Here is a 57,671-nt window from a genome sequence, read left to right as displayed (position 1 = left end):
GGGATACCCGCACCGCTCGTCTCGCCGGCGCGACCGCCGCTACCGCAGCGAGCAGGACGCCGAAGGCCACGATGCCGACCAGTATCGGCCACGGGAGCGTCGGGGCGGTCAGTCCGACCTCGAAGCCCATGAGCGACTGCGCTGCCGCCCACCCGTAGAGGGTGCCGAGCAGGAGGCCGAATCCGAGGGCGACGAGGGTCATCTGCGCGCTCTCTACGACCACCATGGCCCGAACCTGTCCGCCGGTGAATCCGAGGGCCCTGAGCAGGCCGAACTCGCGCGTGCGCTGCAACACGCCGAGCGACAGCGTGTTCACCATGCCGACGGCGGCGATGATCGCGGAGAAACCGACGAGGCCGGTGAAGACGGCCGTCGTGACGGCGAGCGTGTCGCTGAGCATCGCCGCCATCTCCGGATCCTCTGCGAAGATCTGCAGCGTCATCTGCTCGTAGGTCGCGAGTGCGACCGCGAACATCGTGACGAGCGTCACGCCGATGACGAGTCCGATGGTGGCGCGCGCACTCCGCTCGGGGAAGCGCACGGCATTGGCCCCCGCGAGCTTGCCGGTCGGCCCGCCCGACAGCGGGATCGCGGCCCAGCGGAGCAGTGGTGGCATGATGACGTGCGCTCCGATGGCGATGCCGGTGAACGACAGGACGCCACCCCAGAACGACACGAACAGCCCGATCGGGTATCGGAGACCGAGGATGACACCACCGGCCAGCAGTGCCGCCCCGATGGCGAGCAGCACGATCGCGCACACGGTGCGTCCCGTGCGCCGCACGGACTCCGCAGGAGCGAGTTCGACGGCGGCACCGGTGGCCGCCACCGGCGAGACGCCGGCGACGCGACGCGACCCCGTCCAGGCGGCGATCCACGTGGTGAGCGCCACGACGCCGACTGCAGCGAAGGCCAGCGGATGGAAGACCGGGTAGTCGCGGCCGGAAGGCAACCATCCGAGTGCGGGCCCCCAGCGCACGATCGCGAGCATCAGCCCGACCGCGAGTGCTCCGCCGAGGAGCGCGCCGACGCAGCCCATGAGCAGGCCCTCCGCCGCCACTCGAGCGCGCACCTGTCGTGCAGTGGCACCGATGAGCCGAGTGAGCGCGATGGTCCGCACGCGCCCCGCGATGATGGTCGCGAACGTGTTCGCCGTGACGATCGCGCCGACGTAGAGCGCGATGAGGATGAAGATGAGCGCCACCAGCATCAGCATGATCCAGAAGGTGCCGCTTGAGGCCACGAGTGCCGGATCGATCGACGCCGTCAGTACCCCGACGCCGAGGATCAGCGTGACGGCGAAGAGACTCGACAGTGCGGCCACCACCACTGTGGCCGCGTGCTCGCGCACCCCGCCCGGCACGGGTCCGGCGGCCCGGACGCCGCCGCCCGCCCGGATCACGCCGTCACCGCCTCGAGGCCGAGCATCATCTCCGAGATCTGCTCAGCGCTCATGGCCACGTGGTCGGCGACGATGCGCCCGTCTGCCAGGAACAGGATGCGGTCCGCGTGACTCGCCGCGATGGGGTCGTGGGTGACCATCGCGATGCTCTGTCCGGATCCGATGACAGCGGAGCGCAGCAGACGCAGCACTTCACGGCTGGTGCGCGAGTCGAGCGCCCCCGTCGGCTCGTCGGCGAAGATGATGTCGGGGCGCGTCGCGAGCGCCCGTGCGATCGCCACGCGCTGCTGTTGACCGCCTGACAGCTGGTGGGGCCGGTGCGCCGTCCGGTCGGCCAGGCCCAGACCGGCGACGAGGGCGTCGATGCGCTCGCGCTCCTCCCGGTTCGGCCCGCGACCGCCCAGCTCGAAGGGCAGCCGCAGGTTGCCGCGGACGTCGAGAGTGGGAACGAGGTTGAACGCCTGGAACACGAAGCCGATGCGTCGCCGACGCAGGCGGGTCAGCTCACGATCCCCGAGGTGGGTGATCTCGTCATCTCCCAACCAGACGCGCCCCTCACTGGCGGAGTCGAGGCCGGCCATGACGTGCATGAGCGTCGACTTGCCCGAGCCCGACGGGCCCATGATGGCGGTGAACTCACCTCGCCTGATCCCGATCGAGACGTCGTCGAGCGCCGTGACCCGGTGGTCGTCGGTGCCGTAGTGCTTGCTGAGGTGGGTGACACGGGCCACGAGGCCCATGCTGCTCGTCTGAATCTCCATGCCATCGACGCTACGGACGGGGCCGGGGTGGCCGCGTCAGACCCGGGTGCCGCTTCGATGGTCCCGGAGTACCGCGAGAGGTGTGGAGGCGGGCGCGCTCCGCACTCCGGCGAGAGCGGAGCGAGCCCTGAGCTCCTCAGTGGGCGAAGTGCCGCTCCCCCGTGAAGTACATGGTGACGCCTGCGGCTTCCGCAGCAGCGACGACCTCCTCGTCGCGCACCGACCCGCCGGGCTGCACGACGGCGCGCACGCCAGCGTCGAGGAGCACCTGCAGGCCGTCGGCGAACGGGAAGAACGCGTCGGACGCCGCGACGGATCCCGCCGCTCGCTCACCGGCGCGGTCGACCGCCAGGCGGCACGAATCGACGCGGTTGACCTGGCCCATGCCCACGCCGACGGAGGCGCCGCCTGCGGTCAGCAGGATCCCGTTCGACTTCACGGCGCGGCACGCGCGCCAGGCGAACTCGAGTTCGGCGAGGGTCTCGGCGTCGGCGGGCGTTCCGGTGGCGAGCGTCCAGCTGTCGGCGGGTGCGAATGACCGGTCGGCGTCCTGCACCAGGAATCCGCCGGAGACCTGGCGCAGTTCCACAGGGTTCTGCGCGAAGTCCGCCGGAAGCGCGATCAGGCGCACGTTCTTCTTCTGGGTGAGGATCTCGAGCGCCTCCGGCTCGAATGCCGGCGCCACGATCACCTCGGTGAAGATGCCGGAGACCGTCTCCGCCATTGCACGGGTCACGGGGCGGTTCGCCGCGATAACGCCTCCGAACGCGGATACGGGATCGCAGGCGTGCGCGAGCTCGTGCGCCGCGGCGATGGGATCGGCCGCGCCCTCGGGTGCGACCGCGATGCCGCACGGATTCGCGTGCTTGATGATCGCGACGGCCGGCCGCTCATGATCGAAGGCGGCGCGGACCGCTGCGTCGGCGTCCACGTAGTTGTTGTAGGACATCGGCTTGCCGTGCAGTTGCGCGGCCTGAGCGATCCCGGAGCCCTCGTTCTCAGTGAAGAGCGCGGCCCGCTGGTGACTGTTCTCGCCGTAGCGGAGCACCGACTCGCGCAGACCGAATACCTCGTATCCGACGTAGCCCTCGACGGTGTCGAAGAGGCTGTCGATCGACGCCTCGGTCGGTCCTCCCGACTGCTCAGCATCGTCCGCTCCGTCCGACTCCTCCCACCCGCGCTCGTCTTGCTCGAGGAACCAGTTGGCGACGGAAGCGTCGTAGTTCGCCGTGTGCACGAAGGCTTCGGTCGCGAGGGATCGGCGGAGCGCGAGCGTGGTGCCACCCGCGCGCACGGCGTCGACGATCTCGGAGTAGCGCCCGGGTGAGACGACGATGGCGGCGTTCGCATGGTTCTTCGCCGTGGCTCTGACCATCGCGGGCCCGCCGATGTCGACGTTCTCGACGATGTCGGCCGCCGGCTTTCCTGCCGCGACCGTCTCGTCGAACGGATACAGGTTCACGACGACGAGCTCGAACGGGGAGAAACCGAGGTCGCTCATCTGCCTGCGGTGGTCCGCGAGCCTCAGGTCGGCGAGCAGCCCGGAGTGGACCGCGGGGTGCAGCGTCTTCACGCGCCCGTCGAGCGCCTCGGCGAACCCGGTGACCTCGGCGACATCGGTCACGGCGTGCCCGGCCTCGCGGATGGTCGCCGCCGTCGAACCCGTCGAGACGATCTCGACGCCGGACTCGGCGAGCGCGCCGGCGAGATCGAGGAGCCCGCTCTTGTCGCTGACGGAGATGAGTGCCCGGCGGACCGGGATCTGGTCGCGATGCTCGTACAGGCTCGGGTCGTGGCTCTGGACTGCCATGTGGCTCCTCAGGGGTGGGGGTACGGGGTGGTGGTGTGCTCGGGTTCGGCGGCGGAGAGCGTCAGTGCCCCCGTGGCGATGTCTCTGACCGTGTCGACGAGGAGCGGCCGCTCGACCCGCTTGATCCGCTCGTGCAGTTCGGACTCGCTCTCCCCCGCCCGGACCGCGACGCGCTCCTGGCGCAGCACGGGCCCGGTATCGACGCCCTCGTCGATGATGTGGACGGTGACCCCCGTCTCCACGGCTCCGGCGGCGAGCGCGTCGCGAACGGCGTGCGCGCCCGGGTAGAGCGGCAGCAGCGCCGGGTGGGTGTTGATGAGACGAGGTGAGAATGCGCGGACGAACCCGGCTGGCAGGATCCGCATGAGACCCGCGCTCACGACGAGCCCGGCGCCCGTGGCGCGGATCCCCTCGGCGAGGGCCTCGCCCCAGGCGTCTCTCGAGGGGAAGTCGCTCGGACGGACGACCGCTGTGGGGACGCCGGCGGCCGCGGCGTGGGCGAGACCAGGGGCGTCGGTGTCGGCGAAGACGGCGACGATGCGCGCCGGGTAATCGGGGTCGGCTGCGGCATCGAGCAGCGCTTTCAGGTTGCTTCCGCCGCCGGAGATGAGAACCGCGAGTGACAGCACCACGACAGTCTACCCCGCCGCGGCCCGTCCTCCCGAGCCGGGAGAAGCGTCAGCGGGACTCGGCGTGGATGATCTCGCGGGCCAGCGCGACAGGGCGCGTGCGGGCGAAGAGGGTGTGCTCCTGCGCCGCCCATGCGTCCCAGTGCGGGCGGAAGGTGTCGCCGTCGCGCGCCAGGGCGCGCTCCCTGCGCTCCTCTGCTGGGCAGTCCACCCAGACGGTGTGCACCGCGCCACCCCCTGTCCCGCGCGCGCGGCGTGCGGCGGCCGCGACGCTGGCGTCCGAGAGCGCACCGCAGCCCTCGATCACGAGCCGTCTCGCGGGGTCGATCTCGATGCGCTCCGTGAAGGCCGCCGCGTGCCAGTCGTAGCGTCTATACGTGCCCGTCTCGATGGCGGTGGCGAGCGACGCCGAGCCCGCTGCGAGACCGTCCCAGCCGGGGTACAGGTCTTCCACGGCGAGGATCGCCGCTCCGAGGAGGCGCGCGAGGCCCGCCGCGAGCGAGGTCTTGCCCGATCCGGATCTGCCGTCGATCATCACGATGCTCGGCGGTCCGGCTTCCGCGGCGCGGAGGCGCCCGTGGACACGATGGGCGAGTCCGAAGAGGTCGGCACCGAGGGGCGCGCCCGGGCGGTTCATCCGTCCCTCCGATCGGGCAGTACGCGGATGTCGGTGGCGCGCGGGGCGTCCAGCAAGCGCCCCTGCTCCATGCGGATCACGCGGTCGGCGATCGTGCTGGCCTCCGATTCGTCGTGGGTGACGAGGATCGCGGTGGTGCCGGTACTCCTGAGCATGCCCGCGAGGTCATCGGCGAGCCGGTCGCGCAGCGCGCGGTCGAGCGCCGAGAGCGGTTCGTCGAGCAGCAGCAGACGCGGCGCCGGCGCCAACGAGCGGGCGAGGGCCACCCGCTGGCGCTCACCGCCGGAAAGCTCGGTGACGGAGCGGTCCCCGGCTCCCGGTAGGCCGACGAGCTCGAGCAGCGACATGACGCGCGCCTCCCGTTCCCGGCGCGGCAGGCGCTGTACGCGCAGGCCGTACGCGATGTTCTCGGCGACGGTGCGGTGGACGAAGAGCTGACCGTCTTGGAAGACCAGGCCGAACCCGCGGCGGTGCGGAGGCACGGATGCCAGGTCGTCCTCCTCCCAGCGCACCGAGCCTGAGTCGAGCGGTTCGAGGCCGGCGATCGCCCGCAGGAGCGTGGACTTGCCGCACCCCGACGGACCGAGCAACCCGACCACCTCGCCGCGGGCGACGCTGAAGGTCGCCCCGTCGACCGCCGCCATCGTCGCCGCTGCCGCAGAACGACGTCGCGCGTCTCCGTACCGCACGGTCACGTCGTCCACCGACAGTCCGGACCCCGCCACCGTTTCGTCTACCATTCGCCACCCCCCGTGTTCGTGCGCCACCGTTCCGCCAGCATCATGATGCCAGCGGTGAGGGCGGCGAGGACGACCGCAGCGGCGAGCGCGGTCCCGTAGCTTCCCATCGCCTGATGTCCGATGAGCTCGGCCACGACGACGGGGAGCGTCTGCGCTCCCGGTCGCACGAGGAACGCCGTCGCACCGAACTCGCCGAGCGACGCCGCGAACGCGAACCCGAGCGCGAGTCCGGCGGAGCGGCCGAGCATGGCGAGATCGATCGTCGCGAGCACGCGCAGCGGAGCGGCGCCGAGCATGGCCGCGGCGTCGCGCTGACGGGGATCGATGCCGCGCAGCACCGGCAGGATCGTGCGCACGACGAGCGGAAGGGCGACGAGCGCCTGCGCGATCGGGATCAGCACGACCGAGGTTCTGAGGTCGAACCCGATGCCCAGCGGCTGGTGCATGGTGAGCAGGAGGCCGAACCCGACCGTCACCGCCGAGACGCCGAGCGGCAGCATGATGAGCGCGTCGAACGCGCCGATGCTCCGACGCAGAGCGCGGGAGCGGGGGCGCCGCGACAGCACGAGGGCGACGAGCGCACCGAGGATGACGGCGATCGCGGTCGCGATGAGCGCGATCCCGATCGAGCGGCACGCCGCCTGGAGGACCGAGCCGATGATCGGGGATTCGGGAGGCGGGTCGACGAGGTTCACATAGTTCTGCACCGAGAACCCGCCGCCCGAGGCTTGGAACGAGCGCGCGACCAGGGTGATGATCGGGAGCCCGTGGAGCAGCAGAACTGTCGCGGCGAAGATCAGGATCACCGGCAGATGCCGTCTGCCCGGCTTGACACCCTCTTCCCGCTCGCTCCGCATCGCCACGGCGCGCTCGCGCTTCCTGCGGAGTCGCGACGAGACGACCAGCGTGAGGATCACGATCGCGAGCTGGGCGAGTGACAGCACGGCGGCGGAGCGCAGGTCGAGGAACTGGACGGTGAGCTGGTAGATCTCCGTCTCGATGTTCGCGAACCGCCGCCCGCCGAGCACGAGCACGATGCCGAACGATGTGGAACAGAACAGGAAGACGAGGGCGGCAGCCGACGCGATCGCCGGCGCGAGCGCCGGCACCGTGATCGTCCAGAACACGCGAACCGGGCCGGCACCGAGCATGCTCGCGGCCTGTGCCGTCCGCGAGTCGAGCTGGGACCAGAACCCTCCGACCGTCCGCATGACGACGGTCACGTTGAAGAACGCGAGCGCCGCGACGATGACGGGGAGTGATCGCTCGAGCCCGGTCCACGAGAGCGGTCCTCCCGCACCGAAGAGCGAGGTGAAGGCGACGCCCACCACGACGGTGGGCAGCACGAACGGCACCGTGAGGAGGCCGCGCAGCGCCACACGCCCCCGGAAGTCCAGTCGGTACAGCACGAAGGCGGCCGGAATGCCGAGCGCGAGCGAGAGCACCGTTGCGAGCCCTGCCTGGGTGACGGTATGACCGATCACCTGCCAGGTGCGCGGGTCCGAGAACACGGCGGGAACCCCGCTCGCATCGAATGCGCCGTCGCTCGTGAACCCGGTCGCGACGAGCGCCGCGACCGGCCAGAGGAAGAAGAGCGCGAGGAAGACGAGCGGCAGCGCGGCGGCGATCCCCCAGGCGAGCCGCCCGCGCATCACCCGGCCGCGGCGCCGGCGACCGCGTCGGCGACGGCCTTCTGCCAGTCCGTGAGCCCCGCGGCGATCTCGTCGCTCGGCAGGTCGTGGGGCTCCTCGGGCAAGGGGGCGAACTGCTCCCACTCCTCGGGCACGGAGGCCTCGGGATCGACCGGGTACATGTACATCGTCTCGGCGATCGTGTCCTGGAACTCGCCCGACAGCAGGTAGTCGACGACCGCCCTGGCACCCTCGGGGTTCTCCGCCCCTTCGAGGACGCCGGCGTACTCGACCTGACTCGAGCAGGTGTCGAGCAGTGCCGCGCTCGTGGAAGACCCGTCGTCGGCGATCGTCGCCGCGGGAGACGAGCTGTAGGAGAGCACGATCGGGCGGGTGCCGCCTTCGCCTCCCTGCGTGAACTGGCCGTAGTAGGCGTCGCTCCACCCCTGCTCGACCCGGGCGCCGTTCTCCACGAGATCGCTCCAGTAGTCTGCGTACGCGTCGGCGCCGAAGTAGGCGACCGTGCCCACGAGGAACGAAGCCCCGGTCGACGACGCTGCGGGATCGAGGATCACCGTGAGTTCGCGGTACTCGGGCTTCAGCAGATCCTCGTAGGTCTCGGGGGCCGCGATCCCCTGGTCAGCGAACCAGACCGGGTCGATGTTGAAGCAGGTTGCGCCCCGGTCGATCGGCACGAGCGCGTCCGACCCGTCAACCGCCAGCGCGGCAGCGTCTTCTGGCAGCCCCTCCGGCACGTAGTCCTCTGCGACATCGGCGTCCACGACTCGCGACGCGAAGATCTGGTCGACGCCGAAGAACGCGTCGCCGAGCGGGGCGCCCTGTGTCAGCACGAGCTGGTTCGCGAGTTCTCCCCCGTCGCCCGACCCGACCACCTCGACGTCGTATCCGGTGGCCGCGCTGGCCGCCTCGGCGAATGCCTCGTTCGGGAATGAGTCGTGCACGATCAGCGTGACAGTGCCGCCAGCGTCGGCGTCGGAGCCGGCATCGGCCGAGCATCCGGCGAGGAGCAGCGCGGCGGCTCCGGTGAGAGCGGCGGTCGTGGTGAGTGCGGCGCGTCGGCGCGGCACGGCGGTGCGCATGGGCATCATCGAGGCTTCCTTCCTCCGCTGGTATGAACCAGATCAGGTTGAACGGTCGAAGCTCGCGAGCTCCCTCTCAGCCCGGCGCGTCCGGACTCCCGTGGATTGCCCCGTCAGTCTACCGCTTGCGCCCCGGCCACCGCCACATGCGTCGTCCAGTGCCGGCCTCGGGCCGAGGTGCGTCGTCCGGCGAGTCCCAGTCCGTGAATCCGTCGACCTGTGCGGTCTCCTGAGCGTCGGGGTCCGCAGGGGTTCCGGAGTCCTCACGAGGAGCGGCTCCGTCGAGGCGGTCGCGCGGCGCCTCCTCCCAATCGGTGACGGCACCGTCCCAGGAGAACGCGGCGAGAATCGCTTCGGCCTCCGAGTCGCTCACCCGCAACTCGTCCTCAGTGACGTCGTCCAGACGCTCCGGGAGGTCAGGCTCATCCGGAGCAGTCGCATCAGGCGCAGGCTCGTCGGATGCGGGCTCGTCGGTCTCGGAGTGGTCGGTACGAGTTTCATCGGCCTCGACTGCTTCTGACTCGACCGCTTCCGGCTCGACCCCTTCTGACTCGACCGCTTCCGGCTCGACCTCTTCGGTCGTCACCTCCGCGGTCTCGAACTCATCTGGTTCACGTTCGTCCGCGTCGACAGCTGCGTGTCCAGGACCGTCTGGCGCATGATCGGGTGTCCCGGGTTCCTCGTCCACCGGCGGCAGCTCCGGCAGGGCGTCGGCTTGCGCTGCGCCGGTGCCGGCTGTAGCGCCGCCGAACCCGAGGAATCCGGTGAGCCGCTCACGCGCACCTGCCCAGCGTGCTCGCACGCCCGGAGCGCGATCCGCGTTCGCGAGCGGCCCGTCGGCGTCGTCGGTGATGGCCGCGGCGAGTGCGTCTGAACTCCAGGGCTGCGTCTCCGCGTCGGTATCCGCGTTCCGGGAGGTAAGCGCCCGACGCTCCCCGCCGCGCACCAGCTCGACGACGGTCCCGATGCGAGCGGCGTCTGCGCGGCCGGCGACGACGCCGAGGAGCATCCCGGCCCCGATCTCGGCAGCGGCGATCCCTCCGGTCACCCACGGGTCCGGCCCAGCCTGCGCGAGCCGGTCCGGTCCCATCGCACCGCTCGCGAGCACGGCGAGGAGCACGACGGCGAGCCCGGTGAGGGCCGCGGCGAGCACGGGAACGACGACCGCGGCGCCCCAGCCCGCGCCGCGCAGCGTGGTCCGGCGGGCGGCGGCCACCCCGAGCGCGAGGCCGACGATGACGACGATCGCGGGCGCGACGGGTGCGAAGCTGCCCCAGCTCGGCGGAATCGCCCCCATGAGCGGCAGGGCGGGGATCGGGCCGACAAGGGCGTCGAACGGCGAGACTGACGTGCCGATGCCGACCGCGAACCCCGTTCCGACGAACCACGACAGCGACCAGATCAGCGCCACGGGGAGGAACGCCAGCTGCACGACGAACAGCACGATCGCTCCGAGCGGGTCGAGCTGCAGATTCTGGGAGAGGGCGGTGATGTCGACGTAGCCGATGACGAGCGAGATCGTGAAGCCGGCTGCGGCGAGCGCTGCGAGACCTGCCAGCGCGCCGAGTGCGAGCCGCAGCACCTCCTGGGTTCTGACCGGGAGTGTTGAGGCGAGGATCGGCGACACGCGGTTCACCGTCAGTTGCAGACGCCTGACCGCGCGCGAGAACCATCGCTGGTCCGTGAGGCCGGCGCGCACGACGAAGGCGGAAAGCATGCTGATGGCGTAGATGAGTCCGAGCGTCAGCGGCGCGCGCCACTCGGGTTCGGGGAGAGCCCGGGCGACGAGCGGGAGGCAGGCGAATCCGACGGCCGCGAAACCGATGCCGCCGCCGATGACGCCGGCCGCACCCGATCCGCCGCGGGACGCGAATCTCCAGCCTGCGCGCATCGCGAGGAGAACGGTCACGAGTGAGATCCCGAGCGGTGCGAGGGACACCGGGAAGGCGAACGCCTCGCCGGGGAGGCCGAGACCCAGCGCGGCCTCGGCGGTCACCGACACCTCGAGCGGCACGCCGTGCGCCAGGAACCACACCGAGACGATGCCGCCGATCAGCTCTGCCGGCGTCGCGTCCAGTCCGAAGGTGATCACCCACATGAGGATCGCCGGCACCCCGATGAGTACGAACCCGGCGAGTGCGACGGCTCCCGCCTCGATCGCCGCGATCACGGCCGTCAGTGTGGCTCTCATCGCCTGGAAGTGTATCGCCTGGACCTGCGGGGTACCCGGCTCCGCGCCGAGAGACGAGCACCCCGCAGCAGCTATACCTCAGGTGCCGGATACTGGTGGTGGATCCTCGGGGTCCTCCTGCCGCTTGCCTTTCGCCTTCTCATCGGCATCCCGCTGCGCAGCCTCACTGGTGATGACCGTGATCTCGGTGGTGACCAGGCTGAAGTGGCCGCTATCGTGACGATCGACGCCCTCCGCCACGGACTGCTCCAGCAGTTCACGCGCCACGCGCCCCTGCAGCACGAGGGGGTCCCGACTGAGGTCTTTCCAGATGCCGATGCAGAGGAGCAGCATCACGAGGACGAACGGGAGGGCCGACACGATCGTGATGTTCTTCAGCCCGTTGAGCGCTGCTGCCGGATCCGATCCGCCGGCGAGCAGCATCACCGCCGCCACGGCACCGGTCGAGACGCCCCAGAAGATTACGGCCTTCTTCGTCGGCTCCTCGGCCCCGTGCTCACTGAGAGCCCCCATCACGATCGACGCGGAGTCGGCACCCGTGACGAAGAAGATCGCGATCAGGACCACCGTGACGACCATCAGCACCACGGCGACCCACTCGGGAACGGGCAGGCTTCCGAGCATGTCGAAGAGGATGAGGTCGAAGTTGATGTCGGGCGCCCCGTCGACGATGTTCGCGAGCGCCTGACCCATGTCGCCCGAACGCTCCGCACGCTCCTGGATGCCGATCGCCCCTCCCCCGAAGATGGAGAACCAGAGCAGTGTGACGCCGGAGGGCACGAGCAGCACACCGGTGACGAACTGGCGGATGCTGCGACCGCGCGAGATGCGGGCGATGAAGAGTCCGACGAACGGCGTCCACGACACCCACCACGCCCAGTAGAAGACCGTCCAAGAGGAGAGCCAGCTCGCGAGCGCATCGTCGCCCGTCGCCGCCGTCCGAGACGCCATCTGCGGTAGGTCGCCGATGAATGAGCCGACCGCGTTCGGAATCACGTTCAAGATGAACAGCGTCGGTCCGCCGATGAAGACGATAAGGGCGAGGATCACGGCCAGCACCATGTTGATGTTCGAGAGCCACTGGATGCCGCGCTCGATCCCCGAGACCGCCGACGCCACGAACATGGCGGTGAGGACCGCGATGATGACGACGAGGGTGACGGAGCCGACCTGATCCATGATGCCGGTGGACTGGATTCCGCCTCCGATCTGCAGGGCACCCAGTCCGAGCGAGCACGCCGAGCCGAACAGCGTGGCGATGATCGCGAGGATGTTGATGATCCGTCCGCCCCAACCGTTGACGACCCGCTCACCGAAGATCGGCGTGAACATGGACGAGAAGAGCTGGGACCGGCCGAGCCGGAAGCTGCCGTAGGCCATACCGAGACCGACGATGGCGTACATCGCCCACGGAAACAGCGTCCAGTGGAAGAGGGTCGTGCCCATCGCCGTGCTGAGGGCGGCGTCGGTCTGCCCTTCAACCGTGCCTGGTGGGGGCGACATGTAGAAGAAGAGCGGCTCGCCCACACCGTAGAAGACCAGTCCGATCCCCATGCCCGTCGCGAACATCATCGAGATCCAGGAGACGGTCTTGAACTGCGGCTTCTCACCGTCCTTGCCGAGGGGGATGCGACCGAAGCGTCCCGCGGCCACAACGAGCACGAACACCGTGAAGACCGACGCTGCGATGACGAAGAGCCAGCCCGTGTTGGTGATCACCCAGTCGAGCGCGGCACTCGCGGTGCTGCCGAGGCCCGAGGGAGAGACGAACCCCCACACGATGAACGCGACCGCGAGGCAGCCGGCGAGCCCGAATACCCAGTAGTCGGTGCCTGATGACCGAGCCTTCGGCGCTTGCTCCTGTCTCGCGGAGCGCAGCTGGCCGACCAGCTCCTGTATCGAATCGTCGTTCTGCGTCATGGCATGTACTCCTCTTCGGACGACGAACCGCCGGAGCGGACGTCGGCGCGTGCTCGGGTCATCGTCGAACCGGGGGTGCACTCGCGCTGATATATCTTACGCACGCCGAAGCGCATCCAGACCGAAGAAAGTGCGCGGTCTCTCCGCAGAGTATGCTGCGAAGATTCCGCAGCGGCAGCGCTCGAGGGGTTTACAGCACCGTGCGGACGGCGCTGTCGAAGTGCCGCACGTGCTCGGCGGCCAGGCGCTCGGCGCGGGACTCGTCACCGTCGAGGATTGCACGCATCAGGGCGACGTGCTCAGTAATGTGCTCCCGCATCGGCGGCAGGCGATCGAGCATCAGGCACCAGAGCCGCGTCACGAGGCTGTCGAGCCGGACGAGCATCTCCTCGAGATGCGGACTCTGAGACGCGCGGTTGATGAGCCGGTGCACCTCCACGTCGAACTCCATGAGGTGACGCGTGTTCTCGTCGTCCCCGAGAGCCTCGATGCGGGCGAGTGCCTCCGCAAGAGCCGTCGCGACGGATCCTCCGCCATTCGCAGCGGCACGTCGCGCCGCGAGCGGCACCAGCGCACCGCGGATCTCAGAGATCGTGGACAGTTCCGTGAGATCCACGTTCGTGGCGAACGTACCGCGACGGGGAAACGTGACGACCAGGTGATCCGCTTCGAGCCGCTTGATCGCCTCGCGCAGCGGCGTGCGCCCGACCTCGAGCTCCTGCGCGAGGGCGGCCTCGACGATCGGCCCGCCCGGCTCGATATCGAGCAGGATCAAGCGATCCCTGAGCAGGCGATACGCGCGATCGGCCAGCGACTCGTTCGTCTGCTCCTCCACCGAGGTGATCATCCCGTGCTCTTTCCGCGTACTCGTCGTGAACGTCGCCGAATGGCGCTTGCGCCTGGCATACCCGAGACCTAGTATAGGTACACGGCTGATATATCAGTTGATGATTACCGGAGATCGTCTCGCCCCGCGCGAGACGAGCACATCGAACGGAGCGCAACGTGGCATTCCCTCCCCCGGTGGCGACGCAGTCCCTCACCAGGACCCTGGCCGACCTCGACCCCGAGGTCGCCGGCCGCATCGACCTCGAACTCGCGCGGCAGCGCGACGGACTCGAGATGATCGCGTCGGAGAACCACACGGCGCAAGCCGTCATGGAGGCGCAGGGTTCGGTGCTCACCAACAAGTACGCCGAGGGGTACCCGGGACGCCGATACTACGGCGGGTGCGAGCACGTGGACGTCATCGAGCAACTCGCGATCGACCGGGTCGCGTCGCTGTTCGGTGCAGCATACGCAAACGTGCAGCCGCACTCGGGTGCCCAGGCGAACGCCGCCGTCATGCACGCACTCATCCGACCCGGTGACACGATCCTGGGCCTCGATCTCGCGCACGGCGGCCACCTCACCCACGGAATGAAGATCAACTTCTCGGGCAGGCTCTACAACGTCGCAGCATACGGCGTCACCGAGGACACCCTGACCATCGATATGGACGAGGTCGAACGCCTCGCCCATGAGCACCGCCCCCAGCTCATCGTCGCCGGCTGGTCCGCCTACCCGCGCCAGCTCGACTTCGAGCGGTTCCGTGCGATCGCCGATGCCGTCGGCGCCTTCCTCATGGTCGACATGGCCCACTTCGCCGGACTCGTCGCCACAGGCCTCCACCCGAGCCCCGTCCCCCACGCGCACGTCGTGACCTCGACGACGCACAAGACGCTCGCGGGTCCGCGCGGAGGAATCATCCTCTCCAACGACCCCGAAATCGCGAAGAAGATCAACTCTGCGGTCTTCCCGGGCCAGCAGGGCGGACCGCTCGAGCACGTCATCGCCGGTAAGGCTGTGGCGTTCGGCATCGCCGCAGGTGCGGACTTCCGCGAGCGGCAGGAACGCACACTCGCGGGGGCCCGGATCCTGGCCGATCGGTTGTCCGCTCCCGATGTGGCGGCGCGCGGCATCCGCGTGCTCACCGGCGGCACCGATGTCCATCTCGTGCTCGTCGATCTGCGGGACAGCAGTCTGAACGGGCAGGAGGGCGAGGATCTGCTCGCACGGATCGACATCACCGTGAACCGCAACGCCGTCCCCTTCGACCCCCGCCCACCCATGGTGACGTCGGGCCTGCGCATCGGAACTCCGGCACTCGCCACCCGCGGCTTCAGCGAGGAGGCATTCGCCGAGGTCGCTGACATCATCGCGGAGACCCTCATCGCGGGGGCCGGAGACGGCGACGCAGATTCCAGCACGCTCGATGCCCTCCGCGACCGGGTGCGTGCCCTCGCGGACGCTCACCCCCTGTACCCGAGCCTCTCCACCGATGAGAACGGAGCCTGATCGTGGCCGACCTCCTCCCCGAGCACCCTGATTTCCTGTGGCGGAACCCCGAGCCGAAGCCGACCTACGACGTGATCATCGTCGGCGGCGGCGGGCACGGGCTCGCGACCGCCTATTACCTCGCCAAGCGGCACGGGATCACGAACGTCGCGATCCTGGAGCGCGGGTGGCTCGCCGGCGGCAACATGGCCCGCAACACCACCATCATCCGCTCGAATTACCTCTGGGACGAGTCGGCCGGGATGTACGAGCAGTCGATGAAGCTGTGGGAACAGCTTCCCGAAGAGCTCGAGTACGACTTCCTCTTCTCCCAGCGCGGAGTCCTGAATCTCGCCCACACGATGCAGGATGTGCGCGAATCGCGCCGACGCGTCAACGCGAACGTCTTGAACGGGGTGGATGCGGAGTACCTCGCCCCCCAGCAAGTGAAGGAGGTCTGCCCGATCATCAATATCGAGGACGACATCCGCTACCCAGTCATGGGTGCGACGTATCAGCCCCGCGCCGGCATCGCGAAGCACGATCACGTGGCGTGGGCGTTCGCCCGCAAGTGCGATGAGATGGGCGTGGACATCATCCAGAACTGCGAGGTCACCGGCTTCGTGAAGGAGGGGAATCGCGTCATCGGCGTGGAGACCAACCGCGGTCGGATCGGGGCAGGAAAAGTGGCGCTGGCCGCAGCCGGGCATTCCTCGGTGCTCGCCGACCTCGCGGGCTTCCGGCTTCCGATCCAGTCCCACCCTCTGCAGGCGCTCGTCTCCGAGCTCTTCGAACCCGTGCACCCTACCGTAGTGATGTCGAACCACGTCCATGTCTACGTTTCGCAGGCGCACAAGGGCGAGCTCGTCATGGGAGCGGGCATCGACCCCTACGTCGGCTACGGCCAGCGAGGCGGATTCCACGTGATCGAGGAGCAGATGGCGGCCGCCGTCGAACTCTTCCCCATCTTCTCGCGAGCCCACCTGCTCAGGACATGGGGCGGCATCGTGGACACCACCTTCGACGCTTCTCCGATCGTCTCGAAGACCCCCATCGACCAGCTCTACGTGAACTGCGGTTGGGGCACTGGCGGCTTCAAGGGGACCCCGGGAGCGGGACTGACGTTCGCGCACACGATCGCGCACGACGAGCCTCACGCTCTGAACGCCCCCTTCGCACTCGACCGGTTCGAGACCGGCCACCTCATCGACGAGCACGGCGCCGCAGCCGTCGCCCACTGATCCGAGACGAAAGGCACGCTCATGCTGCTCATCGACTGCCCGAACTGCGGACCCCGCGACGAGGTCGAATACCACTACGGCGGCCAGGCGCACGTCGCCTACCCCGAGGATCCCTACGCGCTCTCCGATCAGGAGTGGGCCGAGTACCTCTTCTACCGCGATAACCCGAAGGGCGCCTTCGCCGAACGCTGGCAGCACGCGGCCGGCTGCCGGAAGTGGTTCAATGCCGTGCGCGACACCGTGACCTACGAGTTCCTCGCCGTGTACCCCATGGGTCAGCAGACCCCCAACATCGAAGGGAGCGCACGATGACTGCCTCGCGCCTGTCCCCCGCTCACTCCCCCGGCCACGGCATCGACCGGGAAGACGCCTTCACGTTCACGCTCGACGGAGGCGATGTTCACGGGTTCGATGGAGACACCGTCGCGAGCGCTGCGATCGCCGCCGATCGGATCGCCTGCGGCCCGTCCCTGTACCTCGCGCGCCCCCGAGGCATTCTGACCGCGGGCGTGGAGGAGCCCAACGCTCTCCTCCACGTCTCCTCTCAGCAGAGCGGACAGCCCGCAGAGTCCATGCTGCCCGCCACCACCATCCACGCCTGCAGTGGACTCGAAGCGCGATGGCTTCAGGGTCTCGGGCGTCTCGACCCCGCGGGTGACGGGGCCGTGTACGACCATCGTCACGTGCACACCGACGTACTGATCGTCGGCGCGGGGCCGGCCGGCCTCGCTGCAGCTCGCGAGGCGGCGAAGACCGGTGCCAGAGTGCTGCTCATGGACGAGCAGCCGCTCCCCGGCGGAAGCCTGCTCTCCTCTCGGCCTGGCAGCGAAGACGGCGAGATCGATGAGCAGGACTCCGTATCTTGGGCGAGCGCGACCATCGACCGACTCGACGCACACGACGAGTTCACCTATCTTCCCCGCACCACGGCGATCGGCAGCTACGACAGCAACTACGTGATCGCCGTCGAGCGCCGCACGGCGCACCTCCCCGCAGCCGAACGCGAGCGGCTCGCCGCGGCCGGCGTCTCGCGGCAGCGCGTGTGGCACGTGCGCGCGCAACGCGTGGTCCTCGCCACCGGCGCGCACGAGCGCCCGATCGTCTTCGCGAACAACGACCGGCCAGGCATCATGCTTGCAGGCGCCGTACGCACCTATCTCAACCGGTACGCCGTCGCTCCGGGTTCGCGCGTCGTCGTCGCGACGACGAACGACGCGGCATACGCACTGGTCGAAGACCTGATCGACGCCGAACTGCAGGTCGCCGCAGTCGTCGACTCCCGCCCTGAGGCGTCGGCGCGCGCCGATGCCGTGCTCGCGGAGACCGGTGTCCGCGGCATCTTCGGCTCCGCCGTGGTCGACACCGCCTCGGCGTCAGACTCGGTCCTGTTCGACACCGCAGCGGAAACCGATGGCAGGCTCTCAGCAGTAGTCGTCTCGGCTCTCGACGCTGCTGGTCGGCCGGTCGGCGAGCACGAAGAACTCCACGCGGACCTGCTCGCCGTCTCGGGCGGGCACTCCCCCGTTCTGCATCTGCACACGAACCGGCAGGGTCTGGTGCGGTGGGACGACCACCTCGCGGCGTTCGTGCCAGAAGCCCCGGTCAACAACCAGGCCGTCGTCGGATCGGCGAACGGCGCGACCAGTCTCGCGTCCTCTCTCAGGGAGGGTGCCGAGGCCGGTCACCTGGCAGCTCGCGATCTCGGGTACACCGCTCCACTCGTCGTGCCCTCCGCTTCGGACGTGATCCCCGACGCGGCAGTCCGCCCGCTGTGGATCGTGCCGGCACGCGGCGCCTCGCTCGAGTCGGCCGCGGCTGACGAATGGCGCACTCACTTCGTCGATCTGCAACGCGACCAGACGGTCGCCGACGTGCTCCGCGCGACGGGCGCAGGCATGCGTTCGCCGGAGCACATCAAGCGCTACACGTCGATCTCGACGGCGAACGACCAGGGGAAGACGTCGGGCGTCAACGCCATGGGAGTGATCGCGGCCGTGCTCAACTCCCAGGATCCTTCCGCGGTCGGCACGACGAAGAACCGGCCACCGTACACCCCGGTGCCGTTCGTGGCGCTCGCGGGTCGACGCCGTGGTGAACTCTTCGACCCGGCGCGCGTGACCAACATTCACCCATGGCACGTCGCACACGGTGCGCTGTTCGAAGACGTCGGGCAGTGGAAGCGGCCGTGGTACTACCCGCAGGACGGCGAGGACGTGGATACGGCCGTCCTGCGCGAGTGCGCGGCTGTGCGCGAGTCGGTCGGCTTCCAGGACACCTCGACTCTCGGCAAAATCGAGATCCGGGGCGCCGATTCCCCCGAGTTCCTCAATCGGATCTACACCAACGGCTTCGCGAAGCTCAAGGTGGGTCAGGGCAGGTACGGACTCATGTGCACCCCGGACGGCATGCTCTTCGACGACGGCGTCACCATGCGGTTCGCCGACGACCGCTACTTCATGACGACGACGACCGGCGGTGCCGCCAAGGTCCTCGACTGGCTCGAGGAGTGGCACCAGACCGAGTGGCCCGAGCTCGATGTCTGCTTCACCTCGGCGACCGAGCAGTACAACGTCGTCGCGGTCGCCGGGCCGAAATCCCGCGCGGTGATCGGGAAGATCGCCCCCGACATCGACGTCTCCAACGAGGCATTCCCGTTCATGGCGTACCGGGAGACCACGCTCGCGAACGGCGTGCCGGCGCGGATCGCCCGCGTGTCCTTCTCGGGAGAGCTCGCGTTCGAGGTCTACGTCGACAACTTCTACGGTCTCTCGACGTGGGAACTCATCGCGGAAGCCGGTGCGGAGTTCGACATCACCCCGTACGGCACCGAGACGATGCACGTGCTCCGCGCCGAAAAGGGACTCGTGATCATCGGCCAGGACACCGACGGCACCGTGACGCCGCAGGACGCCGGCATGGAATGGGCGGTCTCGAAGCTCAAGGACTTCGTCGGGAAGCGATCATACTCGCGTGACGACAACATGCGCGCGAACCGGAAGCACCTTGTCGGAGTCGTCCCGGTCGACCGGGAGACACGCCTCGACGAAGGCGCACAGCTCATCGTCTCGGGCACCCCGGTCACTCCCGAGGACGGACCGGTACCCATGATCGGCCACGTGACCTCCTCATATCTCTCGGCCGCGCTCGGCCATCCCTTCGGACTCGCCCTCATCGAGAATGGTCGCGAGCGCGCCGGTGAAATCGTGCAGACCCCGAAGGATGGCCGCCTCATCGACGTCGAGATCACCCCGCAAATCCTGTTCGACCCCGAAGGGAGCCGTCGCGATGGCTAACACCACCCACCTCGATCAGCTGCGCCGCTCACCCGCAGCCGGCCTCGCCGACGAGATGTCGGCCGCAGAGGTCCCCGGAGTCGTTGCGGTGCGCGAGATCGCGTTCGCACCCCAGCTCGGCGTGCGAGCGCGGCCTGGCTCCGCTTCGGCCGAACGGGTGGAAGAGAGTCTCGGCATCGTTCTGCCGACGTGGTGCGGGCAGACCACGGGAGACGCTCACGGACTCCATTGCCTCTGGCTCTCACCCGACGAGTTCCTGGTCATCGACGTCTCGCGCCGTCAGGAGCCCGGAGAGGCCGATGCGGCAGCGGCGACCCTCGAAGGACTCCCGGGTCAGGTCATCGACCTCTCGGGGAACCGGACCATCATCGAGCTCTCCGGCAGCGAGGCCAGAGCGGTGCTCGAGAAGGGCTGCCACGTCGACCTCCACCCCCGCGCCTTCCAGGTCGGACAGGCGGTGCAGACACTGCTCGGGACGATACCCGTGATCATCCACCGAGCGGAGCACAACGCCTTCCGCATCCTGCCCAGGTCATCGTTCGCCGAATACACCGTGCTCTGGCTCATCGACGGCATGCGCGAGTTCCGCGCCTCCGGCTTCGCCACTCGGGGCCTCGGCGGGGCGTAGACCGGACCGGGTTCCCGCGCGCCCCTCACCTCTCTGACGACCTGACTTGCAAGGAAGCAACATGACCGCGAAGAACGAGTTCATTCTGACCTTTTCGTGCCCGCAGCGCACGGGTATCGTCCACGCACTGACCGGCGCGCTCGTGCACCACGACGGCGACATCATTGAACTCAAGCAGTTCGATGATCCGGTGACGCAGCGCTTCTTCTTCCGCGCGCACTTCGCCCTCACCGTCGCAGAGGCGGATGACGTCTCTGCGCTCGAGACCGAGTTCGGAGAGCTCGCCGAGACCTACGGGGCCGAGTGGGGTCTCAAGCCGGGCGACGTGCGACCCCGTGTACTCATCATGGTGTCGAAGTTCGAGCACTGCTTGAACGACCTGCTCTACCGTGAGCGAACCGGTGAGCTCCGGGCCGAGATCGCCGCCGTGGTCTCGAATCACCCTGATCACCGTCAGCTCGTCGAGTGGCACGGCATCCCCTTCTACCACGTCCCGATCACCGCTGAGACGAAGCCGCAGTCAGAGGCGAAGCTGCTCGACATCATCGACCGGTTCGAAATCGACCTCGTCGTCCTCGCCAGGTACATGCAGATCCTCTCGGATGACCTCTCTCGGGAGCTGACGGGCCGCGCCATCAACATTCACCACTCATTCCTCCCGTCGTTCAAGGGCGCCAAGCCCTACCATCAGGCTTACGAGCGCGGCGTGAAGACGATCGGAGCCACGGCGCACTACGTGAACCACGAACTGGACGAGGGACCGATCATCGCGCAGCAGGTGCAGCCGGTCGACCACACGTACAGTCCCGAGGATCTCGTGGCTGCCGGTCGCGACACCGAGTCGAAGGCGCTCGCCGAGGCCGTGAAGTGGCACTGCGAGTCCCGCGTCTTCCTGAATGGCGGACGCACCGTCGTGCTCCGCTGAGCCCGTCGGCCCCGCTCACCGTTCTCTGTTCAACTACTGGAGTCCTGACCATGATTCCTTCTTTCACCGAGGGGGTGCGCGCGTGAGCACGACGCAGCCTTCCTCCCTGCCCACGGCCACCGGCACGACTCCCTACGACGCCGCTCCCGTGAATCGCATCGTCGTCCTCGTCACCATCGCCTGCCTGGGCGGCATCTTCGTGGACGGCTACATTCTCGGCGTGATCGGAGGCGCCGTCGTCCCCGCCACCGATGAGCTCGGTCTTTCGTTGCTCGGGACCGGGCTGATCGCCGCGAGCGCGCTCATCGGCATCTTCATCAGCGGGCTCTTCTTCGGCCGCGTGGCCGACCGCTTCGGCCGCAAACGCGTGTTCTTCTGGAATCTCGTCGGCTTCACGGTGGTGTCGCTCCTGCAGCTGTTCGTCGTCGGCACCTGGGATCTCGTCGCGCTGCGTCTGGTGCTCGGCCTGCTCATCGGCGTGGAGTACGCAGTGGGCACCTCGCTGCTCGCTGAATTCGCTCCGGTAGCGAAGCGCACCGTGCTCGTCGGAGCGATCGGCCCATTCTGGTTCGTGGGATTCATCGCCGCCTTCGTCGTCTCCCACTTCTGGGATCCCGAGGCGTGGCGCTGGTTGCTGGCATCGAGCGCCGTCCCCGCGCTCATCGTCCTCCTCATCAGGCTCGGGATCCCCGAATCACCACGATGGTTGCAGAGTCAGGGTCGGGAGCGGGAGGCCCAGGAGATCGTCACCCGTCACTACGGCGACGGCTATACGCTCCACCCCGCCGTCGAATCGACGACCAGTACCACGCTGCGCGACTTCTTCGTGGAGAATGATTGGCGTCGGGTGTTGTACGCCGGCCTGTTCTGGTTCTGTCAGGTCGGTCCGCTCTTCGCGATCTTCACGTTCATCAACCCCGTTCTCGATGAGCTGGGGTTCAGCGGAGGCTTCGGCCTCGACCTCGTGATGAACGCGTTCCAACTCGCGGGAGCCGCGTTCGGGCTCTGGCTGCTGTACGTGATGACGCGGCGAGGGTTCGTCATCTGGACGTTCGGGATCCTCGCGGCCCTGCTGCTCTACCTCGGTCTGTGGGCCGACCAGCCACCCCTCCTGAAGCTCATCGTGTTCAGCGCGTTCGTCTTCATCATCGTCGCTTCGAACAGCATCCAGTACGTCTACCCGCCCGAGATGTTCTCGACGCGCTTTCGGAGTACCGGAGTCGGCTTCTCTGCGGCGATGAGCCGGATCGGCGCTGCGGGGGCCACGTACCTCTTCCCGCTCGCGCTCTCCGCGTTCGGCGCCAGCGGGACGCTGCTGCTGCTCGCGGCTTTCCCGATCGTCGGGTGGGTCGCTTCGATGCTCTGGGCTCCGGAGACCAAGCACGCAGCACTCGACACCCAGGTGGTACGGGTCCCGTAATCCGAATCACTGCCGACTGGCGTGCCGGGCCGCCTCGCTCTCAGAGGGTGCGGCGGCCCGGCGCCAGGTGGCCGAGCCGCCTCGCGAATTCATCGGCGAAGCCGCGCAGCCGAGCGGCGAGCTCCGGCAGGTCGTCCTCCGGCATGCGGAAGGCCGGTGCGGTGGCGCTGAGTGCGGCAATGACGGTACCGTCTCCGGCGAACACCGGAACCGCCACAGCGTTGGTGTGCTCCTGCCACTCCGCGAGCGCGCTCCCCCAACCCCGTTCTCGGATGCTGCGCAATTCGCTCCGCAGCGCCTCGGGGTCGACGATCGTGCGATCGGAGAATCTCACGAGCCCTGCGCTGCCCCGCTGCCACGTGTCCTCGTCAGCGTAGGCGAGCAGTGTCTTACCGGATGAGGTGGCGTGGCCCGGCGTGCGCTGGCCGACGAACTGGTCCCGCACGGCAACGCTGCTCGTGCCGGTCGTCTGCGCAATGTTCACGGCGTCCCCATCGACCAGGATGGCGACATTCGAGGTCTCGCCGATCGCTGCAGTCACCTCGTCGCAGATCACCTGTGACTCCCTGGCGAAGTCGACGCGGGTCGTAACCGCTCCAGCGATGCGCAGTGCGCCGCTGCCCAGCGCGTAGGCGCCGTCGGCGTCACGCGTGACGAAGCGGCGCCCCTCGAGCGTGCCGAGCAGACGGAAAGCGGTGGAGCGGTGGACGCCGAGCTCGCGAGCCACAGCGCTCACGGACTGCGCTCCGCCATCGGCGATGATCTCGAGGATGCGGAGAGCGCGATCCACCGCCTGCACCGGGCCTGCTTCACTCGCGGGATCTCCCGGCCCGGCGGCGTCGTCATGCATGCTCATCAGTCTAGGCCGGTCGTCGACTCAGAGACGCCGAAGGGGCCGTGTCGTCGCACGACACGGCCCCTCACGACGCTGAGACTCAGCGCTTGATCATCCCGTGCGGGTCGAGCACGAACTTCTGCGCCGCACCCTCGTCGAACGCGGCATATCCGGCGGGGGCTTCATCGAGCGAGATCGGCGTCGCATTGACGTTCTTCGCGATACTCACCTTGTCGTGCAGGATCGCCTGCATCAGCCCGCGGTTGTACTTCATGACCGGGCACTGGCCGGTCACGAATCGGTGCGACTTCGCGAATCCGAGACCGAACCGCATGGACAGCGATCCGACACGCGCCGCCTCATCCGCAGCACCGGGATCCTCAGTGACATAGAGACCGGGAATACCGAGATTGCCGCCGGCTCGGGTGATATCCATGAGCGAGTTCAGCACGACCGCCGGCTGCTCCTTCGCGGCATCGGCACCGTGTCCACGGGCTTCGAAACCGACCGCGTCGATACCGCAGTCGACTTCGGGCACCCCGAGGATCTGCTCGATCTGGTCCTTCGGATCGCCCTGACCCACGTTCACCGTCTCGCAGCCGAACGCACGAGCCTTCGCCAGACGATCCTCGTTGAGGTCACCGACGATGACCACGGATGCGCCCAGCAGCTGCGCCGATGTCGCTGCAGCGATGCCGACGGGACCCGCCCCGGCGACGTAGACCGTCGAACCGACGCCCACCCCCGCGCCGACGGCTCCGTGGAAGCCGGTCGGGAAGATGTCCGAGAGCATGGTGAGGTCGAGGATCTTCTCGAGCGCCTGGTCGCGGTCAGGGAATTTCAGGACGTTCCAGTCCGCATAGGGCACGAGCACGTACTCGGCCTGGCCGCCCACCCAGCCGCCCATGTCGACGTAGCCGTACGCGGAGCCCGGGCGGTCCGGATTCACGTTCAGGCAGATGCCGGTCTGGCCCTCCTTGCAGTTGCGGCAACGCCCGCACGAGATGTTGAACGGTACCGAGACCACGTCGCCGACCTTCACAAACTCGACGTCGCGACCGACCTCGACCACCTCGCCCGTGATCTCATGACCGAGCACGAGCCCCTCGGGGGCGGTGGTGCGACCGCGCACCATGTGCTGGTCGGACCCGCAGATGTTGGTGGCGATGGTCTTCAGGATCACGCCGTGGTCGACGCGACGCCCGACGTTCGCCGGGTTGACCCCGGGACCGTCTTTCAGCACGAAATCCGGGTACTCGGTGTCGATGACCTCGACTTTGCCCGGGCCCGCGTAGCTCACTGCCTTGTTGCTCATCGGTGACTCTCCTACTTCGTTGTGGGAAATGATTCCTCGCTCGACAACTGGAATATCAGTTGAATATGAGGCCGTCCGAGCATTCTCCGTGCTCCTGGAGGCACCTGTCAAGCCGCGACCCGTCGAGGTCCGCCCTGACGACTCAACTCTCGTCGTCGAGCCGTGACTCGAGAATCGCCTTCGCGGTCGCGCGAAGATGCGCGAGAGCTTCGGTGATCAGCGGAGATCCCGCACTCCCCGCCCGGACCGCCGCGACGATCTTGCGCATCGGGCGGCGCTGTCCCGCAATCCGCACTCGCACGACGTTGCGCGCACTCTCCAGACTCGCGAGCCGCGGAACGAGGCCGATGCCGAGCCCGGCTTCGACGAGCGCGGTCGACGTGTCCCACTCGGTCGCCTCGTGCGAGACGCGGGGAGTCAAGCCGAGTGCCGAGAACGCCGCAGTGAAAAGGTCGTGATACGGAGTGCCCGGAACGTCGGTGATCCACTCCTCATTCGCGAGTTCCTCGAGCGTCACCGGTCCCCGCCCTGCCACCGGATGGTCGGCCGGAACGATGGCGTCCAGCGGGTCGTTCAACAGACCGATCTGCTCGAATCTCGGATCTCCGTCGAACTGCCCCTCGGTCTGACTGGCGATCACCACTGCGAGGTCGACCCGCTCCGCGACGAGGAGGTCCAGGCAGCGGGCAGGCGTCGCCTCCAGCACGTGGACCTGCACGCCGGGGTGCTCGTGCTTCAGGTGCGCCGCGAGCGGAGCGAGGAGATTCGACGCGGCAGTCGAGAACCCGCCCATCCCGAAGTGCGTCGGCGTCTGCTCTCCCGCGCGGAGCGCAGCCGCCTTGATGGACTCCCACTCGGCGACGAGCCCGTCTGAGCGCTTGACGAGATATCGCCCCGCGGCCGTGAGGCGGAGCCCTCTCCCGTCCTTCGCGAGCAACTGCATATCGAGCGCGCGCTGCAGCTCGCGCAGCTGCGCCGACACCGCTGAAGGCGAGTAACCGGTGAGCTCCGCCGTGGACGAAACCGTGCCGCAGCGGGCGAACGTTCGGAGGGTGAGCAACCGCGAGTCAATCATGCAGTCATTATGCATGAAATCCACCACTATTTGACGCTTTTGTTGCAGCAGGAAGTTTGGTTAGGTAGCCAACAGCAGCTCGTTCCTCAGCGTCGTCGACGATCACGGCGGTCGGCGGCGCCCCTGCATCAGTGGAGATGAATCTTGGCCCCTGCAATCAATCTGTCCCCAGCCAAACCCTCGACCGGACATGGCATCGCCGACGAGAAACTCGAGGAGATCACCGACCTGCTCGAGCGCCGCCGCGCAGGCTTCTCGCTCGAGTCCCCCTTTTACACCGACCCGGCACTCTTCGCACTCGACATGCGCGCCATCTTCGGCGAGCACTGGATCTATGCGGCCAGCGTGGCCGAGGTTCCCGAACCAGGAGACTACGTCACCATCGACTACGGCCCATACTCGCTCGTCGTGCTGCGGAACGACGACGAGGGCGTCAACGTGCTCCACAACGTGTGCCGCCACCGGGGCGCGCGAGTCCTCACCGAGCCGACTGGAACGACCGGCAACCTCGTCTGCGGGTACCACTCCTGGACGTATTCTCCAGAGGGCGACCTCATCCACGCCTCGGCGCCAGGCGAGATCGACTTCGACAAGGAGTGCTACGCCCTCAAACGCGCTCACGGAAAGATCGTCGCCGGGCTCATCTTCATCTGCCTCGCCGAGGAGCCCCCCACCGACTTCGACGAGACCGCCAAGATTTTCGAACCGTACCTCGCCCCGCACGAGCTTTCGAAGACGAAGGTCGCCTACCAGCAGAACATCGTCGAAGAGGGCAACTGGAAGCTCGTGATGGAGAACAATCGCGAGTGCTACCACTGCGATGGCCACCCCGAGCTCGCATGCTCACTGTTCCCGACGTGGGGCCTCACCGACGAGACCGTCCCGAAGCACCTCGAGGACGTCTGGGACCGCAACCAGAACGCGCAGGCGTCACTGGAGTACCGCTGCCGCCGCTACGGTCTTCCCTACGAGGTCGTGGAGGAGCTCGATACCCGCGTAGCGGGGATCCGGATCTCCCGCGAGTCCCTCGACGGGGACGGGGAGTCGTTCTCCCCCGACGGCCACCGCCTGTCGAAGAAGCTGCTCGGCGATCTGCCTGACTTCCGCCTCGGGCGCTGCTCGATGCACCTGCAGCCGAACAGCTGGTTCCACTTCCTCGGTGACCACGTCATCACCTTCGGCGCGTTCCCGATCAACGAGCATCAGACACTCGTCCGCACGACCTGGCTAGTGGCGGACGACGCCGTCGAGGGCGTCGACTACGACCTCGACAAGCTCACCCACACCTGGAAGCAGACGAACCTGCAGGACAAGGCGTTCGTGGAACTGTGCCAGCAGGGCGCCGCGAGCCCGATGTACGAACCAGGACCATACATGAAGAGCGAGTACCAGGTCGAGGCCTTCATCAACTGGTACGTGCAGCGGATGCTGGAGCACGTGGCATGACCCACGCCCCCTCCGCGCTCACCCAGGCCCAGCGGATCCGGGGTCTCGAGATGCCGTGGAACCGGGTGCTCCGGAGCTCGGCGACCCCCGAGGGAGCGGCGCGGGCACTCGGCCCATGGCACCCGCAGGAGTTCCTCGCCGAGTGCGTCGAGACGATCCCTGAGGCCGGCGACATGATGACGTTCGTGTTCCGCAGACTCGACGGGGCGCCGCTCGCCTTCCGCTCGGGGCAGTACCTCAACATCGAGTTCCCGGTGCACGGCTCCGACGAGGCTCCGGTGGACCGGAGCTACTCGCTGTCGAGCGCGCCCACCCAACCCTGGACCTTCGCGATCACCGTGAAGCGGGATCCGGGCGGCCTCGTCTCCCCCTGGGTGCACGACCACGTGCGACCGGGCACCGTGCTTGACATGCTGGGCCCGGTCGGCGCTTTCCATCTGCCCGATGTCGATCGCCGCGCCCGTTATCTCTTCCTCGCCGCCGGCGCCGGCGTGACCCCGTTGATGTCGATGATCCGCACGATCCACACACTCCCCGGTCACGCCGACGTGGTGATGCTCTACCACGGAGCCGTTCCCGGAGGGTTCACCTACTCGCAAGAGCTGGAACACCTCGCCGCGACCGACTCGCGCATCACCGTCGTCTACTCCCTCGGCGACCGCAGCATCCCCGGCACCTGGGAGGGCATGGTCGGTCGGCTCACCCCCGCCATGATCGACGAAGTCGCACCGGACGCGAACGGCAGACAGGTGTTCGCCTGCGGCCCAGAGGGCTACCTGAACGCGGCGGTGGACATGCTCACGAAAGTCGGCGTCGACGACTCCTCCATCAACGTGGAGTACTTCTCCGGCGATCGCCAGACGCTCAAGCAGTACCAGGAGGAAGTCGCACTCGCTGGCGAGCTCGCCGAGGAGCACACAGCTGCCGCCACCGACGAGTACTACGAGCAGCAGCCCGCCGCGTTCGACCTCTACACTCCGAGCCACGATGCCGACGGCACCCTGGAGGCTGACGGACTCCGGCTTGAACGACTCACGGAGGAGCCGGACACGGTTCCCGCTGCGGAGGCCGCATCGGACCACCCCGAAGCGGCGGTCGAGCCCGATCCCGCCCTCGAGGACAACACCTCCGCAGCGGACTTCGAGACCGTCGGCGACGGCGAGTTCACGATGCGCTTCATCCGCACGGGGAAGAACGTGCGGATCGACCGAGACGAACGAGTGCTCGAAGTCGCGAAACGCGCAGGAGTGCGGATTCCGATGAACTGCCAGGAGGGGATGTGCGGCTCCTGCAAGGTCGTGAAGATCGAGGGCGAGGTGGAGATGCACCACCAGGGCGGCATCCGCGCGCGTGAGATCGAGGCGGGCAAGTTCCTTCCCTGCTGCTCGACACCGCAGTCCGACCTGGTGATCGACGCCTGAGCATGAAGTCAACGCCGCGCTCCTTGCGTGGCCAGTCCATCACACGAGAGAATAGTTGCATAGCGCGCACACCGTGCGTAATACGCAACACATCGAACGAGGGAGTTCCCGATGTCCCAGACCGCCACCCCCCGCATCGTCATCATCGGCGCGGGCATCGTCGGCGCGAACCTCGCCGACGAACTCGTCCAGCTCGGACACGACAATGTCTTGGTCCTCGAACAGGGTCCGCTGCGCCTCCCCGGAGGTTCGACGTCGCACGCCCCCGGCCTGGTCTTCTCCTCGAACGGCTCGAAGTCGATGACCGAGTTCGCGCAGTACACGATTGAGAAGCTCAGCTCACTTATCGGTCCGGACGGGAAGGGATCCTTCCAAGCGGTCGGCGGCCTGGAGATCGCCACGACACCCGAGCGCATGCAGGATCTGCACCGGCGCGCCGGGTGGAACCGGTCATGGGGCGTCGAGGCGCACGTCATCGACGCCGAGGAATGCCTCCGCCAGTTCCCCATGCTGAACCCAGACCTCGTACTCGGAGGGCTCCTCACACCGGGTGATGGACGCGCCCTCGCCGCGCAGGGCACACAACTCGTGATCGAACGCGCCCAGGCCGCCGGTGTCGAATTCCGCGGCGGCACCGTCGTCACCGACATCGAGCAGTCGGGCGGCAGGGTCACCGCCGTCATCGCGGGCGAGGAGCGCTTCCCCGCCGACATCGTGGTGTCGTGCGCCGGATTCTGGGGGCCGAACATCGGGAAGATGGTGGGAACCCCGATCCCCCTCCTGCCCCTCGGCCACCAGTTCGCGTGGACTCAGCCGGTGGCGAGCCTCGCCGGCGTCAACGAGTACCCCGACAGCACGAGCCGCCCGATCCTGCGCTACCAGGACCGGGATCTCTACTACCGCGAGTGGGGCGAGCGCATCGGCATCGGATCGTACGCGCACCGCCCGATGCCCATCGACCTCGACACGCTCCGCGCGTACCGCCCTGACGAGATCACGGGCGACCGCATGCCGTCGAGTCTCGAGTTCACCCCGGAAGACTTCGTGACCGAGTGGGAGGCCACGCAGGAGCTCCTGCCCGAACTCCGCGGCACCGAGGTCGAACGCGGTTTCAATGGCATCTTCTCCTTCACCCCTGACGGCGGGTCGCTCGTCGGCGAGTCACGCGAGGTCGACGGATTCTTCGTGGCCGAGGCCGTGTGGGTGACCCACGCCGCCGGCGTCGCGAAGGCCGTCGCCGAACTCATCGCCCTGGGCCACTCCCATACCGACCTCAGCGGTCTCGACCTCAACCGCTTCGAAGACGCCCTCACCACTCCCGAGTACGTGAGCGAGACGTCGCAGCAGAACTTCGTCGAGATCTACGACATCCTCCACCCGCTGCAGCCGCGCCTCTCTCCGCGCGACGTGCGCCTCAGCCCATTCAACGACCGGCAGCGCGAACTCGGCGCGTTCTTCCTCGAGACGAACGGGTGGGAGCGCCCGCACTGGTACGAGGCGAACGCCGCGCTCCTGCCCGAGCTCCCCGCAGAATGGGCCGCCCCGGAGCGCGACGCGTGGGCCGCGCAATTCCACTCGCCGATCTCCGCCGTCGAAGCCTGGAAGACCCGCACCGCCGTCGCCATGTACGACATGACCGCGCTCAAGCGGTTCACCGTCATCGGCCCAGGCGCAGGCCCCCTGCTGCACCGGCTCACGACCTCCAGCATGCTGCGCAAGCCGGGTGCGGTCAGCTACACGCTCCTCCTCGACGAGGCGGGCGGCATCACAAGCGACATCACGGTGGCGATCCTCGACGAACAGACCTACCAGGTCGGCGCCAACAGCAACATCGACTTCGCCTACATCTCACGAGAGGCCCGCGCCCAGAGCGCCGCCGATCCCGCGCAGTGGGTGACGGTGCAGGAGACGACGGCCGGGACCTGCTGCATCGGCCTCTGGGGTCCGCTCGCCCGAGAGGTCATTGCGAAAGTCTCGAACGACGACCTCACCGACGAGGGCCTGAAGTACTTCCGCACGAAGGAGATCACGGTCGCAGGCCTCCCTGTCACGGCGATGCGACTGTCCTACGTCGGCGAACTCGGGTGGGAGCTCTACGCATCGGCCGACGTCGGCCACCGGCTGTGGGACGCGATTTTCGCGGCCGGCCAGGAGTACGGACTCATCGCAGCGGGCAGGGAAGCGTTCAACTCCCTGCGTCTCGAGAAGGGCTTCCGTTCATTCGGCACCGACATGACGAGCGAGCACGAGCCCGAGCAGGCCGGCCTCGGCTTCGCCGTGAAGGCGTCGAAGACCGATGACTTCGTCGGCAAGGATGCGCTCGCCGCCCGCGCCGCCGCTGCGACAAAGCGCCTGCGCTGCCTCACCATCGACGACGGCGTCTCGGTCGTCCTCGGCAAGGAGCCCGTGCGCGTCGATGGCGAGGTCGCCGGCTACGTCACCAGTGCCGCCTACGGGTACACCGTGCGCGCACCGATCGCGTACGCCTGGCTGCCCACCGGCGTCGGGACCGGGGACTCCGTCGAGATCGAGTATTTCGACCGCGTCATTCCGGCGACGGTGGTCGACGATCCGCTCTACGACCCCGCCATGGAGCGGCTCCGCGGCTGATGCGCCGCCGGCGCGGTCACCGCTGCCCCCAGGCGGCGGTGACCGCGCGGTGCGTCTCGAAGAGCGGCAGCGTCGTCCCCTCGGGGGCGCGGCCGAATCCGCACTCGGTTGCGACCCCGAACGGGCGGCGCACGTGGCGCTGCGCGGCGGCCAAGCGCCGTTCGGCGCCCGCCACACCGTCCTCCCGGTGGACGAGCCCCAGGTAGAGTTCGGTCGCATCGGGAATCGCGAGTTCCCCGAGCGGCGCGAAATAGGCGTCATCGTCGCGGGAGATCGGCACCGGCAGGTGCACCCAGTCGAGTTCGCGAGTCGCCCGATCCGCCACGAGACCCGCGAACCGGGACAGCTTCGCGGTGTCAGCCGGTTCCACGAAGTGGTGCTCGGCCACGTCCCCGTAGCAGAGATGCACTCCCACCTCGACGTCCACCGGCACCCGATCGATCTGTCTCGCGAGACGCTCGCTCGTGCCGGCCCAGATGTCGTCGAACCACTCGTAGCGACTGCCCGCCGGGGCGAGCTCTTCCAGGATCGCGAACTCGAGCGCCGCGTCCCACTGGATCGCGAGGCGCTCGTGGGGAATCGTCTGCAGGATGCGGTCGAGCTCAGCAGCAAGGGCCGCCTCGTACACCGGCTCGAAGGCGGCGCGATCCTCAGCGCGGACGAAACTGCCGACCACGCCCACCGGAGTGGGTAGGGACACCTGGAAGCGGGTACCCGCCGGAACGACTCCCTCCCGCTGCAACCGGTCGAAGGTCCCCCAGGACTCGATGGCGGCCGCGGCGTACCCGAGCTCCGGGAGCACCAGATCCGCCGCATTCACGCCCGCCGCAAGCCTGATCGGCCGAATATCGAGCATGCGGAGCCTCACGGGCTCATCGCCCACCCGCTCGATGCCCTCCGCCTGGGCGAGACGGCCGGGCTGGAACGCGATCCAGTGGAAGCGCTCCCCCACCTCACCGTCGGGAATTCGCTTCAGTCGATCGCCGAGATGCTCGGCCGCCGTGCGGATCGTGGTCTCCGCATCATCGAAGTTGATGCTGCCGACGAGGTGGGCGCCGACGGGCTTCGGGTGCGGTGCAGTGCGCTGATCCATCCCTCCAGTATCCCCCGTCAGCGCTCCCATCCCCGCTTCCTTCGTTCGCCCAACCGTTCCCGGCAAACTCGGGTCACTTCTTGCGGGTCCGATCACCCCTGAACCGTCACTCAGCGACCCGAAAAGTGAGCATGGGGTCGGGTTCCTCAGCTCGACTGGAGCGCGCGTGCTCTGGCGATGTGCAGCCGCTTGCAGAAACCGTCGGGGTCACGCAGGTCTCTCGCGGTCGCGCGCAGCACCCGCCATCCAGCCGACTGCATCAGCTCAATGCGCTCGACGTCGAAGCGCGCGCGCTCCTCGCCGCCGATGAAGTGATACCGTCCCTCGTACTCGATCGCGAGGCGCAGATCCGGATATCCGAGATCCGCATGGAGCACGCGAACGCCTACGTCGACCGGACAGCTCACGAGGGGCTCCGGAAGCCCGGCCAGCACGATGATCAGGCGAAGTCGCGTCTCCGCGGGCGAGTCCACACCCGCGCGCAGATACCGAAGGGCGTGCCGGAGTCGGGAAGACCCCGAGGTGCCGCGATACCGTCCAGCAGCATCGGCCAGCGATTCCGGCGTCGCAAGAGGAGGGCTCCGGGACCCGCCCGTGTTCCGTCCTCCGGAGACGAGCGCATCACCCACGACCACGAGGTCGCTCCAGGTCACCACGCCGCCGAGCAGACACCAGGTGTCTTCGGGAGTCGGTGCGGGCAGACCACGAAGTCGCGTCACTTCAACGCTGCCGGCCCTGAAACGATGTCCACTCACCTCAGGTCGACGCGGCGCACGTGATGGATGCGGGGACCCGATCTCGACCCGCCCGGCTGGTGGTTCCGGCGACGGTAACCCCCCAAAGCTGCGCGGCGGTGCGCCGGGAAAAGATCTGGTGCTCGTTCAGGATCGGGAGAAGTGTGCGACACCGGTATTCGAGGGTCGATGTGTCGTTGCTGCGCGAGGGAAGCATCACCACGCCGCGCGCGGACCGTTGCAGATCTTTCGCGCGCATCCGGCTGGCCGACACTCCTGCCGCTCGCAGCTCGGCTGCGCTCAGAGCAACCCCTTCGAGGTGGGCGGGAAGTGCGGCGCGACGATTCATGCTTCCAGAATCCCCGTCCCCCACTCCCGCGCAAGGATGATCCACGAGAACGAGTCGACGAGAGGGAGACCGCCTGCCTGTGAACGACTGAAACCCAAAGATCCGGGTCACTGGGGGTGGGTCCGCGACTGCGGAACCCGACCCCAGTGACCCGGATCTCAGGGTCTCGAGGAGGGAGCGCGCTTACGCGACGCTCTGGTACACCTCGCGCAGCAGGCGCGCGGTTTCGGACGGCGTCTTGCCGACCTTGACGCCGGCGGCCTCGAGGGCCTCCTTCTTCGCCTGGGCGGTACCGGCCGAGCCGGAGACGATCGCACCGGCGTGGCCCATCGTCTTCCCCTCGGGAGCGGTGAAGCCCGCGACGTAGCCGACGACCGGCTTGGTGACGTTCGCCTTGATGTACTCGGCTGCGCGCTCCTCGGCGTCGCCGCCGATCTCGCCGATCATGACGATCGCCTTCGTCTCGGGGTCGGCCTCGAACGCCTCGAGCGCATCGATGTGCGTGGTGCCGATGACGGGGTCGCCGCCGATGCCGATGGCGGTGGAGAACCCGAGATCGCGCAGCTCGAACATCATCTGGTAGGTCAGGGTGCCCGACTTCGACACGAGACCGATCGGGCCCTTGCCCGTGATGTTCGCCGGGGTGATGCCCGCGAGCGCCTCTTCCGGCGTGATGATGCCGGGGCAGTTCGGTCCGATGATCCGGGTCTTGCCACCGGTCGCCTTCGCGTGCGCCCAAAGCTCGGCCGAGTCCTTGACCGGCACGCCCTCGGTGATGATCACGAGCAGGCCGATGCCCGCGTCGATGGCCTCGACGGCAGCGTCCTTCGTGAAGGCCGGCGGCACGAACGCGACCGAAACGTCTGCGCCCGTTGCCTCCATGGCTTCGGCGACCGAGCCGAAGACGGGCAGCTCGACCTCGGCGCCTGAAGCGTCGACGTGCGAGACGGTGGTCCCGGCCTTGCGCGCGTTCACGCCGCCGACGATGTTCGTGCCTGCAGCGAGCATGCGCGCCGTGTGCTTGGTGCCTTCGCCGCCGGTGATGCCCTGGACGATGACCTTGGAATCCTTATTGAGGAAGATCGACATAAGTGTGTACTTCTTTCCGCGTCTCGTCGCTGTCTATCGGGCGTTGGCCAGCTCGGCCGCCTTGTCGGCGCCCTCGTCCATGGTGGGCATGAGGGTCACGAGCGGGTGAGCCGCGCGCTCGAGGATCGCCCGCCCCTCCTCGACATTGTTCCCGTCGAGACGGACGACGAGGGGCTTGTTGGCCGCGTCGCCGAGCTTGTCGAGGGCACCGACGATGCCGTTTGCGACGGCGTCGCAGGCCGTGATGCCGCCGAACACGTTCACGAAGACCGACTTGACCTGCGGATCGCCGAGGATCACGTCGAGACCGGCTGCCATGACATCGGCCGACGCGCCACCTCCGATATCGAGGAAGTTGGCGGGCTTCACGTTGCCGTGGCTCTCGCCGGCGTAGGCGACGACGTCGAGCGTGGACATCACGAGTCCGGCGCCGTTGCCGATGACCCCGACTTCGCCGTCGAGCTTCACGTAGTTCAGGCCCTGCTCCTTGGCCTTCGCCTCGAGCGGGTTCTCGGCCGACTTGTCGGCGAGCTCAGCGTGCTCGGTGTGACGGAACTCGGCGTTCTCATCGAGCGAGACCTTGCCGTCGAGCGCGATGATGTCACCCTCGCCCGTGAGGACGAGCGGGTTGACCTCGACGAGCGTCGCGTCTTCGCCCGCGTAGACGGCGTAGAGCTTCTGGAAGACCGGGACGACCTTCGACACGAGCTCCTCGGGGAAGTTCGCGGCGCGAGCGATCTCCTCTGCCTTGGCAGCGTCGATACCGGTGATGGGGTCGACCTCGATGCGCGCGAGCGCCTCGGGCTTCTCGACGGCGAGCTGCTCGATCTCCATACCGCCCTCGACGCTGCAGAGCGAGAGGTAGGAGCGGTTGGCGCGGTCGAGGAGCACCGAGAAGTAGAACTCCTCCTTGATGTCGGCCCCTGCGGCCACCATCACGCGCTCAACGGTGTGGCCCTTGATGTCGAGGCCGAGGATCTGCTGCGCAGCCTCGAATGCCTCGTCGGGGTTCTTCGCGACCTTGACGCCGCCGGCCTTGCCGCGACCACCGGTCTTCACCTGAGCCTTGACGACCACCACGCCGCCGAGCTTCTCGGCCGCTGCGCGCACCTCCTCAGCGGTGTCTGCGACGATGCCTGCGAGGACGGGAACCTCGTAGCGTTCGAAAAGGTCTCGGGCCTGGTACTCGTACAGATCCACGTACTGTCCTTTGCTTGGTCGGGGTGTTCCGAGGCAAAAACGTCTCGATGTCGAGAGAAATATCGACCGCATTCGAGTGTATCACCGGCTCCTCAAGCCTCCCGACGCCGATCTTCCCGTGCGTGGTAGAGGTGCTCGTCAGCGCGCGCGATCGCCCCGTCGAGCGTCTCCCCAGGGGGGAACGCTGCGATGCCGTACGACCAGGGGTGCGGCGACGCCCGTCTGACGTCCTCCACCAGCATGCGCGCGTCCTCGGCACAGCAGTGCAGGACGATGACGAACTCGTCACCCCCGGTCCTCGCGATGAGGTCGCTCCGGTTCATGTGGCGCATCCAGTGCACGACCGTTTCGCGCAGCGCGCTGTCTCCCGCCGCATGCCCGGCGCTGTCGTTGAGTTCTTTGAAGCGGTCGAAATCGATGACCACGCAGCTCAGGGGATCCCCCTCGCGCGCGGCGCTGCGCGTCGCAACGCGTGTGCGCCGCTCGAGTCCGCGCCGGTTCAGCGCACCGGTGAGTTCGTCGACCTCGAGACGCACGTCTGCCATGCGCCGAACGAAGACGCCACCCTCGTACCCGAGGCTGGCGATCATGATCGCGTACCCCGTGGTGATCCACGCGGGCACACCGGGGCCCGCGATCTCGGGATTCAGGATCGCCGCGATAATGACCGCGACGACGCAGGCGAGCATGAATGGTCGGCCGATGCGCGGCCGGTAGAACCAGCCGAGGTAGAGCGCGACGACGGGGAGTTCGAGCAGCGCGCTCACGTGGGCGTGAACGTGGCTCACGAAGGCGATGAAGTAGGTGATCCAGCTGGCGTAGATGCCCACCATCAGGAGCCCCAACCAGCCGGGGTACCGGCGCCCAAGGAGGAACGGGATGACGGCAGCGACGCTGAACAGCAGCACCCACCTGAGGATCTGCGGACGATTCACGCCCTCGTGCCCCACGAAGTAGTCGGACATGAAGACGATCACCAGGACGCCCGGCATGAGGCCGCTGACAACGGAGAAGGGGGTCTGCCAGGCGACGAAGCGCTTCACCACGATCTCCGCCGCGGCGCGCAGCCGGAACTCGGGCCTGCGCCCCGGAGCGCGCCTCATGTCGCTCCCTTCCGAGCGCTCTTCTGCGCGTAGAGCCGCAGGTCTGCTCGAGCGAAGAGGGACTCGGCCGAGTCGTCCGCCTCCACGGTCACCGCACCCCACGACCAGGGGTGCGCAGATTCCGATTGCAGTCGCCCCATGATCGCCTCTGCGTGCCGCTCGTCGGTACGTTTGAGGAGCATGACGAACTCGTCGCCTCCGGTCCGCGCGATGAGGTCGCGGGTGCGCGATTCCCGCTGCCACTCGGCGACGGTATCCCGGAGCACACGGTCCCCCTCAGCGTGCCCGAGGGTGTCATTGACCTGCTTGAAGTCGTCGAAGTCGATGACGACGAAGACCATCGGGTGCTTGCGCTGGGACGCTGCCGGCGCTCGCAATTCGCCCCGCAGCGCCGCGAGGAACCCCCGGCGATTCAGCACGCCGGTGAGCGGATCGGTGTTGGCGAGCACCGTTGAGCGGCGCCACAGATAGCTGCCGACCTCGAAGCAGAACACGGCGCTGAGCAGTCCATGAACGGCTGTCGGCACCCCCAGCTGACCGTCGGGAGCGAAGTCGGGGTTCGTCGTGATCGCCACGATGAGCGCGGTGAGGGTGACGGCCATGAGGGAGCGCGCGAGAGCGGGGCGGACGAACCAGCCCAGGTAGAAGCCCAGGATCGGGAGCTCCTGCAGACTACTGACCGCGCCCTTCGGGTCGCTCAGACCACTGAGGAAGAAGACCTGCGCGAGGCCGAAAGCGCAGACCGCCGCCAGCCCGAACGCGCGAGAGATCTTGGCGCCCCTGATCAGGACCACCACCCACATCGTGACCGTCACTGTCAGGATGACGGCGAGCGGCCCGACGCCGTAGGCGTCGCTGCTCGTGGAGATGTCGACGACGAGCGTGACGCTGAGCAGCGCGGCGGCGATGCTCATGAAAATCGAGTGAGCGTCGTGGTGCCACCAAAGACGCGTCAACAGGGCTCGCCGATCTATCCCGTTCATCGAACGGCCCGATTGAAACGCACCTGTCGCATAGTCACCCCGGATCTCAATATAGCGCCTCTGCCGGGGAGCGGTATCGGGTTACTCGTGTTTGGTGATGGGGGCGAGTTTCACGAGGAGTTTTCGCTCTCCGACCGATTCGAACACGGCATGGGCGATGCGCTTCGATCCGGCACCGGTAACACCGGTCACCCGGCCCTCTCCGTAGTCCTCATGGGAGATCCGATCACCCGCAGCCAACTCGAGATCACCGTTGTCGCGCACGTTTCCGCCGACGAGGTTCGGGAAGCCGCCGCCTGCGGCCTGCTGCTCCTTGGCGAGCCGTTTCCGCTCCCGCCACTTGTCGAGCGCCGACTGCATGTTGCCGCTGGCCGGCTCCGCGAGCGCGGCGCTCCCGCGCCCGCCGCCGCTCCCGAATGTGACACTCGAGTTCGTGCTCCCTCCTGAGCGCGTCGGCCTCGAGCCGGATCGCGGGGCATTGAGCGCCCGAGATTCCGTTCCGCCGCGCCCGGTGACTTCACCGGGTGATTGCCGCCACTCGATGAGGTGCTCGGGAATCTCCTGGAGGAAGCGGGAGGGCATCGCCACCGAGATGTCGCCAAACTGCGCGCGCGTCGAGGCGAGCGTGATGAACAGCTGCTGCCGTGCGCGGGTGATTCCGACGTACATCAGGCGGCGTTCCTCGCTGATGCCCCCGACCTCATCGACGGACATCTGATGCGGGAGCAGCCCCTCCTCGACGCCGGTGATGAACACCGCAGGATACTCGAGCCCCTTGGCGGTGTGCAGGGTCATGAGCGACACGGTGCCGCTCGCATCGTCGAGGTCGTCGGCGGCCGCGACGAGACTCACCTCTGTCAAGAACTCGACGAGCCCCGCCCCGGGGTTCTTCGCGTCGAATTCGCGAGCTACGGAGACGAGTTCTTCGAGGTTCTCCGCCCGGGCCTCGTCCTGAGGGTCGCGCTTCTCGCGCAGGCGCTCGACCATGCCCGTCTCATCGAGGATCAGCTTGAGCAGGTCGCCGACGGGCGCCGGCTGCTTCTCGGAGTCGGAGTCGTCCGTCGCTCCGCCGCCCGCGGCCATGCGTGCGGCGCGGCTCAGCAGATCGCCGAGACCCGTGATCGCCGAGAGCACTTTCGGTCCGAACGAGAGTTCGCCGGCGCGCAGCATCGCCTCGTGGAAGGACACACCCTGCGCCTCCTGGAAGTTCGCGAGGTGCGCCTCCGCCATCGGTCCGATGCCGCGCTTCGGCACGCCGAGCAGACGGGACCATGAAATGGGATCGTACGGATTCGCGATGCTCGTGAGGTAGGACATCGCGTCCTTGATCTCCGCCCGCTCGTAGAACTTCGTGCCGCCGAGCACGCGGTACGGCACCGCCGAGCGAATGAGGAGTTCTTCGAGCGCACGCGTCTGAGAATTGGTGCGATAGAACACCGCGATGTCGCTGTAGGCCAGGCCCGAGCGATGCAACTCCTCGATCTCCTCCGCGACGAATCGGGCTTCGTCGTGCTGGGAGTACCCGGTGAAGCCGACGATGCGCTTGCCGTCGCCTTCGGAGGTCCAGAGACTCTTTTCCTGCCGATCGAAGTTGTTCCCGATAACGGCGTTGGCGGCGCTCAGGATGTTCTGCGTGGAGCGGTAGTTCTGCTCGAGCTTGACCACCTCGGCTCCCGGGAAGTCGCGCTCGAACTCGACGATGTTGCGGATGTCGGCTCCGCGGAAGGCGTAGATCGACTGATCGGAGTCGCCGACCACCGTCAGGCTGGCGCCCGGGATCGCGCCCGTTCCGTCGACCTCCGCGTCGCGCACGGGGGGCACGAGTCGCTCGGCGTCCGCGGGAGCCACCGGTTTCGTCAGCTCGCGGATCAGTGCGTACTGCGAGTGGTTGGTGTCCTGATACTCGTCCACGAGCACGTGCCTGAAACGACGCTGGTAGATCGCGGCGACATCGGGGTGGGCACGGAAGAGGTGCACCGTCTGCCCGATGAGGTCATCGAAGTCGAACGCGTGGGCGCGCCGGAGCTCCGCGTCGTACGTGCGGAAGATCTCGGCGAAGAGCCGGTCGCGGGGGTCGGACGCGTTCATCGTGGCGGTGTAGGAGTCGGCGTCCGAGAGCTCGTTCTTGAGCCGGGAGATCTTCGATCCGGTGTTCGCCGGCGTGAATCCGTAGCTATCGGCGTCGAGGTCCTTGATGATCCGCTTCAGCAGTGCACGCGAGTCGGCCGAATCGTAGATGGTGAAGCCCGACCCGTACCCGAAGCGTTCCGCCTCACGACGGAGAATGCGGACGCACGCGGAGTGGAACGTGGATACCCACATGCCCTCCGCCGATGCACCGAGCAGGCCTTCGATGCGCTCGCGCATCTCGGCCGCCGCCTTGTTCGTGAAGGTGATGGCGAGAATCTGACTCGGCCACGCCTCCCGGCCCCGGATCAGCGAGGCGATGCGGTGGGTCAGCACACGGGTCTTGCCCGACCCGGCACCCGCGACGATGAGCAGCGCCTGGCCGCGCGCCGTAACGGCACGCTCCTGCGCCGGATTCAGGCCGGCAGTTAGAGAGTCGTCGCCGCCGACCGGTACACCGGAGGGATCCAGAAGTTCGAAGTCGCTCATCGTGCCCCCAGTGTAGATGCCCCCTCTGACATATCACCGCGCTCCTCGGTTCCGCCGCGTCGTCGACGCGGTCGGTCCATGGCAGACTGACCGCAGAACCCACCATCGACGTTGGAGCTCGCAGGCATGACGCAGAACACCGGGATCGCGGCAGCGCCGCGATCCGATCCCCGCTCGCACACCGGCCGCTCTCGCACCCGCCCTTCGCGCATCGGCCGCGCCCTCACCTGGGCGCTCGCCGTCGTCGTCGCGCTCGCGCTCATCATCTCCGCGGTCATCGCATGGTCGCTCGTGCGGCCGTTCCCGCAGACACGCGGCGAGATCACCGCCGTGGGACTCGACGCACCGGTGCTCGTGCAGCGCGACGCGGTCGGAGTGCCGACCATCACAGCGGAGACGTCCCACGACCTGTTCTTCGCCCAGGGGTTCACCCACGCCGGTGACCGGTTCTGGGAGATGGACTTCCGCAGGCACCTGACCAGCGCACGACTCTCCGAACTGTTCGGCGAGTCTCAGGTCGGCACCGACATGTTTCTCCGCACGCTCGGATGGCGCCAGGTCGCCGAAGAGGAGGTCGAAGCACTGCCGCCCGAGGTCCTCGCCTACTACGAGGCCTACGCCGACGGTGTCAATGCCTACCTCGACGAGCGTTCAGGTGGCGGTCTATCGCTCGAGTACACCGTGCTCGGGCTGCAGAACCCTGAGTACGCGCCCGAGCCGTGGACCCCCGCCGACTCAGTCGCCTGGTTCAAGGCGATGGCGTGGGATCTGCGCACGAACATCGAGGACGAAACCGACCGCGCGATCCTCGCGCAGTCTCTGCCCATGGACCGCTTGGAGGACCTCTACCCCGGCTACCCGTTCGCCGACCACCCGGTCGTCGTCGATCGGGACTGGGACGACGGCGGCATGACGGCGAACCGCTCGGTCGAGGGGACGACGGCGGACACCGTGTCGTTCACCGATCCGGCTGCACCGCCCGAAGACCCCGCAGGATCCCCCTCCGGCGCCGCCCCCGAAGACGCCGCCGTCTCCCCCGATCTCGCCGGCATCCTCGAGCTCGGCGAGGGGATCGGATCGAACTCGTGGGTGGTCTCGGGCGAGCACACCGAGTCGGGGATGCCGCTCCTCGCGGACGATCCCCACCTCGGCGCGGAGCTCCCGTCGGTGTGGAATCAGCAGCAGCTCCGCTGCGCCCCGGTCACCGCAGAGTGCCCGTTCGACGTGGCGGGCTTCAGCTTCTCGGGCGTGCCCGGCATCGCCATCGGGCACAATCAGGACATCGCGTGGGGATTCACGAACCTGTCGACCGACGTGGCGGATCTCTACGTCGAGCGCGTCGACGGCGACGAATACTGGCGCGACGGACAGCGCGTGCCACTCGAGACCCGGGAGGAGACCCTCGCGGTAGCCGGGGGCGACGACGTGACCTTCGAGGTGCGTGAGACCGTGCACGGCCCCATCGTTTCCGGTCTCACTCCCGACTTCACCGGGATTGCCGAGAATCCGACCGTCCGCGCAGACGATCTGAGCGGCGAGCACGCGCTGAGTCTCAGATGGACCGCGCTCGAGGCCGGACGGACGGCGGAGGCCATCTTCACGCTGAACCGCGCATCGAATTTCGCGGAGTTCCGCGAGGCGGCGTCGCAGTTCGATGTCCCCGCCCAGAGCCTGATCTACGCGGATACGTCGGGCAATATCGGGTACCAGGCGCCTGGCAAGCTTCCGATACGCGGTGCGGGCGACGGCTGGATGCCGCAGCCCGGCTGGGACAGCGACTACGACTGGGAGGGGTACATCCCGTTCGAGGATCTCCCGACCGAGCTCAACCCCGAATCCGGGGTGATCGTCACGGCGAATCACGCGATCGTGTCCGACGAGTACCCGTACTTCCTCACGCGGGACTGGGATTCCGGATTCCGGGGCGCACGGATTACCGAGCTGCTCGAGGATCGCATCGCCGCAGGCCTCCTGACGGGCGACGACATGCGCGAGATCCAGATGGACAACCGGTTCCCCGTCACCGAGCCGCTGCAGCAGGCGGTGGCCGAACTCGACGCGGCGGCGGTGCAGCGTGCCGCAGACACCGACACGGAGACCGTTGACGCCGCGCTCGCACTCCTCGCCGAGTGGGACGGTCAGAACGATGCCGAATCGGCGGCCGCGGCGTTCGCGAACGTGCTGTGGAACCGCGTCACCGCCCTCATGCTGAGCGGGAGCACGCCGATCCCCCGCGGGGACCAGACGCTGCTCGCGCTCGTCTTCGAGGAGCAGCTCGCCGAGTCCGATTCACCGTGGTGGCGTGACGAGGCGTCGGGAGTGACGGGGCGCGACGCGGTCCTCGCCGAGGCCGTGGGACAGGCGGTCGACGAACTGGTCGCCGCACAGGGAGCCGATCCGGATCGCTGGAACTGGGGCGACCTGCACGCGATCGAGCTCACCCACGGTACCTTCGGCACGAGCGGGATCGCGGCCGTCGAGCGCCTCTTCAATCGCGGCCCGTACGCCGTGAGCGGCGGGTCGGGCGTCGTGAACGCGACAGGGTGGGAACTCGGCGAAGGGTACGGCACACAGAACGTCCCTTCGCTGCGCACCGTGATGGACCCGGGCGACTGGGACCGCTCGACCTGGCACCACCTCACCGGGGCGAGCGGGCACGCGTTCCACCGGCACTACACCGACCAGACGGAGGACTGGGCAGTCGGGCGCCAGTACCCCTGGGCATACTCCCCCGAAGCCGTCGACGCCGCCGCGCAGGAGGTGCTGCGACTCGTCCCAGCCCGGGAATAGCCCCGACCCCTAGAATCGTTCTCGGTAGTTGTCAGTGTCACCGAACCAGGAGGTAAGCCGTGGAGGTACGCATCGGCATCGCACAGTCACCGCGCGAGCTCAGCTTCGAAACCGATCAGAGCGCGGAGAGCGTTCGCGATCTTTTCGAGCGCGCAGGAAGCGACGGGTCCAAGCTCGTCACGCTGAGCGACAGCAAGGGAAAGCAGTTCCTCGTGAACATCGACAGCATCTCCTACGTGGAGTTCGGCGGAGAGACCGGCCGCAAGGTGGGCTTCGTCAGCTGATCGACGAGGGCCGTCCGGCCGCGCTCCCCTGCGCGGTCGGCTCGGGGTCGCAGCGCTCGAGCAGTACCGCGACCTCGAGGTGGCCCGTGTGGGGGAACATGTCGAAGAGCCGTGCACTGCGCACCACGAACCCCGGCATGAGCGCCAGATCGCGCGCCAGCGACTCGGGGTTGCAACTTGAATAGACCACGCTGCGGATCCGCACGCTGCGCTGGAGCCACTCGGCGAGCTCGACGCCGATGCCTCGGCGCGGTGGATTGACCACGACGAGTTCGGGGGCCTCATCCTCGCGCTCGAGGGCGTATGCCGTCGCGTCCGAGGCCACGAAGGTGGCATCCAGGCCGGCCTCGCTAGCGCTGCGTTCGGCGGCCTCGATCGCGCTGGCGCTCAACTCGACGCCCCGCACCTCACGACCAGGCGCGGTGCAGTGGAGCGCAAAACCGCCCACGCCGCAGTAAAGATCCCAGAGGCTCCCCGGATCGATCGCCGCGACCCATTCGGCGACCTGCGCGTACAGCGCTCGGGCAACGCTCGTGTTCGTCTGGAAGAAGCTCCTGGGCTGCAGGTGCAGCGTCACTGCACCGAGCGCCATCGGCAGCGACTCGCCGTGGAGGACGATCTCCTCCTCCCCCTCCAGGACAGCCCGGTGCTCCGGGAGCAGGTTCACCGTGATGACTGCAGCGGCGGGCACCGCGGCGCGCAGCGCGGAGACGCGCGCCCGGAGACGACCAAGCCCCTCCTGCGTGCGCACCACGAACCGGATCATGAGCTCTCCGCTCGGCGCCTCGGTCACGTGCACGTACTTCAGTTCTCCACGACGCGCAGGAACGTCGTAGGGCGCGAGACCCGTCTTGTTCAGTACCTCGGCGATGGCGGGGATCGCGTCGTGGATCGCCGGCCCCTGGATGAGGCAGGCACGCAGGTCGACGCCGCTGCCGTCGCGCCCCAGGATGCCGAGCGTCACGGCTCCCGTTCGTCCGCCGACGGCGAGCTTGGCGCGATTTCTGAACGCCCGGACACCGCCGGGAACGGCTGGCGACCACGCCTCCTCGGCGACGGCAGGCAGCAGCTCACGGCAGCGCGCCTGCTTCGCGGTGAGCTGGTCGGGGTACGGCGTCTCGATGAGCGTGCACGAGCGGCACGCTCCCGACACGAAGTACCCGCAGCGCACCGACGGCACGTGCGGGGACGCACTGCGCCGATCCGCGACGACGGTCACTACGCCGTCAGCCCCAGACTGTCCATGCGACGGATGTGGTCGGCGATGAGGTCGGTGAAGACCGGTTCGACCTCGCTCTCCACGAACTCGCGCTGCTCGCTCAGCGTGAGCACGGCGCGCGAGACGAGGAGCGTATCGCCCACCAGACGTCGCCCCCAGAGCGCGAGCCAGCTGGCGAGCCCGTCGTCACCGGCGATCTCGCGGGCGAGGAGGTCGTGCAGCTCCTCTCGGGCGCTGCCGTCTCCGAGGATCTCGACGGCATCGGAACGGTACCCGTCTTTGATGCCACCGGCGAGACTCGCGAAGAAGTCGTCGAACAGACCACCCACGAGGTAGAGCGAGAGAACATGCTGATGCCAGTCGGGTACGTCGATGCGCTCGACGTACCGATCGATGACCGGGCTGAACGGCGTCATGACGACGTGGGGTTCGTGACCGCGCCGCCGAATCTCCTCCGTGAGTCGCTGGTGCTTCGTGAGCGCCATGCCAGCGACTCTGGCCAGCACGTCCTTGCCCTCGAGTGTCGCCGCCCCAGAGACGGCTCGCGTCGCGGCCGCGTAGAGCTCCAATTGCAGGTACGCCGTCATCCCCAGGAACGGCAGCATGCCGGGCGCGAACTCCGACACGGCCACGCGTTCGGCGCGCTCGACGTCTCCGCGCGTCCGGAGCTTGCGCGCCGGCGCGCTCGACTTGCGCAGTCCACGGATCCATTCGAACACCCCGTCATTGTAGCGAGGTCGGATCGGAAACCGGGCATGTTGCCCTCCCCTCCTCCCCGTTCCGCGCGGAGGCGTGACATAGACTGTGCGGAGTACGCCCACGTCGGAGGACAGGGATCCCCGGCGGCTACGCGGGGTCTGAAATCAGCGCGTAGCGTCACCACGAACTGCAGAGGACACCACGTGACCACGTTTACCGAGCTCGGCGTCGACGCCGACATGGTCGAGGCGCTCGCCTCGAAGGGCATCGTCGATGCCTTCCCCATCCAGGAGCAGACGATCCCGCTGGGACTCGACGGCCAGGACATCATCGGCCAGGCGAAGACCGGCACCGGCAAGACCTTCGGCTTCGGCCTCCCGGTGCTGCAGCGCATCGGAGCGAATCCGGAGCCGGGAGTTCAGGCGCTCGTCGTCGTGCCCACTCGCGAGCTCGCGCACCAGGTCTACGAAGATCTGGAACTCGCGTCGCAGAATCGGGCCGTCCAGGTCGTGCCGATCTACGGAGGCAAGGCCTACGAGGGGCAGGTGGAGCAGCTCAAGGCCGGCGCGCAGATCGTGGTCGGCACCCCTGGCCGTCTGCTCGACCTCGCCGGCCAGCGTCTGCTCGACCTCGGCAAGGTCCGCGAGATGGTGCTCGACGAGGCCGACAAGATGCTCGACCTCGGCTTCCTCGGCGACATCGAGAAGCTCTTCTCGCTCACGCCGGAGACCCGGCACACCATGCTGTTCTCCGCCACGATGCCCGGCACCATCGTGACGCTCGCCCGCCGCTTCATGTCGCGGCCGATCCACATCCGCGCCTCCGACCCCGATGAGGGCATCACGCAGGCGAACATCGAGCACATCGTCTACCGCGCGCACTCGCTCGACAAGGACGAAGTGATCGGCCGGATCCTGCAGGCCGAGGGCCGCGGCAAGACCGTCATCTTCATGCGGACGAAGCGCGCCGCGGCGAAGCTGCAGGAAGAGCTCGTCGACCGCGGTTTCGCCGCTGCATCCGTGCACGGCGACCTCAATCAGGACCAGCGCGAGCGCGCCATGGCCGCCTTCAAGTCGGGCAAGAAGGACATTCTCATCGCGACCGACGTCGCTGCTCGCGGCATCGACGTCGACGATGTCACGCACGTGATCAACCACACCGTGCCCGACGACGAGAAGTCCTACCTGCACCGCGTCGGCCGCACGGGTCGCGCCGGTCGCACCGGCATTGCCGTCACCTTCGTGGACTGGGACGACCTGCACAAGTGGGCCCTCATCGACCGCGCCCTCGAGTTCAACCGTCCGGAGCCGCAGGAGACCTACTCGTCGTCGCCCCACCTCTACAGCGACCTCAACATACCCGAGGGGTCGAAGGGCCGCCTCAAGGCGACGCCGATCAAGGAGCGCGCACCGAAGGCACGCGGCTCACGGTCAGGGTCCGAGCGGTCAGACCGCTCTGAGCGTTCCGATCGCTCCGATCGCTCCGACGAGGGCGGCTCGGGTTCGGAGCGGAATCGCTCGCGTCGCCGTACGCGCAGCGCCAACCCGCAGGGACCCGGTCGTCACGAGTCGCACGCCCCTGCCCGCGGCGAGGCCGAGAGCACAGCTCCCGGTGATGACGTTGCTCCCGAGGGCAAGCCCGTCGAGGGCGAGCCTGGTACGGCGCCCCGCCGACGTCGGCGTCGTCGCCGTCGGGGCGGATCGGGTCAGGGTTCCGAGGCCGCTGGTGCGGCTGGTGCCGCTGAGTCAGGCGGGGATGCGGGATCGGCATCCGGCGGCGAGGCTGCAGGAGCAGCGGTATAGCCGCTTCGGCAGCTCAGTAGCCACTTCGGCAGCTCGGTAGGCCGCTTCGATGCAGGGTTCTGCACGTTATTCACCGGTGATAGCGTGCCGAACCCTGCACCCAGTGGCAGCGCCTCCCCCGGAAGGCGGCGGCGCACCCGCCGCTAGCGCGGAACCGCGACCAGGCTCCTGATCTGGGTGAACGTTTCGCCGTCCGTCGTGCGGTCGCCGAGACGATTCGGCTTCCCCGCCCCGTGGAAGTCGCTCGCACCGGTGGCGGCGAGTCCGCGGCGGAGGGCTACCTCGCGCAGTCCGGTCAGCCAGTCCTCGCGGTTCTCCGGATGCTCGAGTTCGACGCCCCACAGTCCGGCGTCGGCGAGCTCCTCGAGCGCCGCGTCGGCCACGGGGCCCCGCTGCCGCGATGCCGCGGGGTGTGCGAGCACCGCGATCCCGCCGGCCTCGCGCACCAGCTCGATCGCCTCGGCGGTGTCGGTGGCGTACGTCGGCACGTAATACGGCGACCTGGGGTGGAGGATCTCCGCGAAGACGGTGCTCCGATCCGGGTAGTAACCCGCCGTGACCAGCGCATCGGCGATGTGCGGGCGTCCGACGGTACGGTCGTCCCCTTCGGCGAGCACGGTCTCCCACGCGATGTCGTAGTCGGCTGCGAGTCGCGCGACCATCTCCTGCGCGCGCGAGTGCCTGGCGTCGCGCACGGCGAGGAGCTCTTCGGCGAGACCGCCGCGCGACACATCGACGCCATAGGCGAGGAGGTGGGTCGACCGGTGTCCGAATCGGGTCGTGATCTCCACTCCTGGGAGAAACTCGATGCCGGCGTCAGCTGCCGCGGCCCGCGCCTCGGGCCAGCCGGTGACGGTGTCGTGGTCGGTGAGGGCGATGCCCTCGAGCCCGAGCGACGCGGCCTCCCGAACGATCTCACCGGGAGTCGTGGTCCCATCGGAGTGGATCGAGTGCGTGTGCAGGTCGTACCCGCTCAGCGAAGAGGCCATTCCCCCATGCTAGCCCGCCGGATGCGGAGCGGTCGCGGCCCGGCACGTCCGGTGTCATGATGGAGGGATGACTGAGACGCACGAGGCGAAGATCGACCACAGCAACCGGAGCTCGACCCCGCGGAGCAACGCGTTCCTCGAGTTCATCTCCTCCGGATGGGCGCCGCAGCGCGCGGAGACGCCGGCTGCGGCGCCGGCTGCGCGCTTCGCTGCGGATCGTCGTGCGGCTCTCTCGCGGGAATTCCCCGGTGAGCGCGTCGTGATCGAGGCCGGCCCTATGAAGCAGCGATCGAACGATACCTTCTACCCGTACCGCCCCCACAGCGCCTTCGCCCACCTGACCGGGTGGGGATCCGCGTCGGAGCCTGGCGCCGTGCTCGTGCTCGACCCTGTCGAGGGCGGTCACGAGTCGACGGTCTACTTCCGGGAACGCGCCGGTCGCGACAGCGAGGAGTTCTTTGCGAACCCCGAGATCGGCGAGTTCTGGATTGGACCGCGTCCGTCTCTCGAGCAGGTGGCCTCGATGCTGCAACTGCGCACCGCGCCGCTCGAGGACTTCGCGAGCGTTGCGGGCGAGCGCACCCTCGATGACGACGCCGTCGCGCGCGTCGTCTCGGAGCTCCGCCTCGTGAAGGACGAGTACGAGCTGGCGGAGATGCAGGCAGCCGTCGACGCGACGGCGCGTGGATTCGCCGATGTGCTCGCATCGCTCCCCGCCGCGTCTTCGGCTCCGCGCGGCGAGCGCGTGGTGGAGGGAGTCTTCAACCAGCGTGCGCGTCTCGACGGCAACAGCGTGGGGTATGAGACCATCGCAGCTGCCGGTCCGCACGCGTGCACGCTGCACTGGATCCGCAACGACGGTGACGTCCTCGACGGAGATCTGCTGCTGCTCGACGCGGGCGTCGAGCTCGACAGCCTCTACACGGCCGATATCACGCGCACGGTTCCCGTGAACGGGCGCTTCACCGAGGTGCAACGTCGCGTCTACGAGGCCGTACTCGAAGCGGCGGACGCGGCACGTGCCATCGTGCGGCCCGGCATCCGGTTCGGCGACGTGCACGACGCCGCCATGGCGGTCATCGAGCGCCGCACGCGCGAGTGGGGCTTTGTTCCGGAGAACGCCGAACCGGGCGTCGACTATCACCGGCGCTACATGGTGCACGGGACGAGCCACCACCTCGGCATGGACGTGCACGACTGCGCTCGCGCACGCCGCGAGCTCTACCTCGACGGCATCGTCGAGGCGGGTATGGTGTTCACGATCGAGCCGGGACTCTACTTCCAGCCGGACGACCTCACGGTGCCCGAGGAGTACCGCGGTATCGGCGTGCGTATCGAGGACGACATCGTCGTCACCGAGGACGGCTCGGTGAACCTCTCGGCCGACATCCCGAGGACCGCAGACGCCGTCGAGGCGTGGGTGCAGGCGGCGACGGGCCGCTAACGGGTTGAGGGGCCCGCTCGCACTGCCGCGGGCCCCTCACTGCCGGGAACGCGTCAGCGGCGAGGGCCGGTCGCCCAGAGCGCCCATGCGACCAGCACTGGCTGGAAGAAGAGGCGGAAGAGTCGCTTCCCGTCGCTGTCGAGACCGAAGCCGTCGCGCCCGTTGGTGAACTGGGACAGGTTTCCGGGGAAGACCGCGACGAAGAAGAGCGCGACGAGCGTTCCGACTCCCCTCGCCCGCTTCCCCTGGGAGACGGCTACTGCGGTGCCGAGGGTGATCTCAGCGATTCCCGATGCGACCACTGTGGTGTCAGGGTCGACGGGTACGAACTCGGGTACCTGTGCCCGGAACTCTCTCCTGCCGAAGGTGAGATGTGCGATGCCGGCGAATACGAGGAAGACTCCGAGCACAACGCGCGCAATGCTTCTCATGACGGATCAATCGGGGGCATCGAGTGCCGTGGGATCCTGGTCCTGGGTCTGCTCGTCGCGCTCGCCCTGCGTGCCGCTGGCCGGCTCCTCGGCGTCGAGCGCGTCGGCCCGCTCCTCCGGTTCCATGTCGGCGTGCGGCTGCCCGGCCTCCTCGGCAGTCGCGTCGCCGTCGGCTGACGCCTCCGCCTCGGCCTCGGTCTCCTCGCGGGCCGAGATCAGGGTGCGGCCGGTCACGTTGGCGGGGGTGCCGTCGGGCTCCTGCGCTGCCTCATCCGTTGCGGTCATGCGTGGCCTCCTTCGGAGATGTCGGAACTGCGTACGGCACCATGCTCGCACGGAGTGCGTGCTGGACGCAGGGGCTTGCGTTCCCCGAGGCGAGCCGGTTCGTTCCGCGACGCGACGTCACGCGGGAATATGCCGGCGAACGATTCACCCGCGCCCCGAGCGCCGCACCCCGAACGCGTCCGATGTACCGCCCTGCTGCGTCACCACCGGCTGCTGGCGCTGATCGACGAGCACCAGTCGATAGTGCGTGCGCGAGTCTGGTTCCAGGTCGGCCTCGAACGAGGCGAGTGCGTGCTCCCGGCTCAGCAGTTTGTGGATGTGCGCGATGAAGAGCGACTCGTTCGTATCGATCTGCTCCCCGCTCTCCGCGTTCCAGCACGACGCCGACAGCATGAGCGCGTCGATCTCGCGCAGATCCACCGAGCCGAGCAGCTCATCAGCGTGCTGGCGGGTGATGCCGAGCCTGATGATGACGCTGTCGTCACTCGGATGCCGTCCGCTGAGCATTACTGCCGGCTCGCCGACGCGCTGTGAGTCGAGCGCCACCGCTCGCCACGCCGCCACTTCGTTCTGGATATCCTCTGCGGTCATTCTGCGAGCCTAGGGCACGCATCCGACATCCCCGCCCATCCCCGATCGAGCAAGCGGAGCCGCGCTCGCGCGCCTACGAGGCGTCCGTCAGAATGCGTCTCGCGTCGAAGAGGAGCTCTGAACTGGTGATGAGGTCGTAGCGCGACGCGACCATCTGCATGACGGATGAGAAGTCGCGGCGGTTGCGGTTCATCGCGTACGAGAGCACGCCGAAGAGCATGCCGAACCCGGCACCGATAGCGATGGCGGCGAGGAAGACGCCGGCGATGCCGGCGTTGTCCGGCTGGAAAATGAAGAGCAGCAGTCCGAGGAAGAGGCCGAGATAGGCGCCTGACATGGCTCCCATCAGCGCGACGCGGGCGTAGGTGAGCCGACCCGTCACTCGCTCGACGCTGCGGACATCGTTGCCGAGGATCGAGACCTCTCTGACCGGAAAGCCGGCGCGCGCGAGCACGTCGACGGCGTGCTTCGCATCCTCGTATCGGTCGTAGGTCGAGATGATCTCACCCTCCGGGATCTCGGGAATCGCGAGTCGTCGTGACGATGCGGAGGGGCCTGGCATGCTCATACGACCATTGTCCCACTCCCCGACCGGTGAATCGTCGGAGAATGCGCAACATTCAGCGCGGTGCCAGTACCGTAGGAGGGGTGAGCAGCTCGAGAGTCTTCGTGGGACGTCTGGCGGGCCGAGGCGTCTTCGATCCCGTTGGCGATCGCATCGGCAAGATCCGCGATGTGCTCGTCGTGTTCCGCAGTGCCGAAGCGCCTCGCGTCGTGGGACTCATCGTGGAGATTCCCGGGAAGCGCCGAGTCTTCACGCCGATCGGCAGGATCACCTCGATCCGATCCGGTCAGGTGATCAGCACGGGCCTCATCAATGTGCGCCGCTTCGAGCAGCGGGGCGGCGAGACCCGCATGATCGCCGAGCTCATCGGTCGGGAGGTCTCGGTACTCGCGCCCGATGCTCCTGGACCGGTCGCGACGATCGAGGATGCCGCGATCGAGAAAACCCGCTCAGGCGAGTGGGTCGTCTCGGAACTGTCGGTGCGCTTCCCGAAGCCCGGCGGCGCGTTCGCACGCGGCGAGTCCCGCATTCTGCGCTGGAGCGACCTGCGGATGCCGCACACCGGCTCAGGTGCGCAGTCAGTGGACCTCTTCCTCAGCACCCTCGTCGACCTCAAGCCGGCCGATCTCGCTGAGACGCTGCTCGAACTGCCGGAAACCCGCATGCTCGAGGTCATGGCGGCGCTGCCCGACGAACGGCTCGCCGATGCGCTCGAGGAGATGTCGGAGACCGATCAGCTGTCCATCCTCGCGCAGCTCCCGTCCGACCGGACGGCCGAGGTGCTCGACCGCATGGACGCCGACGACGCCGCCGACCTCATCTCGGCTCTCCCGCAGGCACGGGGCGAAGAACTTCTGGGGCTCATGGAGCCGGAGGAAGCCGAGGACGTCAGGCGTCTGCTCGAATACGATCGCGATACGGCGGGAGGGCTCATGAACCCCGCTCCGATCGTCCTGCCCGCGGAGGCGAGCATCGCCGAGGCGCTCGCGATGATCCGTCGATCCGAGATCACGCCGGCGATGGCCTCAGCCGTCTACGTGACGCATCCGCCGTACGAGACCCCCACGGGCGAGTATCTCGGGGTCGCTCATTTCCAGCGCATGCTCCGCTTCCCGCCGCACGAGCGGCTGAGCGTACTGCTCGACACCGAGATCGAGCCGATCCCCGCCCAGTCGAGCGCTGCAGAGGTCTCCCGCAGACTCGCGAGCTACGATCTCGTGGCGCTCCCGGTCGTGGACGACGCCGACCACCTGGTCGGGGTCGTCACGGTTGACGATGTGCTCGATCACCTGCTCCCGGATGACTGGCGGCACGCGGACGACGAGCACTCCGATGATCGCGATACGGGTGCGGCGAGCCGAGGGGGTGCCCGATGAAGCGATTCTTCCGCGACGACCCGGGTCTCGATGCACCGCGCACCGCCGCTGGCCGGCCTCGGCGCTCGGGCGGCGGTCACGGCAACGAGCGCTTCGGTCGCTGGACCGAGAGCATCGCGCGAGGAATGGGAACTCCGTGGTTCCTGCTGATCCTGACCCTCTTCTGCGTGGCCTGGCTGGTGTGGAACACCCTGGCGCCCGAACAGATGCGATTCGATTCCGCGGCGCTCGGCTTCACGGCGCTCACGCTCATCCTCTCGCTGCAGGCGTCGTACGCGGCGCCGATGATCCTGCTCGCTCAGAACCGTCAGGACGACCGAGACCGCGTGCAGATCGAGCAGGATCGCCAGCGCGCCGAACGGAACCTCGCCGACACGGAGTTCCTTGCACGGGAGGTCGTCGCGCTGCGCCTGGCGATCCAGGAGCTTCCTGACCGCGACGTGATCAGGCAGGAGCTCCGCTCGCTGCTCGCCGAGCTCGACGAGCGCGAGGAGCGCAATGACTGATGCGGCCTCGCCCCGTGCGGGCGCGTCTGCAGCGGAGGAGCTGGTCTGGCGCGCCCTGGACGGCGTGCGCGATCCGGAGATCCTGCGCCCCATCACGGAACTGAACATGGTGCCCGAGGTGCGCGTCGATGACGCCGGCGCGGCGGCCGTGCGGGTGCGGCTCACGATCGCCGGTTGCCCCGCAGCACGACGGATCGAGCGAGACGTGCGGGAGGCCGTCGCCGGCGCTGACGGCGTCCGCTCAGCCGAGGTCGTCATGGAGGTCATGACTCCGGAGGAGCGACGCGCGTTCACGGAGCTGGTACGGGGCGAGAAGGCTCAGCGCGGCAATCAGTTCGGGCCGGACACGCTCACACGGGTGATCGCGGTGACGAGCGGCAAGGGCGGCGTCGGCAAGTCATCGCTGACGGCCGGCCTCGCGGTCTCCCTCGCGAAACAAGGACTCGCGGTCGGACTCATCGACGCCGACGTCTTCGGGTTCTCGATACCCGGGATCCTCGGGCTGAGCCGCGACGGCAAGGTCGAGCAGCCGACCCGCGTCGACGACATGATCCTCCCGCCGGTGGCACACGGCGTGAAGGTCATCTCGATCGGCATGTTCCTCGGCGATGGAGACCCGCGCACCACAGCCGTGTCGTGGCGGGGACCCATGCTGCACCGCACCATGGAGCAGTTCTTGCGCGACGTCTGGTTCGGCGACCTCGATGTGCTGCTGCTCGACCTCCCGCCGGGCACCGGAGACATCGCGATCAGCATCGGCCAGCTCCTTCCCCACGCCGAGGTCGTCGTGGTCACGACGCCACAGGAAGCAGCGGCGGACGTCGCCGTGCGCAGCGCACTGGTCGCGCGGCAGACCGGCCAGCGCGTCATCGGCGTCATCGAGAACATGAGCGGCCTGGCGCAGCCCGACGGCTCGGTACTGGAGCTCTTCGGAAGCGGCGGCGGCGCCCTCGTCGCCGACCGTCTGAGCGATGAGGATCACGGGACGGTGCCGCTGCTCGGCACCGTCCCGCTGAGCCCCGACTTCCGCGCCTCGGGCGACGCCGGGTCGCCTGCCGTACTCGCCCACCCCGATGACGCGGCCGCGGCAGCGGTCATCGACATCGCCGATCGGATCAGCGGTCTCGGGCGCGGGCTCGTCGGCCGCTCGCTCGGTCTCAGTCCCGCGAGCTGAGCGCGCCCATCGACCTCACCGGTCGGTGCATCGCGCACGACCGCGGGTCTGACGCTGCCACGGAGGGCTCAGGTAGCCTCTTCGTCGAAGTTCAGCACCAGATCACCGCTCACCACCGCAAGCTTGACGGGAGTCTCGGACCCTGCCGCAGCTCCCGCACCGGCACCAGCATCGGCGAGCGTCGCCGCAGCGGCGGCCCCTTCCGCGCGGTCTCCCGTGGCGTCTCCATCTGGCTCTGCATCGGCGGCCGGCGGAGCATTGCTCACCGCTCGTCGTCGCTCCGCGACCTCCTGCATGCGCTGACGTCTGGCCTCGGCGCGCGCTTCGCGCTCATCCTCGACGAGGGCGTCGCGAATGATGCGTCTCGGGTCGTACTGCCTCGGGTCCAGCTGCCGCCAGTCGACCTCATCGAACTCCGGGCCCATCTCGTCGCGCAGGCGGTCCTTCGCACCATTCGCCATACGCTTGACGTTGCGCACGAGTTCGCCGAGTTTCTGCGCGTAGACGGGCAACCGGTCGGGACCCAGCAGGAACATGGCGACCACCGCGATCACCAGCAGCTTGTCCATCGTGAGACCCATGGGGACCATCGTAGTGCCGCACGCCGTGAGCGTGCCCCACATCCGGCGTGTGCGAGGCGCGACGGCCCGCAGACCCTCTACACTCGGAACCGCGTGACCGGTCAGGATCCAGGAGGCAATCGGTGAGCAAGCTCGAGCGGAATTGGCAGTTCGCGGAACAGTACCCGAACGAGACCGAACCGCAGATCAACGCGCGCCGTTTGTCTCTCGAGCTCGGCATCGAGCCCGTGAGCCGGGCGATCGCCGCGCAGTTGTCCTCGCTCGTCGTGCTCAGTCGTGCCCGCGCGATCTGCGAGATCGGCACCGGTGTCGGCGTGAGCGGACTCGCACTGCTGCGTTACGCCCCCGATGCCGTACTCACCTCCATCGAGGTCGAACCCGAGCACCTGAAAGAAGCCAGGACGGTGTTCGCGAGCGCCGGGATCCCCGCCTCGCATGTCCGTTTCATCGAGGGCAACGCGCAGCAGGTCCTCCCCCGCCTGAATCTGGCTTCGTACGACCTCGCCCTGCTCGACGCAGACGCGGAGCACCTGCTCGAGTACGTCGAGTACGCCCTCACGATCGTCAGACCGGGCGGGTGCATCGTCGTGCCAGGCGCATTCGCCCGCGGCCGGGTCTCCGATCCCGCCGCGCGCGATCACCGCACGCAAGCGGTGCGTGACCTGCTCGCCATGGTCTCCGAGTCCGCCGCGATCGCCCCGGCGCTCTCCCCCGTCGGGGACGGCCTGCTCACCCTGACGCGTCTCTCCGAGTAGCCGCCAGGGGCCCGCAATCAGCCCCCGAACGCAACAGCGCGCGCTCCCCGGTGGGGAGCGCGCGCGTGTCTTCGCGTGGCCGCGTCAGCCGTCGAGGACGCCGTTCAGCACATTGCGAAGCTCCGTCGCCTCGTCGTCGTTCACGGAGACCACCAAACGGCCGCCACCCTCGAGCGGAACCCTGAGCACGATGACTCGGCTCTCGCGTACCGCTTCCATGGGCCCGTCGCCGGTCCTCGGTTTCATCGCCGCCATGGCGCCTCCTCGCTAGTCGTCGTTCATCTCCATTATCCGGTGCATTCCGGAATCTGGAAAATCCGGTCCGCCACGACGGGTCACACGGCACCCCTCGCACCGTCACCGAGCAGCCAGGCGCGGAGCGCCCGATGGGCCTCCTCGATCTGGCCCACCGGCACGCGCTCGTCGTCGGCGTGGGCGAGGAGCGGATCCCCCGGCCCGAAGTTCACGGCGGGAACGCCCTGCGCGGAGAAGCGTGCCACGTCGGTCCAGCCCACCTTCGCCTCGGGCGTGCCGCCGACCGCCTCGACGAAGCCGCGCGCAAGTTCCGCATCGAGTCCGGGTCGAGCTCCGGGCGCGAGATCCGTGACCTCGAACTCGTCTGCATCGGCGCAGAACTCTCGGACCAGCTCGACAGCCTCATCCGTGGTGCGCGACGGCGCGAAGCGGTAGTTGACCTCGATGTCGACGCGATCCGGGATGACGTTTCCCGCGACGCCGCCCGAGATGCGCACCGCGTTCAGCCCTTCCCGATACTCAAGCCCGTCGACCGTCACACGTGCCGCTTCGTAGGCCGACAGGCGTTCGAGCAGGCCGCCCGCGCGGTGAATCGCGTTGACGCCCTTCCAGCTCCGCGCCGAGTGCGCGCGAGTGCCCAGGTAGCTCACTCGGGCGCGCATGGTGCCGTTGCACCCGCCCTCGATCGCCGACCGCGTCGGTTCGCCGAGAATCGCGAAGTCGGCGGCGAAGAGATCGGGGCGATTCCGCTGAGCTCTGCCCAGGCCGTTCAGATCTGCGGAGACCTCTTCATGGTCGTACCAGATCCAGGTGACGTCGACCGCGGGATCCTCGAGCTCCACTGCGAGCGCGAGCTGCACCGCAACGCCCGCTTTCATGTCCACGGTGCCGCGACCGCGGATGATCGTCTCACCCGTCTCGGCATCCTGCTCGTCGACGACGGGGAGATTCTCGTTCACGGGGACCGTGTCCAGGTGGCCGGCGATGGCGACGCGGTGCGCACGACCGAGTTCGGTGCGGGCGATCAGCGTGTCTCCGTCGCGGTGCACCGTCAAGTGCGGGGCCTGCGCGGCAAGCACATCGGCGACCGCGTCCGCGATCCGGCGCTCATTTCCGGACACCGATTCGATGTCGCACAGCTGGCGAGTCAGAGAAACGGGGCCGGCACCGGGATCCAGGAGGTTCGAGGAGGTATCGCTCACCAGACCACCCTACGGCACGGCGGAGCCGCCTCCGCCGCGATACCCTGGAGGCATGAACGACACTCGCACCGCACACGCGTCGGGCCTCGCTACGGTGGCCGCCGACGGCTCCACACTCGACGCCTGGTACCCCGCTCCGCAACTCGGCACCCGTTCGAGCACCGAAGGCCGGTGGATCGCCCCCGCCGAGCTCGAGCGCGCCGCAGGAGC

At 68.2% G+C, this 57,671-nt stretch carries 50 protein-coding genes and 1 riboswitch (2 of these 51 running past the window's edge); of the genes, 19 read left to right on the top strand and 31 right to left on the bottom strand.

Features of this window, described 5'->3' with window-relative positions:
• The 11 genes from K8P10_RS05940 to K8P10_RS05890 form a co-directional block, all read right to left on the bottom strand.
• Positions 1-1,402 carry the 5' portion of an ABC transporter permease gene (locus tag K8P10_RS05940; protein WP_224780881.1) on the bottom strand. 26 nt of this gene lie to the left of the window's left edge, so the window shows 1,402 of its 1,428 coding nt (coding positions 1-1,402); its start codon is at positions 1,400-1,402; its stop codon lies off the left edge, out of view.
• Entirely contained in the window at positions 1,399-2,163 is a 765-nt protein-coding gene (locus K8P10_RS05935) for an ABC transporter ATP-binding protein (RefSeq protein ID WP_224780880.1), read from the bottom strand. The genes K8P10_RS05940 and K8P10_RS05935 overlap by 4 nt, the downstream gene beginning before the upstream one ends.
• Positions 2,164-2,299: 136 nt before the next feature.
• Positions 2,300-3,973 carry a bifunctional phosphoribosylaminoimidazolecarboxamide formyltransferase/IMP cyclohydrolase gene (purH, locus tag K8P10_RS05930; RefSeq protein WP_224780879.1) on the bottom strand — a complete coding sequence of 558 codons (1,674 nt, stop codon included), beginning with the start codon at positions 3,971-3,973 and terminating at the stop codon, positions 2,300-2,302.
• Positions 3,974-3,981: 8 nt separating this feature from the next.
• Positions 3,982-4,602: a phosphoribosylglycinamide formyltransferase gene (gene purN / locus K8P10_RS05925; protein WP_224780878.1), complete on the bottom strand. Its 621-nt coding sequence runs from the start codon at positions 4,600-4,602 to the stop codon at positions 3,982-3,984.
• A 49-nt stretch (positions 4,603-4,651) separates the two neighbouring features.
• A complete protein-coding gene (locus K8P10_RS05920) occupies positions 4,652-5,239 on the bottom strand; it encodes a hypothetical protein (protein WP_224780877.1) in 588 nt (195 codons plus the stop codon).
• A complete protein-coding gene (locus K8P10_RS05915; RefSeq protein WP_370631977.1) occupies positions 5,236-5,979 on the bottom strand; it encodes an ABC transporter ATP-binding protein in 744 nt (247 codons plus the stop codon). Before K8P10_RS05915 ends, K8P10_RS05920 begins: the two co-directional genes overlap by 4 nt.
• Complete coding sequence (locus K8P10_RS05910; protein ID WP_224780876.1) at positions 5,973-7,631, bottom strand: iron ABC transporter permease; 1,659 nt, start codon at positions 7,629-7,631, stop codon at positions 5,973-5,975. The genes K8P10_RS05915 and K8P10_RS05910 overlap by 7 nt, the downstream gene beginning before the upstream one ends.
• Positions 7,631-8,719 (bottom strand): thiamine ABC transporter substrate binding subunit, encoded by a 1,089-nt coding sequence (locus tag K8P10_RS05905; RefSeq protein WP_224780875.1) that lies wholly within the window; start codon positions 8,717-8,719, stop codon positions 7,631-7,633. The genes K8P10_RS05910 and K8P10_RS05905 overlap by 1 nt, the downstream gene beginning before the upstream one ends.
• Positions 8,713-8,822, bottom strand: a riboswitch (TPP riboswitch). It overlaps the preceding gene by 7 nt.
• 6 nt (positions 8,823-8,828) lie before the next feature.
• Entirely contained in the window at positions 8,829-10,901 is a 2,073-nt protein-coding gene (locus tag K8P10_RS05900; RefSeq protein ID WP_224780874.1) for a DUF6350 family protein, read from the bottom strand.
• A gap of 78 nt (positions 10,902-10,979) precedes the next feature.
• Positions 10,980-12,821: a BCCT family transporter gene (locus K8P10_RS05895; RefSeq protein WP_224780873.1), complete on the bottom strand. Its 1,842-nt coding sequence runs from the start codon at positions 12,819-12,821 to the stop codon at positions 10,980-10,982.
• Between the two features lie 190 nt (positions 12,822-13,011).
• A complete protein-coding gene (locus K8P10_RS05890) occupies positions 13,012-13,668 on the bottom strand; it encodes a GntR family transcriptional regulator (RefSeq protein ID WP_224780872.1) in 657 nt (218 codons plus the stop codon).
• A 158-nt stretch (positions 13,669-13,826) separates the two neighbouring features.
• Between K8P10_RS05890 and glyA the strand changes: the two genes are divergently transcribed.
• From glyA to K8P10_RS05855, 7 genes are all read left to right on the top strand, one after another.
• Complete coding sequence (gene glyA / locus K8P10_RS05885; protein WP_305069242.1) at positions 13,827-15,158, top strand: serine hydroxymethyltransferase; 1,332 nt, start codon at positions 13,827-13,829, stop codon at positions 15,156-15,158.
• 2 nt (positions 15,159-15,160) lie between these two features.
• Entirely contained in the window at positions 15,161-16,378 is a 1,218-nt protein-coding gene (locus K8P10_RS05880) for a sarcosine oxidase subunit beta family protein (protein WP_224780871.1), read from the top strand.
• 21 nt (positions 16,379-16,399) lie between these two features.
• Positions 16,400-16,690, top strand: a complete 291-nt coding sequence (locus K8P10_RS05875; RefSeq protein WP_224780870.1) for a sarcosine oxidase subunit delta — start codon at positions 16,400-16,402, stop codon at positions 16,688-16,690.
• A complete protein-coding gene (locus K8P10_RS05870) occupies positions 16,687-19,671 on the top strand; it encodes a 2Fe-2S iron-sulfur cluster-binding protein (protein ID WP_224780869.1) in 2,985 nt (994 codons plus the stop codon). The genes K8P10_RS05875 and K8P10_RS05870 overlap by 4 nt, the downstream gene beginning before the upstream one ends.
• Positions 19,664-20,299 (top strand): sarcosine oxidase subunit gamma, encoded by a 636-nt coding sequence (locus K8P10_RS05865; RefSeq protein WP_224780868.1) that lies wholly within the window; start codon positions 19,664-19,666, stop codon positions 20,297-20,299. The genes K8P10_RS05870 and K8P10_RS05865 overlap by 8 nt, the downstream gene beginning before the upstream one ends.
• A 61-nt stretch (positions 20,300-20,360) precedes the next feature.
• Positions 20,361-21,224 carry a formyltetrahydrofolate deformylase gene (gene purU / locus K8P10_RS05860; protein ID WP_224780867.1) on the top strand — a complete coding sequence of 288 codons (864 nt, stop codon included), beginning with the start codon at positions 20,361-20,363 and terminating at the stop codon, positions 21,222-21,224.
• 82 nt (positions 21,225-21,306) lie between these two features.
• Positions 21,307-22,644, top strand: a complete 1,338-nt coding sequence (locus K8P10_RS05855) for an MFS transporter (protein WP_224780866.1) — start codon at positions 21,307-21,309, stop codon at positions 22,642-22,644.
• A gap of 40 nt (positions 22,645-22,684) precedes the next feature.
• Here the strand turns inward: K8P10_RS05855 and K8P10_RS05850 are convergent, their stop codons facing one another.
• The 3 genes from K8P10_RS05850 to K8P10_RS05840 form a co-directional block, all read right to left on the bottom strand.
• Positions 22,685-23,494 carry an IclR family transcriptional regulator gene (locus tag K8P10_RS05850; protein WP_224780865.1) on the bottom strand — a complete coding sequence of 270 codons (810 nt, stop codon included), beginning with the start codon at positions 23,492-23,494 and terminating at the stop codon, positions 22,685-22,687.
• An 85-nt stretch (positions 23,495-23,579) separates the two neighbouring features.
• Complete coding sequence (gene fdhA, locus K8P10_RS05845) at positions 23,580-24,794, bottom strand: formaldehyde dehydrogenase, glutathione-independent (protein WP_224780864.1); 1,215 nt, start codon at positions 24,792-24,794, stop codon at positions 23,580-23,582.
• 142 nt (positions 24,795-24,936) lie between these two features.
• A complete protein-coding gene (locus tag K8P10_RS05840) occupies positions 24,937-25,869 on the bottom strand; it encodes a LysR family transcriptional regulator (RefSeq protein ID WP_224780863.1) in 933 nt (310 codons plus the stop codon).
• 156 nt (positions 25,870-26,025) lie between these two features.
• Between K8P10_RS05840 and K8P10_RS05835 the strand changes: the two genes are divergently transcribed.
• The 3 genes from K8P10_RS05835 to K8P10_RS05825 all read left to right on the top strand — a co-directional run bounded on the left by K8P10_RS05835 (position 26,026) and on the right by K8P10_RS05825 (position 31,346).
• Complete coding sequence (locus K8P10_RS05835; RefSeq protein ID WP_370631999.1) at positions 26,026-27,315, top strand: SRPBCC family protein; 1,290 nt, start codon at positions 26,026-26,028, stop codon at positions 27,313-27,315.
• Positions 27,312-28,736 carry a flavin reductase family protein gene (locus K8P10_RS05830; protein ID WP_224780862.1) on the top strand — a complete coding sequence of 475 codons (1,425 nt, stop codon included), beginning with the start codon at positions 27,312-27,314 and terminating at the stop codon, positions 28,734-28,736. The genes K8P10_RS05835 and K8P10_RS05830 overlap by 4 nt, the downstream gene beginning before the upstream one ends.
• A 111-nt stretch (positions 28,737-28,847) precedes the next feature.
• Positions 28,848-31,346: an FAD-dependent oxidoreductase gene (locus tag K8P10_RS05825; RefSeq protein ID WP_224780861.1), complete on the top strand. Its 2,499-nt coding sequence runs from the start codon at positions 28,848-28,850 to the stop codon at positions 31,344-31,346.
• A 16-nt stretch (positions 31,347-31,362) separates the two neighbouring features.
• Here the strand turns inward: K8P10_RS05825 and K8P10_RS05820 are convergent, their stop codons facing one another.
• The 7 genes from K8P10_RS05820 to K8P10_RS05790 form a co-directional block, all read right to left on the bottom strand.
• Positions 31,363-32,439, bottom strand: a complete 1,077-nt coding sequence (locus K8P10_RS05820) for a hypothetical protein (RefSeq protein ID WP_224780860.1) — start codon at positions 32,437-32,439, stop codon at positions 31,363-31,365.
• A gap of 146 nt (positions 32,440-32,585) precedes the next feature.
• Positions 32,586-33,158, bottom strand: coding sequence for an endonuclease domain-containing protein (locus K8P10_RS05815; protein WP_224780859.1), 573 nt, complete (start codon positions 33,156-33,158; stop codon positions 32,586-32,588).
• A 547-nt stretch (positions 33,159-33,705) separates the two neighbouring features.
• Positions 33,706-34,611, bottom strand: a complete 906-nt coding sequence (gene sucD / locus K8P10_RS05810) for a succinate--CoA ligase subunit alpha (RefSeq protein WP_224780858.1) — start codon at positions 34,609-34,611, stop codon at positions 33,706-33,708.
• 33 nt (positions 34,612-34,644) lie between these two features.
• Positions 34,645-35,811: an ADP-forming succinate--CoA ligase subunit beta gene (sucC, locus tag K8P10_RS05805; RefSeq protein ID WP_224780857.1), complete on the bottom strand. Its 1,167-nt coding sequence runs from the start codon at positions 35,809-35,811 to the stop codon at positions 34,645-34,647.
• A 92-nt stretch (positions 35,812-35,903) separates the two neighbouring features.
• On the bottom strand, positions 35,904-36,914 hold the full coding sequence (locus tag K8P10_RS05800; RefSeq protein WP_224780856.1) for a diguanylate cyclase: 1,011 nt from the start codon (positions 36,912-36,914) through the stop codon (positions 35,904-35,906).
• Positions 36,911-37,828, bottom strand: a complete 918-nt coding sequence (locus K8P10_RS05795) for a GGDEF domain-containing protein (protein ID WP_224780855.1) — start codon at positions 37,826-37,828, stop codon at positions 36,911-36,913. The genes K8P10_RS05800 and K8P10_RS05795 overlap by 4 nt, the downstream gene beginning before the upstream one ends.
• 150 nt (positions 37,829-37,978) lie before the next feature.
• Positions 37,979-40,513 (bottom strand): ATP-dependent helicase, encoded by a 2,535-nt coding sequence (locus K8P10_RS05790; protein WP_224780854.1) that lies wholly within the window; start codon positions 40,511-40,513, stop codon positions 37,979-37,981.
• A gap of 126 nt (positions 40,514-40,639) precedes the next feature.
• On the opposite strand from K8P10_RS05790, the gene K8P10_RS05785 reads away from it, so the two are divergent.
• Together K8P10_RS05785 and K8P10_RS05780 are read left to right on the top strand one after the other, a co-directional pair.
• Complete coding sequence (locus tag K8P10_RS05785; RefSeq protein WP_224780853.1) at positions 40,640-43,303, top strand: penicillin acylase family protein; 2,664 nt, start codon at positions 40,640-40,642, stop codon at positions 43,301-43,303.
• 59 nt (positions 43,304-43,362) lie between these two features.
• A complete protein-coding gene (locus tag K8P10_RS05780) occupies positions 43,363-43,587 on the top strand; it encodes a DUF3107 domain-containing protein (RefSeq protein ID WP_224780852.1) in 225 nt (74 codons plus the stop codon).
• Here the strand turns inward: K8P10_RS05780 and K8P10_RS05775 are convergent.
• Together K8P10_RS05775 and K8P10_RS05770 are read right to left on the bottom strand one after the other, a co-directional pair.
• Complete coding sequence (locus tag K8P10_RS05775) at positions 43,580-44,806, bottom strand: methyltransferase domain-containing protein (protein ID WP_224780851.1); 1,227 nt, start codon at positions 44,804-44,806, stop codon at positions 43,580-43,582. The two genes, K8P10_RS05780 and K8P10_RS05775, sit on opposite strands and share 8 nt — an antisense overlap.
• On the bottom strand, positions 44,806-45,525 hold the full coding sequence (locus K8P10_RS05770) for a ferritin-like fold-containing protein (protein ID WP_224780850.1): 720 nt from the start codon (positions 45,523-45,525) through the stop codon (positions 44,806-44,808). The genes K8P10_RS05775 and K8P10_RS05770 overlap by 1 nt, the downstream gene beginning before the upstream one ends.
• A 219-nt stretch (positions 45,526-45,744) precedes the next feature.
• On the opposite strand from K8P10_RS05770, the gene K8P10_RS05765 reads away from it, so the two are divergent.
• On the top strand, positions 45,745-47,307 hold the full coding sequence (locus K8P10_RS05765; protein ID WP_224781221.1) for a DEAD/DEAH box helicase: 1,563 nt from the start codon (positions 45,745-45,747) through the stop codon (positions 47,305-47,307).
• 143 nt (positions 47,308-47,450) lie between these two features.
• Here K8P10_RS05765 and K8P10_RS05760 read toward each other — a convergent pair whose 3' ends face one another.
• Positions 47,451-48,296, bottom strand: a complete 846-nt coding sequence (locus K8P10_RS05760) for a PHP domain-containing protein (RefSeq protein WP_224780849.1) — start codon at positions 48,294-48,296, stop codon at positions 47,451-47,453.
• Positions 48,297-48,363: 67 nt separating this feature from the next.
• Here K8P10_RS05760 and K8P10_RS05755 point away from each other — a divergent pair, with 67 nt between their 5' ends.
• Positions 48,364-49,740: an aminopeptidase P family protein gene (locus K8P10_RS05755; RefSeq protein WP_224780848.1), complete on the top strand. Its 1,377-nt coding sequence runs from the start codon at positions 48,364-48,366 to the stop codon at positions 49,738-49,740.
• A gap of 53 nt (positions 49,741-49,793) precedes the next feature.
• Here the strand turns inward: K8P10_RS05755 and K8P10_RS05750 are convergent, their stop codons facing one another.
• The 4 genes from K8P10_RS05750 to K8P10_RS05735 form a co-directional block, all read right to left on the bottom strand.
• A complete protein-coding gene (locus K8P10_RS05750) occupies positions 49,794-50,171 on the bottom strand; it encodes a DoxX family membrane protein (RefSeq protein ID WP_224780847.1) in 378 nt (125 codons plus the stop codon).
• A gap of 6 nt (positions 50,172-50,177) precedes the next feature.
• Positions 50,178-50,456, bottom strand: coding sequence for a hypothetical protein (locus K8P10_RS05745; protein WP_224780846.1), 279 nt, complete (start codon positions 50,454-50,456; stop codon positions 50,178-50,180).
• Positions 50,457-50,600: 144 nt separating this feature from the next.
• A complete protein-coding gene (locus tag K8P10_RS05740) occupies positions 50,601-51,047 on the bottom strand; it encodes a hypothetical protein (RefSeq protein ID WP_224780845.1) in 447 nt (148 codons plus the stop codon).
• A gap of 73 nt (positions 51,048-51,120) precedes the next feature.
• Positions 51,121-51,615, bottom strand: a complete 495-nt coding sequence (locus K8P10_RS05735; RefSeq protein WP_224780844.1) for a general stress protein — start codon at positions 51,613-51,615, stop codon at positions 51,121-51,123.
• A gap of 80 nt (positions 51,616-51,695) precedes the next feature.
• Here K8P10_RS05735 and K8P10_RS05730 point away from each other — a divergent pair, with 80 nt between their 5' ends.
• Genes K8P10_RS05730 through K8P10_RS05720 form a run of 3 tightly spaced genes read left to right on the top strand, consistent with a single transcriptional unit; the run spans position 51,696 to position 54,668 of the window.
• Positions 51,696-52,988, top strand: coding sequence for a magnesium transporter MgtE N-terminal domain-containing protein (locus tag K8P10_RS05730; RefSeq protein ID WP_224780843.1), 1,293 nt, complete (start codon positions 51,696-51,698; stop codon positions 52,986-52,988).
• Positions 52,985-53,494, top strand: a complete 510-nt coding sequence (locus K8P10_RS05725) for a DUF1003 domain-containing protein (protein WP_224780842.1) — start codon at positions 52,985-52,987, stop codon at positions 53,492-53,494. The genes K8P10_RS05730 and K8P10_RS05725 overlap by 4 nt, the downstream gene beginning before the upstream one ends.
• Positions 53,487-54,668 carry a P-loop NTPase gene (locus tag K8P10_RS05720; protein ID WP_224780841.1) on the top strand — a complete coding sequence of 394 codons (1,182 nt, stop codon included), beginning with the start codon at positions 53,487-53,489 and terminating at the stop codon, positions 54,666-54,668. Before K8P10_RS05725 ends, K8P10_RS05720 begins: the two co-directional genes overlap by 8 nt.
• 68 nt (positions 54,669-54,736) lie before the next feature.
• Here K8P10_RS05720 and K8P10_RS15450 read toward each other — a convergent pair whose 3' ends face one another.
• Positions 54,737-55,249 (bottom strand): twin-arginine translocase TatA/TatE family subunit, encoded by a 513-nt coding sequence (locus K8P10_RS15450; protein WP_370631976.1) that lies wholly within the window; start codon positions 55,247-55,249, stop codon positions 54,737-54,739.
• 122 nt (positions 55,250-55,371) lie between these two features.
• Here K8P10_RS15450 and K8P10_RS05710 point away from each other — a divergent pair, with 122 nt between their 5' ends.
• Positions 55,372-56,004, top strand: coding sequence for an O-methyltransferase (locus K8P10_RS05710; protein ID WP_224780840.1), 633 nt, complete (start codon positions 55,372-55,374; stop codon positions 56,002-56,004).
• Positions 56,005-56,088: 84 nt separating this feature from the next.
• On the opposite strand, the gene K8P10_RS05705 is transcribed toward K8P10_RS05710, so the two are convergent.
• Both K8P10_RS05705 and dapE read right to left on the bottom strand, forming a co-directional pair.
• On the bottom strand, positions 56,089-56,259 hold the full coding sequence (locus tag K8P10_RS05705) for a DUF3117 domain-containing protein (protein ID WP_208239386.1): 171 nt from the start codon (positions 56,257-56,259) through the stop codon (positions 56,089-56,091).
• A gap of 80 nt (positions 56,260-56,339) precedes the next feature.
• Positions 56,340-57,461 carry a succinyl-diaminopimelate desuccinylase gene (gene dapE / locus K8P10_RS05700; RefSeq protein WP_224780839.1) on the bottom strand — a complete coding sequence of 374 codons (1,122 nt, stop codon included), beginning with the start codon at positions 57,459-57,461 and terminating at the stop codon, positions 56,340-56,342.
• A gap of 52 nt (positions 57,462-57,513) precedes the next feature.
• Between dapE and dapD the strand changes: the two genes are divergently transcribed.
• Positions 57,514-57,671 carry the beginning of a 2,3,4,5-tetrahydropyridine-2,6-dicarboxylate N-succinyltransferase gene (gene dapD / locus K8P10_RS05695; protein ID WP_224780838.1) on the top strand. 799 nt of this gene lie beyond the right edge of the window, so the window shows 158 of its 957 coding nt (coding positions 1-158); its start codon is at positions 57,514-57,516; its stop codon lies beyond the right edge, outside the window.

Origin of the sequence: Leucobacter sp. Psy1, assembly GCF_020096995.1 — a bacterium.
Taxonomy (GTDB): domain Bacteria; phylum Actinomycetota; class Actinomycetes; order Actinomycetales; family Microbacteriaceae; genus Leucobacter.
Note: the sequence above shows the minus strand (reverse complement) of the source record. Positions and strands in the feature narration are given on the sequence as shown.

Excerpts from the sequence above, each read along its gene's own strand:
- K8P10_RS05900 (WP_224780874.1), bottom strand. The coding sequence starts at position 10,901 with ATGAGAGCCACACTGACGGCCGTGATCGCGGCGATCGAGGCGGGAGCC.
- K8P10_RS05935 (WP_224780880.1), bottom strand. The coding sequence starts at position 2,163 with ATGGAGATTCAGACGAGCAGCATGGGCCTCGTGGCCCGTGTCACCCAC.
- K8P10_RS05915 (WP_370631977.1), bottom strand. The coding sequence starts at position 5,979 with ATGGTAGACGAAACGGTGGCGGGGTCCGGACTGTCGGTGGACGACGTG.
- K8P10_RS05890 (WP_224780872.1), bottom strand. The coding sequence starts at position 13,668 with ATGATCACCTCGGTGGAGGAGCAGACGAACGAGTCGCTGGCCGATCGC.
- K8P10_RS05790 (WP_224780854.1), bottom strand. The coding sequence starts at position 40,513 with ATGAGCGACTTCGAACTTCTGGATCCCTCCGGTGTACCGGTCGGCGGC.
- K8P10_RS05830 (WP_224780862.1), top strand. The coding sequence starts at position 27,312 with ATGACCCACGCCCCCTCCGCGCTCACCCAGGCCCAGCGGATCCGGGGT.
- K8P10_RS05895 (WP_224780873.1), bottom strand. The coding sequence starts at position 12,821 with ATGACGCAGAACGACGATTCGATACAGGAGCTGGTCGGCCAGCTGCGC.
- K8P10_RS05750 (WP_224780847.1), bottom strand. The coding sequence starts at position 50,171 with ATGAGAAGCATTGCGCGCGTTGTGCTCGGAGTCTTCCTCGTATTCGCC.
- K8P10_RS05865 (WP_224780868.1), top strand. The coding sequence starts at position 19,664 with ATGGCTAACACCACCCACCTCGATCAGCTGCGCCGCTCACCCGCAGCC.
- K8P10_RS05850 (WP_224780865.1), bottom strand. The coding sequence starts at position 23,494 with ATGCATGACGACGCCGCCGGGCCGGGAGATCCCGCGAGTGAAGCAGGC.
- K8P10_RS05875 (WP_224780870.1), top strand. The coding sequence starts at position 16,400 with ATGCTGCTCATCGACTGCCCGAACTGCGGACCCCGCGACGAGGTCGAA.
- K8P10_RS05785 (WP_224780853.1), top strand. The coding sequence starts at position 40,640 with ATGACGCAGAACACCGGGATCGCGGCAGCGCCGCGATCCGATCCCCGC.
- K8P10_RS05795 (WP_224780855.1), bottom strand. The coding sequence starts at position 37,828 with ATGAGCATCGCCGCCGCGCTGCTCAGCGTCACGCTCGTCGTCGACATC.
- K8P10_RS05820 (WP_224780860.1), bottom strand. The coding sequence starts at position 32,439 with ATGGATCAGCGCACTGCACCGCACCCGAAGCCCGTCGGCGCCCACCTC.
- K8P10_RS05740 (WP_224780845.1), bottom strand. The coding sequence starts at position 51,047 with ATGACCGCAGAGGATATCCAGAACGAAGTGGCGGCGTGGCGAGCGGTG.
- K8P10_RS15450 (WP_370631976.1), bottom strand. The coding sequence starts at position 55,249 with ATGGGTCTCACGATGGACAAGCTGCTGGTGATCGCGGTGGTCGCCATG.
- K8P10_RS05765 (WP_224781221.1), top strand. The coding sequence starts at position 45,745 with ATGGTCGAGGCGCTCGCCTCGAAGGGCATCGTCGATGCCTTCCCCATC.
- K8P10_RS05720 (WP_224780841.1), top strand. The coding sequence starts at position 53,487 with ATGACTGATGCGGCCTCGCCCCGTGCGGGCGCGTCTGCAGCGGAGGAG.
- K8P10_RS05705 (WP_208239386.1), bottom strand. The coding sequence starts at position 56,259 with ATGGCGGCGATGAAACCGAGGACCGGCGACGGGCCCATGGAAGCGGTA.
- fdhA (WP_224780864.1), bottom strand. The coding sequence starts at position 24,794 with ATGAGCAACAAGGCAGTGAGCTACGCGGGCCCGGGCAAAGTCGAGGTC.
- K8P10_RS05870 (WP_224780869.1), top strand. The coding sequence starts at position 16,687 with ATGACTGCCTCGCGCCTGTCCCCCGCTCACTCCCCCGGCCACGGCATC.
- purH (WP_224780879.1), bottom strand. The coding sequence starts at position 3,973 with ATGGCAGTCCAGAGCCACGACCCGAGCCTGTACGAGCATCGCGACCAG.
- K8P10_RS05800 (WP_224780856.1), bottom strand. The coding sequence starts at position 36,914 with ATGAGGCGCGCTCCGGGGCGCAGGCCCGAGTTCCGGCTGCGCGCCGCG.
- purU (WP_224780867.1), top strand. The coding sequence starts at position 20,361 with ATGACCGCGAAGAACGAGTTCATTCTGACCTTTTCGTGCCCGCAGCGC.
- K8P10_RS05920 (WP_224780877.1), bottom strand. The coding sequence starts at position 5,239 with ATGAACCGCCCGGGCGCGCCCCTCGGTGCCGACCTCTTCGGACTCGCC.
- K8P10_RS05745 (WP_224780846.1), bottom strand. The coding sequence starts at position 50,456 with ATGACCGCAACGGATGAGGCAGCGCAGGAGCCCGACGGCACCCCCGCC.
- K8P10_RS05755 (WP_224780848.1), top strand. The coding sequence starts at position 48,364 with ATGACTGAGACGCACGAGGCGAAGATCGACCACAGCAACCGGAGCTCG.
- K8P10_RS05760 (WP_224780849.1), bottom strand. The coding sequence starts at position 48,296 with ATGGCCTCTTCGCTGAGCGGGTACGACCTGCACACGCACTCGATCCAC.
- K8P10_RS05905 (WP_224780875.1), bottom strand. The coding sequence starts at position 8,719 with ATGATGCCCATGCGCACCGCCGTGCCGCGCCGACGCGCCGCACTCACC.
- K8P10_RS05725 (WP_224780842.1), top strand. The coding sequence starts at position 52,985 with ATGAAGCGATTCTTCCGCGACGACCCGGGTCTCGATGCACCGCGCACC.
- K8P10_RS05735 (WP_224780844.1), bottom strand. The coding sequence starts at position 51,615 with ATGAGCATGCCAGGCCCCTCCGCATCGTCACGACGACTCGCGATTCCC.
- K8P10_RS05910 (WP_224780876.1), bottom strand. The coding sequence starts at position 7,631 with ATGCGCGGGCGGCTCGCCTGGGGGATCGCCGCCGCGCTGCCGCTCGTC.
- K8P10_RS05840 (WP_224780863.1), bottom strand. The coding sequence starts at position 25,869 with ATGATTGACTCGCGGTTGCTCACCCTCCGAACGTTCGCCCGCTGCGGC.
- K8P10_RS05825 (WP_224780861.1), top strand. The coding sequence starts at position 28,848 with ATGTCCCAGACCGCCACCCCCCGCATCGTCATCATCGGCGCGGGCATC.
- sucD (WP_224780858.1), bottom strand. The coding sequence starts at position 34,611 with ATGTCGATCTTCCTCAATAAGGATTCCAAGGTCATCGTCCAGGGCATC.